At 33.3% G+C, this 41,084-nt stretch carries 36 protein-coding genes and 1 tRNA gene; 18 read left to right on the top strand and 19 right to left on the bottom strand.

The window, feature by feature from the left end; translation table 11 throughout:
• Window positions 1-1,161 (top strand): ComEC/Rec2 family competence protein (locus tag QZZ51_RS05580; protein ID WP_291867098.1); only part of this gene is annotated, 1,161 nt, incomplete at its 5' end.
• Between the two features lie 28 nt (window positions 1,162-1,189).
• On the opposite strand, the gene QZZ51_RS05575 is transcribed toward QZZ51_RS05580, so the two are convergent.
• On the bottom strand, window positions 1,190-2,722 hold the full coding sequence (locus QZZ51_RS05575; protein WP_291867095.1) for a peptide MFS transporter: 1,533 nt from the start codon (window positions 2,720-2,722) through the stop codon (window positions 1,190-1,192).
• Between the two features lie 55 nt (window positions 2,723-2,777).
• Window positions 2,778-5,006: a S9 family peptidase gene (locus tag QZZ51_RS05570; protein WP_291867093.1), complete on the bottom strand. Its 2,229-nt coding sequence runs from the start codon at window positions 5,004-5,006 to the stop codon at window positions 2,778-2,780.
• A gap of 231 nt (window positions 5,007-5,237) precedes the next feature.
• On the opposite strand from QZZ51_RS05570, the gene QZZ51_RS05565 reads away from it, so the two are divergent.
• Both QZZ51_RS05565 and QZZ51_RS05560 read left to right on the top strand, forming a co-directional pair.
• On the top strand, window positions 5,238-6,554 hold the full coding sequence (locus QZZ51_RS05565; protein WP_291867090.1) for a hydroxymethylglutaryl-CoA reductase, degradative: 1,317 nt from the start codon (window positions 5,238-5,240) through the stop codon (window positions 6,552-6,554).
• A gap of 3 nt (window positions 6,555-6,557) precedes the next feature.
• Entirely contained in the window at window positions 6,558-7,499 is a 942-nt protein-coding gene (locus tag QZZ51_RS05560; protein ID WP_291867089.1) for a GYDIA family GHMP kinase, read from the top strand.
• A 55-nt stretch (window positions 7,500-7,554) separates the two neighbouring features.
• Here QZZ51_RS05560 and QZZ51_RS05555 read toward each other — a convergent pair whose 3' ends face one another.
• The 7 genes from QZZ51_RS05555 to QZZ51_RS05525 form a co-directional block, all read right to left on the bottom strand.
• Window positions 7,555-9,690, bottom strand: a complete 2,136-nt coding sequence (locus QZZ51_RS05555) for a peptidylprolyl isomerase (RefSeq protein WP_291867087.1) — start codon at window positions 9,688-9,690, stop codon at window positions 7,555-7,557.
• Window positions 9,691-9,781: 91 nt separating this feature from the next.
• The gene (locus tag QZZ51_RS05550) at window positions 9,782-11,071 is read right to left on the bottom strand and encodes a hemolysin family protein (RefSeq protein ID WP_291867084.1); all 1,290 of its coding nucleotides are present in this window, start codon (window positions 11,069-11,071) and stop codon (window positions 9,782-9,784) included.
• 5 nt (window positions 11,072-11,076) lie between these two features.
• Entirely contained in the window at window positions 11,077-11,277 is a 201-nt protein-coding gene (locus tag QZZ51_RS05545; RefSeq protein WP_291867082.1) for a hypothetical protein, read from the bottom strand.
• Window positions 11,270-11,878 carry an LPS export ABC transporter periplasmic protein LptC gene (gene lptC, locus QZZ51_RS05540; protein WP_291867079.1) on the bottom strand — a complete coding sequence of 203 codons (609 nt, stop codon included), beginning with the start codon at window positions 11,876-11,878 and terminating at the stop codon, window positions 11,270-11,272. The genes QZZ51_RS05545 and lptC overlap by 8 nt, the downstream gene beginning before the upstream one ends.
• A gap of 1 nt (window position 11,879) precedes the next feature.
• Window positions 11,880-13,250: a hypothetical protein gene (locus QZZ51_RS05535; RefSeq protein WP_291867077.1), complete on the bottom strand. Its 1,371-nt coding sequence runs from the start codon at window positions 13,248-13,250 to the stop codon at window positions 11,880-11,882.
• A 38-nt stretch (window positions 13,251-13,288) separates the two neighbouring features.
• Window positions 13,289-14,578, bottom strand: a complete 1,290-nt coding sequence (locus QZZ51_RS05530; protein ID WP_291867075.1) for a hypothetical protein — start codon at window positions 14,576-14,578, stop codon at window positions 13,289-13,291.
• Window positions 14,579-15,307 (bottom strand): type III pantothenate kinase, encoded by a 729-nt coding sequence (locus QZZ51_RS05525; protein ID WP_291867072.1) that lies wholly within the window; start codon window positions 15,305-15,307, stop codon window positions 14,579-14,581.
• Between the two features lie 100 nt (window positions 15,308-15,407).
• On the opposite strand from QZZ51_RS05525, the gene QZZ51_RS05520 reads away from it, so the two are divergent.
• The 8 genes from QZZ51_RS05520 to QZZ51_RS05485 all read left to right on the top strand — a co-directional run bounded on the left by QZZ51_RS05520 (window position 15,408) and on the right by QZZ51_RS05485 (window position 21,206).
• Window positions 15,408-15,483, top strand: a tRNA-Phe gene (locus QZZ51_RS05520).
• A 197-nt stretch (window positions 15,484-15,680) separates the two neighbouring features.
• Entirely contained in the window at window positions 15,681-16,175 is a 495-nt protein-coding gene (locus QZZ51_RS05515; protein ID WP_291867069.1) for a rhodanese-like domain-containing protein, read from the top strand.
• A 21-nt stretch (window positions 16,176-16,196) separates the two neighbouring features.
• A complete protein-coding gene (locus QZZ51_RS05510; protein ID WP_291867067.1) occupies window positions 16,197-16,868 on the top strand; it encodes a TIGR04282 family arsenosugar biosynthesis glycosyltransferase in 672 nt (223 codons plus the stop codon).
• Complete coding sequence (locus tag QZZ51_RS05505) at window positions 16,865-17,686, top strand: purine-nucleoside phosphorylase (RefSeq protein ID WP_291867065.1); 822 nt, start codon at window positions 16,865-16,867, stop codon at window positions 17,684-17,686. The genes QZZ51_RS05510 and QZZ51_RS05505 overlap by 4 nt, the downstream gene beginning before the upstream one ends.
• Before the next feature lie 270 nt (window positions 17,687-17,956).
• The gene (locus QZZ51_RS05500) at window positions 17,957-18,676 is read left to right on the top strand and encodes a DUF547 domain-containing protein (RefSeq protein ID WP_291867063.1); all 720 of its coding nucleotides are present in this window, start codon (window positions 17,957-17,959) and stop codon (window positions 18,674-18,676) included.
• Window positions 18,666-19,376: a TIGR04283 family arsenosugar biosynthesis glycosyltransferase gene (locus tag QZZ51_RS05495; RefSeq protein ID WP_291867061.1), complete on the top strand. Its 711-nt coding sequence runs from the start codon at window positions 18,666-18,668 to the stop codon at window positions 19,374-19,376. Before QZZ51_RS05500 ends, QZZ51_RS05495 begins: the two co-directional genes overlap by 11 nt.
• 321 nt (window positions 19,377-19,697) lie before the next feature.
• Window positions 19,698-20,366 carry an RluA family pseudouridine synthase gene (locus tag QZZ51_RS05490; RefSeq protein ID WP_291867059.1) on the top strand — a complete coding sequence of 223 codons (669 nt, stop codon included), beginning with the start codon at window positions 19,698-19,700 and terminating at the stop codon, window positions 20,364-20,366.
• Window positions 20,367-20,621: 255 nt separating this feature from the next.
• Entirely contained in the window at window positions 20,622-21,206 is a 585-nt protein-coding gene (locus QZZ51_RS05485) for a helix-turn-helix domain-containing protein (protein ID WP_291867056.1), read from the top strand.
• Between the two features lie 74 nt (window positions 21,207-21,280).
• Here QZZ51_RS05485 and QZZ51_RS05480 read toward each other — a convergent pair whose 3' ends face one another.
• Window positions 21,281-22,435 (bottom strand): N(5)-(carboxyethyl)ornithine synthase, encoded by a 1,155-nt coding sequence (locus QZZ51_RS05480; RefSeq protein ID WP_291867054.1) that lies wholly within the window; start codon window positions 22,433-22,435, stop codon window positions 21,281-21,283.
• A gap of 643 nt (window positions 22,436-23,078) precedes the next feature.
• Here QZZ51_RS05480 and QZZ51_RS05475 point away from each other — a divergent pair.
• The gene (locus QZZ51_RS05475; RefSeq protein WP_291867051.1) at window positions 23,079-24,725 is read left to right on the top strand and encodes a sulfatase; all 1,647 of its coding nucleotides are present in this window, start codon (window positions 23,079-23,081) and stop codon (window positions 24,723-24,725) included.
• A 156-nt stretch (window positions 24,726-24,881) separates the two neighbouring features.
• Here QZZ51_RS05475 and QZZ51_RS05470 read toward each other — a convergent pair whose 3' ends face one another.
• The 9 genes from QZZ51_RS05470 to QZZ51_RS05430 form a co-directional block, all read right to left on the bottom strand.
• The gene (locus QZZ51_RS05470) at window positions 24,882-26,423 is read right to left on the bottom strand and encodes an acyl-CoA carboxylase subunit beta (RefSeq protein WP_291867049.1); all 1,542 of its coding nucleotides are present in this window, start codon (window positions 26,421-26,423) and stop codon (window positions 24,882-24,884) included.
• Between the two features lie 30 nt (window positions 26,424-26,453).
• On the bottom strand, window positions 26,454-27,926 hold the full coding sequence (locus QZZ51_RS05465; RefSeq protein ID WP_291867047.1) for an acetyl-CoA carboxylase biotin carboxylase subunit: 1,473 nt from the start codon (window positions 27,924-27,926) through the stop codon (window positions 26,454-26,456).
• A 9-nt stretch (window positions 27,927-27,935) separates the two neighbouring features.
• Window positions 27,936-28,415 carry an acetyl-CoA carboxylase biotin carboxyl carrier protein subunit gene (locus tag QZZ51_RS05460; RefSeq protein WP_291867044.1) on the bottom strand — a complete coding sequence of 160 codons (480 nt, stop codon included), beginning with the start codon at window positions 28,413-28,415 and terminating at the stop codon, window positions 27,936-27,938.
• A gap of 118 nt (window positions 28,416-28,533) precedes the next feature.
• Window positions 28,534-29,571: an N-acetylmuramoyl-L-alanine amidase gene (locus tag QZZ51_RS05455; RefSeq protein ID WP_291867041.1), complete on the bottom strand. Its 1,038-nt coding sequence runs from the start codon at window positions 29,569-29,571 to the stop codon at window positions 28,534-28,536.
• 115 nt (window positions 29,572-29,686) lie between these two features.
• The gene (locus tag QZZ51_RS05450) at window positions 29,687-30,949 is read right to left on the bottom strand and encodes an outer membrane protein assembly factor (RefSeq protein ID WP_291867039.1); all 1,263 of its coding nucleotides are present in this window, start codon (window positions 30,947-30,949) and stop codon (window positions 29,687-29,689) included.
• A gap of 3 nt (window positions 30,950-30,952) precedes the next feature.
• A complete protein-coding gene (locus QZZ51_RS05445) occupies window positions 30,953-31,681 on the bottom strand; it encodes a hypothetical protein (protein WP_291867037.1) in 729 nt (242 codons plus the stop codon).
• 1 nt (window position 31,682) lies between these two features.
• Window positions 31,683-32,684 (bottom strand): glycoside hydrolase TIM-barrel-like domain-containing protein, encoded by a 1,002-nt coding sequence (locus QZZ51_RS05440; RefSeq protein ID WP_291867034.1) that lies wholly within the window; start codon window positions 32,682-32,684, stop codon window positions 31,683-31,685.
• Between the two features lie 33 nt (window positions 32,685-32,717).
• Window positions 32,718-33,653 carry a hypothetical protein gene (locus QZZ51_RS05435; protein ID WP_291867031.1) on the bottom strand — a complete coding sequence of 312 codons (936 nt, stop codon included), beginning with the start codon at window positions 33,651-33,653 and terminating at the stop codon, window positions 32,718-32,720.
• Window positions 33,654-33,678: 25 nt separating this feature from the next.
• Window positions 33,679-34,392: a DUF547 domain-containing protein gene (locus tag QZZ51_RS05430; RefSeq protein WP_291867028.1), complete on the bottom strand. Its 714-nt coding sequence runs from the start codon at window positions 34,390-34,392 to the stop codon at window positions 33,679-33,681.
• A gap of 268 nt (window positions 34,393-34,660) precedes the next feature.
• Between QZZ51_RS05430 and QZZ51_RS05425 the strand changes: the two genes are divergently transcribed.
• From QZZ51_RS05425 to QZZ51_RS05400, 6 genes are read left to right on the top strand one after another with little or no spacing between them, the layout of a single operon-like run.
• Window positions 34,661-36,019, top strand: coding sequence for an FAD/NAD(P)-binding oxidoreductase (locus QZZ51_RS05425; RefSeq protein ID WP_291867026.1), 1,359 nt, complete (start codon window positions 34,661-34,663; stop codon window positions 36,017-36,019).
• A 2-nt stretch (window positions 36,020-36,021) separates the two neighbouring features.
• A complete protein-coding gene (locus QZZ51_RS05420) occupies window positions 36,022-37,611 on the top strand; it encodes a 4Fe-4S dicluster domain-containing protein (RefSeq protein WP_291866988.1) in 1,590 nt (529 codons plus the stop codon).
• Between the two features lie 7 nt (window positions 37,612-37,618).
• The gene (locus QZZ51_RS05415; RefSeq protein ID WP_291866985.1) at window positions 37,619-38,104 is read left to right on the top strand and encodes a hypothetical protein; all 486 of its coding nucleotides are present in this window, start codon (window positions 37,619-37,621) and stop codon (window positions 38,102-38,104) included.
• Window positions 38,104-38,793 (top strand): glycosyltransferase family 2 protein, encoded by a 690-nt coding sequence (locus tag QZZ51_RS05410; RefSeq protein ID WP_291866984.1) that lies wholly within the window; start codon window positions 38,104-38,106, stop codon window positions 38,791-38,793. The genes QZZ51_RS05415 and QZZ51_RS05410 overlap by 1 nt, the downstream gene beginning before the upstream one ends.
• A 1-nt stretch (window position 38,794) precedes the next feature.
• Window positions 38,795-40,279: a cellulose synthase family protein gene (locus QZZ51_RS05405; protein ID WP_291866982.1), complete on the top strand. Its 1,485-nt coding sequence runs from the start codon at window positions 38,795-38,797 to the stop codon at window positions 40,277-40,279.
• 51 nt (window positions 40,280-40,330) lie between these two features.
• Entirely contained in the window at window positions 40,331-40,936 is a 606-nt protein-coding gene (locus QZZ51_RS05400; protein WP_291866979.1) for an alpha-ketoglutarate-dependent dioxygenase AlkB, read from the top strand.
• Window positions 40,937-41,084: the final 148 nt, after the last annotated feature.

Here is a 41,084-nt window from a genome sequence, read left to right as displayed (position 1 = left end):
CTATTAGTTATTCTCCTATGGGGTTTTGCTTTACTAGCTGGGTTCTCTGCCTCTATTATTAGGGCTACAACTATGTTTTCTTTTGTTGCCTATGCACTATACTTAAATAGACCTAGCAATACTTTTAATATTCTTGCTTTGTCTATGGGCTTTATCTTACTAGTAATTAATCCTAACCTAATTTTCCAAGTAGGTTTTCAAATGAGTTATGCTGCAGTTTTTGCTATTGCATGGATTTATCCAATGTTACAACGTTTTTGGTTTCCAAAAAACAAAATTCTAAATAAAATTTGGCAGCTACTATCTGTTAGTGTGGCTGCTCAATTAGGTGTACTCCCTATTTCTCTTTTTTATTTTCATCAATTCCCTAGTTTATTCTTTATATCGAACCTTATAATAATTCCTTTTTTAGGTATCCTTTTAGGTTTTGGAATACTCATTATTCTATTAGCTGCCCTTAATTACTTGCCTAATGTTTTAGTCCATATATACAATTTTGTAATCCACACTATGAACACCATAATTGCATGGGTAGCAGAGCAAGAAGCTTTCTTATTTACAGCTATATCTTTTAACCGATTACAGCTTTTCTTAAGTTATGGTATACTAATTTTATTGGTTAATGCTCTAAGCAAAACTACCTTTAGGAAAATCGGCTTCTTTATAGCGAGTATTCTACTTTGGCAAATAATATACTTCTACCAAAACTATAATTTACAAAAAGAAGAACATGTATGGGTTTTGCATCAAAGCAGAAACTCGGTTCTTTTACATCAAAACGGAACTAACTTAAATGTTATCTCTACAGGCAAAAAAATAGCACCCTCCAATATAAATAACTATCAAATAGAAAAAAACATAGATTCTACAACATATAAAACTCTATTAAATTCTTATAATTACGGGTCTAAGCTATTCCGAGTCATAGATTCTAACGGTATTTACATATCGACTAAGAAACCCTCTATTTACCTATTATCTAATTCTCCTAAAATAAACTTAAGTCGCTTTATAGACTCCGTTAAGCCTTTAAAAATAATAGCAGATGGTAGCAACTATAAAAGTTATATTACCCGATGGAAAGAAACTTGCCAAAAAAGAAAGCTCCCTTTTCACTATACGGGTGAAAAGGGAGCTTTTAATTTTAAAGAAAGTGATTAATGATTAAGAAAGTTCAACACTATCTGTTTTATTCCTGAATTGCTATTTCTTTATCTTCTGCACCATGTGTAAGCCTTCTTAATGGTTTAATTAGTAATAATACTAAAACTCCAAAAAGCACTGCAAAAATAGTTAGTCCTCCAAACACATTTAATTCTCCTGCTTTGGAAGCACTTTCACCTATAACACCTGCTACTTTGTTTCCAAGACCTGTAGCCGCCCAATAAACGCCCATCATTAAAGCCATATAACGAGCAGGGGCTAGTTTGGTAAAAAAGGATAAGGATACTGGAGACAAACACAACTCCCCAATAGTATGAAATAAATATGCTAAAATTAACCAAAACATTGCAGAGCTACCGTTACTCTCAAACTCCATAGATGCAAAGACCATATATACAAAACCTACACCCATAATAATGACTCCGACTGCCATTTTGAATAGGGAATCTGCATTTTTACCTTTTAATTTTCTTTTTGCCCATATATTGGCAATAAGAACAGAAAATAAAATTATAAAAGCAGAATTAGCTCCCTGAAACCAAGCCGTAGGAACTTCCCATCCAAATAACATTCTATCTGTTTTAGATTCGGTGTAAAGGTTCATTAAACCTCCTGTTTGTTCAAAACATCCCCAAAAAACAATTACCATTAACAGGGACAATAGTAAAACTACAAACCTATCTTTTTCTATCTGATTATTTAAATTTTTATAAATCATCATCAACATTCCTGCTATAAAAGCAAGAAAAATGTATAAAGCAGTATACCCCCAACTATCAGCACCTTCATACGTTAGACCAGAGTAAATAGCATACGCTACAATTAAAGCAACGATACCTAATTGCAATGGCGATTTAAATAATTGTCCTATCAGTGTACCTATACTAATATCATCAGCCTTTTCCTCAACAGTAGGTTCGTTTCCTACATGCACTAAATATTGCTGACCATATAAATAAACGAATAAACCAAATAACATTCCTATACCTGCTAATCCAAACCCATAATGCCAACCATAGGATTTAACTACTAACCCTACTAAGATTGTTGCTAAAACAGAGCCTAAATTAATACCTACATAAAAAATACTAAAACCTTTATCTCTTCTAATATCATTTTGCTTGTAAAGCCCTCCTACCATTGTAGAAATATTAGGCTTAAGCATGCCAACTCCTAAAATAACTAAACCTAAACCACTATAATATGCCCATATCGCATCTATCGCTAAAACGCCATGACCAGCTGTAAGTAACAAAGCTCCTATGGTAACGGCCTTTTTTTGGCCAATAAACCTATCTGCAATAAAACCTCCAGGTATACTCATTAAATATACTAACATGGTATACCAACCATATAATGCAATAGCTTCCCCATCGGTCCAACCAAAGCCACTTTGAGGGTCATTTTCTATAGACTTTGCAGTCATGTAAAGCACCAATAATGCTCTCATTCCGTAATAGGAAAAACGTTCCCACATTTCTGTAAAAAAGAGAACATAAAGCCCTACGGGATGTCCAAAAAGTTCTTTTTGATGAGCTGGTTTAATTGTATCTGACATATATTTAAATTGGTTAACTAAATATTACTACTTGTTTCTGAATTACTTTTTAAGGCTATCCTTTAATTTTTTTGCTAGTTTCTATTGTCTTGTCTTCTTTACTCTTTCTTGGCTTATCTCTTAAATTCTTATGCCAGAAATCTGTCATTTTATTGTACAAATGCACTCTAGTATTACCTCCGTATATACCATGATTTTTATCTGGGTATACAGACCACTCGAACTGCTTATTTGCTTGTATTAAAGCTTCGGCCATGCGCATTGTATTCTGTAAATGTACATTATCATCTCCGGAACCATGTACTAAAAGGTAATCCCCTTTTAAACGTTCAGGGTAATTTAAAGGAGAGTTTTCATCGTATCCGCTAGGATTTTCCTGCGGTGTTTGCATATAGCGTTCCGTGTATATAGTATCGTAAAAACGCCATGATGTTACTGGAGCAACTGCAATGGCAGTTTCAAAAACATCGTTCCCTTTTAAAATACAATTGGTAGACATAAATCCGCCATAACTCCATCCCCAAATCCCTGTTCTATTAGCATCTATATAAGGTAGTTCGCTTAGTTTTTCTGCTGCAGCGATTTGGTCTTGCACCTCAAACTTCCCTAATTCTTTTTGAGTTACTTTTTTAAAATCTCTTCCTTTAAAACCTGTTCCTCTTCCATCTACACAAACAACTACATAGCCTTCTGAAACTAATTTTTGATGCCAGTAATCATTAGCTGCCATCCATTCGTTCGATACGTTTTGAGAACCTGGTCCGCTATATTGATACATTATCATTGGATATTCCTTAGATGCATCAAAATCTAAGGGCTTCATCATGTACATATTTAAATCGTTTCCATTTACCGCAATAGTGCTAAATTCTTTAGGGCTTACTTTATACTCCTTTAGCTTGTTTAGTAATTCGGTATTATCTTTTATCTTCTTTACTTCTTTACCAGTTGCGGCTTCATTTAAGGTATAACGATACGGTGTAGTGGCACTAGAATAGGTATTGATAAAATAGGTGAAGTTTGTACTAAAAGAAGCTGAATTGGTGCCTTCTGATGCCGCTAACTTCTTTTTCTTCTTTCCGTTACTTTCTATACTATAAACGCCACGATTTATAGATCCGTTTTCTGTAGATTGATAGTGTACTCTATTCTCCTCTTGGTCATAACCATAATATTTGGTAACCTCCCATTCTCCTTTAGTAATCTGATGCTTTAATTTGCCATTTTGGTCATATAGGTAAATATGATTCCAGCCATCTTTTTCGCTTGTCCAAATAAAACTATCATCCGCTAAAAAAGTTAGATTATTTGTAATATCAATATATGCAGCATCTGTCTCTTCTAATAAAACGGTGGACGAATTGTCTTTAGCATTTACCGACATTAATTGCAAATAATTCTGATGGCGATTTAGGGTTTGTACGCTTAAGTAATTAGCGTTATTCATCCACTTTATTCTTGGAATATAATACGGGTTGCTTAAATTAACTTTAGTGATTCCTCCTGTCTTTACATCGAGCATATGTAAGGAAACCTTTGCGTTCTTTTCCCCTGCTTTTGGGTATTTAAATACTTCTTGTGTCTGGTATAACTCTGCTCCATACACATCCATAGAAAACTCCGGAACATTACTTTCATCAAAACGCAAAAAAGCGATTTTAGTACCATTGGCATTCCACTCAAAAGCTCTTACAAAAGCAAATTCTTCTTCGTAAACCCAGTCCGTAATACCATTAATGATTTTATTCTTTTCGCCGTCTGTAGTAATTTGTTCTGTTTTGTTTGATGCTATATCAAACAAGAAAATATTATTATCCTTTACATAAGCCACTTGCTTTCCATTTGGAGATAAAGATGGTTCTTGTATTTTACTATCTGCTATTTTCACCAAACTCTTACTAGCAACATCATATACATAATAAACCCCTAAAGTAGAATGTCTGTATATAGATTCTAAATCTGTAGCTAAGATTATCTTAGATTCATCGGCATTAAACTCATAAGATGTAAAATATGCTATATCTGCTAAATCCGCAGAAGAAAGAATAGTTTCTACCTTCTCCAAGGTTTTATAATCATATTTATCGATGGTCGTTACCTTTGAATTTCGGTCAAAATTAAGCACTGTGTACTGTTTTCCATTTTTTAAGGAACGTAGTACATCCATGCCTTCCGTCCTAAAAGTACCTCCGTAAATTTCTTCTACAGTTATTGATTTATCCTGCGCCAAGCTTATCTGAAATAAACCAAGAACAAACAGCATCAAAAAATAAGAATTCTTCATAAATAGTTGAATTTTTTTAAATCCATCAAGTTTACTAATAATTTCACTAAAAATAGCATTTTAATGCAAAAAAAAACGTCCAAAAAAAGCTTATTTATCGCTATTACGACTTATTCCCATAATCCTTATATTTACCCTCTTATTTAACCTAAATACCTTATCTACGCTAAAAAGCTTTTGCCATTTTACAAATAACAAGTTCTTTTAGCTAGAAATGAAACAATTATACGTATGACCAAGCCTATTACAGGTTTTTCTAAACTTACCAAAAAAGAAAAAATAGAATGGATTGCTACACATTACACGCAACATCCAGAATCTACCAAAGAAATCTTATTTAAATATTGGAATACAGATGTGCAATTACAGCAATTGCACGATGAATTTATTGAAAATACTATTTCTAATTTTTACCTGCCATTAGGTGTAGCACCAAATTTTTTAATAAATGAAAAATTATTAGCCATACCCATGGTTATAGAGGAGAGCTCTGTTGTTGCTGCCGCTAGTAAAGCTGCTAAATTTTGGCTAGATCGCGGTGGATTTAAAACTACTATTCTTGGGACTGAGAAAATAGGACAGGTGCATTTTATGTATACCGGAGATTTTTCTATACTTCGTGATTTTTTTACCGATGTATATCCTAAAATAATTACAGATTCTGCCTCCTTAACCAAAAATATGGAAAAGAGGGGTGGCGGCATAACCAATATAGAACTTAGAGACCAAACTGATAAATTAGATCATTACTACCAACTACACTGCACCTTTGAAACCATAGATGCTATGGGTGCTAATTTTATTAATAGCTGTTTAGAGCAATTTGCAAGTACTTTTAAAAGAGAAGCGCAAAATTTTGAACCATTCTCTAAGGAAGAAAAAAATATAGAAGTAGTAATGAGTATCCTCTCTAACTACACTCCTAATTGTTTAGTTAAAGCAGAAGTTAGTTGCCCAGTAGAAGAGCTCACTTTAAGTAATGAAATAAGCCCAAAAGAATTCGCTGAAAAAATGGTTCGAGCCATTGCCATTGCAAAAGCGGAACCACACAGAGCTGTTACCCACAACAAAGGTATTATGAACGGCATAGATGCTGTTGTATTAGCTACTGGAAACGATTTTAGGGCCATTGAAGCTGGTGTTCATGCCTATGCCTCGAAAGACGGAAGGTACACTAGCTTGACACATGCCAAGATAGAAAATGATGTGTTTACATTTTGGATAGAGATTCCACTTGCTTTAGGAACCATAGGAGGATTAACCAACTTACATCCTCTAGTTAAATTAGCTTTTGAAATTTTACAAAAACCCACCGCCAAAGAGCTTATGCAAATAGTAGCAGTTGCTGGTTTAGCTCAGAATTTTGGTGCCGTAAGCTCCTTAGTAACTACAGGTATACAAGAAGGACACATGAAAATGCACCTGCTCAATATTCTTAATCAATTAGGGGCTACGGAAGCTGAGAAAAAAGAAATTATTAGGTATTTTAAGACAAACACTGTTACCCATAGTTCTGTTTTAGAAGTCTACAATAGGATTAAAAATTAAGATATGAATACTACTTTCTATAGTAATGGCAAATTACTCTTATCTGGGGAATATGCAGTTCTAGATGGCGCTTTAAGTTTAGCTATTCCGACCAAATACGGCCAGTTATTATCTGTTAAAAAAAATACCGAACCCAAAATAATTTGGTCTAGTTTAGATGAGAAAGGAAACGTTTGGTTTCAGAACGAATTTCGTATAAATATTAATACCTCTTCAGAGATAAGTTTAAGTATAGAAAAGAAAGACTCCTTACATAAAGATACTCTTTCTACCGCCGAAACTTTAGTCCGCATTTTATCTGAAGCTCACAAGCTCCATCCATTTTTATCTGAAAAATTTGGTTATATCGTAGAAACCAAACTAACATTTCCTCGAAATTGGGGACTAGGGTCTTCTTCTACCTTAATAAATAATATTGCCAATTGGGCACAAGTAGATGCATATACTTTATTGTGGAACTCTTTTTCTGGAAGTGCATACGATATTGCATGCGCAAAACACAACCACCCCATAACTTATAAATTGAACGCAGGTAAACCAGAAGTTAACAGAGTAACCTTCGACCCTCCTTTTAAAGAACAACTTTACTTTATTTATTTAAATCAGAAACAAAATAGTCGGGATGGTATTTCCAGGTACAAATCGATAGCTCTGGATAAAACAGATTTAATAGCGGCTCTATCGCAAATAACAAACAAAATAATTTACTCTACTACCATAGAAGAGTTCAACACCTTAATTACAGATCACGAAAATTTACTTTCTGATTATTTACAAATACCAACACAAAAAGAAAACTTATTTCCTGATTTTACAGGATGCATTAAAAGCCTAGGGGCTTGGGGAGGAGATTTTATTCTTGCTACTGGTACACCCAGAGAAATGCGCTATTTTAAAAGAAAAGGATACCCCATAATGATACCATACAAAGACATGGTATTATAAAAAAAGCCTCCATAAATGGAAGCTTTTTTTATATGATGATTTAAAACACAATTTTTTAGTAAAAAGTTGCTCTATTATCTATAATTTCTGAGCCTTCTTTTAACGCATTATATACTGCTGTATTCACTTTAGCACTATTCGCATTTTTTAAAGAATTCGCGTAAGTACTATAGTTATCTAATTTAACTGCATCTGTCTTTTTAGTTACAGCTACCATAAACACACCTGTATTACCTTCTATTAAACCAGAAGTTTCATTTTCTCCTAAAGAAAAAGCTGTACCAACAACTATTGGTTCGCTACCTGCTCCAGGAATCGTTGGAGATTTTACAGTTAAAGCCGATGCTGTAGTCGCCGACACATTATTGTCCGTTGCATAAGCCTCCATTGCTTTATTTTGGTTTGCACTAATTATCTGAGCAGCCTTCTTTTGCTTACGTATAATTGGAAGAACTGAAGCAGAAGCATCTGCAACATCCATTAAACCTTCTGCATAGGCGGCCGTTAATTGAACTACAGCGTAACCATTATTGATATTGAAACGTTTTATATCTCCAATTTTTGAATCTTTATTAAAAGCCCATTGTACAATATTACGTTGAGAAGCTAATCCTGGAAGATTTTCATCCATCGCTTTGATTTTATTTACAGGACGAACTAAATACTTGCTTTCTTTAGCTAAATCTAAAAAGGATTTAGACCCTTCGATAGACTCCATTTCAAATTTAGTAGCATCTGTAAATAAGGTATTTATTGTCTCTTCTGATGGTACAATTTCTCTAGACACAGTAGCTATTTGGTAAACATCTTGCTTATCATCAATCTTAATTACATGAAAACCAAAATCTGTTTCTACTAAACCAATAGTTCCAGTACTATTTCCAAAAGCAAAATCATTAAATTTTGGAACCATCGTCCCTCTTTGAAAATATCCTAAATCTCCACCGTTAGCAGCTGAAGGTCCATCCGAATTATCTCTTGCTAATTCTACGAAAACTGTACCCGTTTTTTTTGCATCTTTTAAAAGCTCATTTGCTTTTTCCTCTGCTTCTTCTTTAGTTCTTTTAACCGATGGATTAGCACGAGTTGCTCCTTCATAAGCTATTAAGATATGACTAGCTTTTACAGAACCATTTCCTTTTCTAGCAACCATCTTAGATAATTTATAGAAATTTCCATCTCTATAAGGCCCATAAACATCGCCTATACCTAAAGTCATTAAAGTATCTGCAAACAAAGCCGGCAAATCCTTTTTAGCTTTAAAAATAGTATCAAATTTTGTGTCTGAGTTTCTATCCAAAAATGCCGCAACATCTTTAGTGTCTTTAAAACCTACAATAGTATCATTAATTGCCGACCCTGTAACAGCAGGCTTATTTTTATTAAATATATATTGGTCATCTAACAATGTTGCTATTTTATTTTTCACAGCTGTTTCATCTGCAGATGAAGCTTTTTCTTCAAAATACACAAACTGTATATCTCTTGCATCTTCTTGTTTGTAGTCTTCTTTATGAGCACTAATGTAGGATGAAATTTCACTTTTAGTTACCGCAACTGTACTATCTGCAATAGAAGAGTAAGGTACACGAACATATTTAATATCTACCTTTTCATTAGCTAACTTATAATCTAACTCTCCTTCTTTAAGAGTTGCTCCTACACCAGCTTTTATTAAATTATAATAGGCTTGTTCTTTCGCTAATTGGATAATTGTTTTTTCCGTTTCTAACCAAGCTCCATATTGCCCATCGTTAGCATTTTTCCACTCAGCAATAGTATTCTTAAAGATGTTTGCATCGAAAACTCCATTTTCATTTTGAAACTGAGGATTCTGAGCATAACCCGTTGTTCTTAGGAAGTCTATTATTTGATCTTGTTCTATACCTATTCCAAGATTATCGAACTGTTCTTCTAAAATTGTATTCTTAACTTCTTGATCCCAAACTTGGTTTACAAGTTGCATGGAAGATGTTGTAGGTCCGTATCTTCTAGATGCGGCTTCTATTTTTGACCTAAAAGCATCAATAGAAACTTCGTTCCCATTAATTTCTGCTACAGCAGAACCTACTTTAGCCCCACCAAAATTACTACTGGTAAAAACACCAGAAATAACAAATGCGAACAACGCTAAACCAATAATCAGTATTAAAATTGTTGTTCTCTTTCTTATATTTTCTAAAATTGCCATTGTTTGGAATAATTAAAATCAGGTGGCGAAAATACCATTTTAAATTGAAATAATAAAACCTAAAAACGCCTATCGATAGGAAAATAAGCTTCTAATCCTCTTCTAAAACCTGAAGAGCCACTAAATCTATTTTCGTATTAGAAACTTCCAGGATTGTAAAACGAAAATTATTTATGCTAATTTCTGAATCTTGCTCTGGTATTTCTCCTGTTTCACTTACTATTAACCCTCCTAAAGTTTCATACTCATCATTCTCTGGAAGTTCTATTTTATAGTTCTCATTAATGTAGTCCACATCTAAACGTGCGGAAAACAAGAAGTTATGCCCATCTACTTGTTCTTCTATTAAATCCGTAGAATCGTGCTCATCCTCAATTTCTCCAAAAAGTTCTTCTACAATATCTTCCACTGTCATTATTCCTGAGGTTCCTCCATACTCATCTAAAACAACTGCTATACTCTTTCTTTTCTTTGTTAACACTTTAAGGATATCATGAATTAACATCGTTTCTGGAACCAGTTCTACAGGAAGTAAGATACTTTTTAGTGTTTTGGGCCTTTTAAATAATTCGTAAGAATGTACATAACCAATAATATTATCAATGGTATCCTTATAAATTAATATTTTAGAATACCCTGTTTCTGTAAAAAGTTTCGCTAAGGCATTAGGAGACTCATGCAATTCTACTGCCGTAATTTCTATTCTTGGCACCATAACCTCCCGAGCCTTAACCGCTGTAAACTCCAAGGCATTCTGAAACATCTGTATTTCGGAATCTATATTATCTTCTGCCTCCACAGTTTCCATCTGCTCGTTTATATAATCTCCTAGCTCCATTTTACTAAAGGCCAATTGCACTTGATCACCATTGGTTTTAAAAATTGTTTTTAGTATGAAGTCGGATACTTTAAGCACAAAATCAGAAATAAAAGAAAACAACACATAAAAAACGTATGCAGGTACTGCTAAAACTTTAAGAAGTGTATTGGAATATATTTGAAATAAAACTTTAGGTAAAAATTCTGCGGTTATTAAAATTACAAAGGTAGAAATTAGTGTTTGTGTTAACAGACTAAAATCGGTTCGTAACATATTAACAAAACTATTGGAAGAAGACGGCATACCTATAATCCAAGCCATTAAAAGATCTCCCATAAACAAACCATAAATAACCAATGCTATATTGTTACCAATTAACATTGTAGCAATAAACTTCGAGGGTTTTTTGGTAAGGAGAGTTAAAACTTTAGACAAAAGTCCTTCCTGTTTTTTTTCAATTTCTATATGAATCTTATTCGCAGAAATGAAAGCTATTTCCATACCTGAAAAAAAGGCTGAAAATAAAAGAGATAGCACTATAATGACAATGGAAGTATCCACACTAGTTACTGATTATCCTGTTTTCTTTTTTCAAATTTTTGGCGATAGTTTCTTCTAAAGAAGAACATTCCTATAGAAACAATAGCAAAAAAAATAAATAAATACGCTCCGTTTCTATCTACATTCCAATCTGTAAATATTCTATACACCGAAAATATGCAAACTAATAAATATAAGTACTCTGTATAACGTAATATCTTAATCATCTTTCTCCTCTTTTATTAACATTAGACCGTACGTCTTATGGGCATTTAAGAAACTTAAATCTTTATTAAAATCCATTCCTTCTCCATCCATTACGGTTCCATCATCTGGATTTGTAAATTTAAACTTTTCTTGGGTAAAAATCCATTCGTTGCCTTGATCCCAATACAACTGTGTTGTCTCTAACTTTTTACCATCGTGACTAGCAATAACAACATTACCCTGCAAATCTATAACATTTGTAGCACTATAAATTATTCCATAATCGGCAGTTATAGTACTTCTTTCATTATTCTCATCAAAAAAATCCACATGCACTCCTTCTGGAAATGTCCTATACGGAAATTTTAAATTATCAAAATCATTACTAACCTTACTAGTCATTACAGCCATGACCCTAGAAGTCTTATGATCATCCGGATCTAGCCTGTCTCTAGTCTCTGTATATGTAAGCACAAAATCTTTAGCTTCGCCTTGCGGAAATATATTAGCCTTTGCTTCTTCCCCTACACGTTTATAATTGTCTTTACACGAAAAAAAAAGCATTGTCATGGAAAATACCACAACAATGCTTCTTATATTATCTGTAAAAAAATATTTCATATTATAAGGCAGGCACTTTTACACTTCCGCCAACCCAACACTTAAAACTAACTGTCTTACCAGCCATACCAGAGCTAAAAATCATCTCTTTTGTTGGCGCCTTGGCTGCGTAACTCGCCGCAGACCTATTTGCTCTACTACTAATAGAAGGATCTACTCTACCTGCTTTTCTTGCCATTTCTGCAGCTTTCCAATAGATAGCCCTCTTCTCGAAAGGAGTTGTTCCACATGCATTTGCACTACCTGCATACAAGCTTGCAATTAACAAATATGCTTTACCATTAGAACCATCTGCATTAATTGCTTTCTGTGCGTAACTTCTTGCTGTAGATTTACTTCCTCTTCTATATATAGTAGCAACTTTATATGCAATTTTAGATTTTTTTCTAGCTTCTGTTTCTAACTCTAAAGCTTTATTAAAATCTGCCAATGCACCTTTACCATCCTTAGCCTTTTGCTTTAATATACCTAAGTAAAAATACGCATCTGCTGAAGGATCTAAGTTGTTTTGCGCTTCTACCAATTTAACAAACAATGGGTCTTCTGTACATTCTTTACTAAACATTCTTCCTACGGCACGTTTTACCCAAACAACATCATTTTTCTTAGATTCAAAATTTTTGTTATATAAAGGTATTAAGTTGGTACAATCTGCAAGCGCTCCTAATTTAGAATCTATACTTCCTGCAATTTTACCGTATGATTTAGAATTTGTCGTTGAAGAGCTTAACTGCTTTTTCTCTTTGTTAGTTAAAGTGCCAGCTTCTTCTTTAGGCAAAAGTTTTGTAATAACATTTGTAGCCTTAAGATTTTCTTCTTCTATTTTTTCTTGCACATTATCATAAACATCAAAAACCTCCTGAAGATCCTTAGCCCCTCCTTTATGCAAATCTACCAAACTAGAGAAGTATAGGTATAATGCCTTTGCATTCTTAAAGTTTTTGCGGTCTTCGATAAAAGCAGTAGTAAGCATAGAATAAATTTCTGCATTATCTATTGACTTTTCATTATATCTCAAAATCACTTTATCTATAATAACGTCTGCAGGTTTTGCCTTTTTGGGAAAAAACTTAAGACTATTATCATAAAGAGCTATTAAATCTGTTATAAACCCATCTTTATCTGCTCCTGAAGATTTTTTTACTTTGTCTTTCAGAATTCTTTCTCCATAAGCAAAAGTCGCCCAATTTAATTCTGGACAAGTCTCATATACCATTTTCCATGGCGTATATGCTGCTTCGTAATTTTTAACTTTAGCATGCTCAACAAATATAGATAAGTTGGTCATACATTCCTGATTCTGCGCCTGTGCATTGCTTACTCCTAGGGTCCCTAAGAACAATATAGCTGCGAAGTAAAGTTTCGTTTTCATATTAAGTTATTTAAAAGTGGTTAATGTACTAATTATTTTTAATTTATCTTTCTTTTCTGGAACCACATATCATTTAAGGAAAGTCCTATATTTATTTTAAAATATTTCTCCTCAATAAGGTTTGCGGAAGTTGTTCCTTTTTTACCAAGTTCAAAACCAAGGCTAATATTAGATAAACTTCTTCCCATTGGTAGACCTAATCCAAAAGTTATGCCAAAATCATTAATCTCCTTATTATTAACCATCATCCCAGTTTTATCCATACGCAAACCCGCTCTATAGGTAACTCTTTTTAAATAACTTGTAAAAGAAGAATAGTCGGGAACATAAAAAGCTCCTACCGCAAAAGTGCTTGCGTCTTTATACACCACATTAGTCGCTCCAAGAAATTCATTAGAAAAAGAACCCAAAGACTGAAAGCTATATTCAGCACCGACAAACCATTTTTTATTTTCACCATACCCTACACCTAGAGTTGTAGTTGCTGGAATTTTTAATTCTGTATTACTTAACCTATTCCCCTCTAAATCGACACTTTGCGACTCAATATCACCTCCAGTAGATAAAGAATAAGACCCTATATTCTGAGTGTTTATAGACTTCAGGTTTCCTTGCGTATTAACCCGTAGAGAAGTATGCAATGTATGCGTATCTGAAATTGCAGGCGTATAATTTACCGCAAAATTAAAATCGACCCCGTCTATTTTAGAGGTTCTACGATCAAATGTTCCAAACAAAACATTCTCAACTGCTTGTGCGCGATTATTATTTATCGTTCCAAAATTATAACTAGCAGTCATCCCCACAGTAAGGTCTTCTCGTAGTTCATAGCCTGCAGAAAAATATACTTTATTTAACCCACCATCACCTGAATATGTATTTGTAACTAGTGCTTGGTTGGCATTAGTAGTTTCACCCACTAAATTATATCCTACAGAAGAATAAGGCATAAGGCCAAAACCAACACCAATACCCTTGCCTAAACTAAAACCAAGAGCTAAATAATCTAAAGAAGTAATAGACGTTTTTTCTTGAGTCGTAAAACTATTTAAAGTAATTTCTTTACGGGAAATTCCAGCTGTATAGGTTGTTAACCCCACTTTATCGTTTCCTTTTAAACCAAGCTTACCATAAGCTGCTGGGTTTTTTAGATTAATATGAATGCTATCTGCATACATACCAATACCACCCATCATCTGATTTTCTACGGTGCTTTTTGTTCTTAAATCTCCTATACCAAAGTAAGAATATGGAGAAACTGACCCTTCTTGTGCGTACATATTAAAAGAAGCTATGCACACGATTGCAATTACAATTTTCTTAATCATCTAGTGTTTGTTGTGTTCCAACAAATAGTTTAGTCCCTTTAACAGGAATTTGGAATCCGCAAATATGGTATTTTTTAATCGTTTTGACAAAAAATGAGTGTCCCCTCCTGTTAAAATAACTGTTAAATCTTTAAATCTACTTTGATATTGATCAATTACTCCATCAATTTCTAAAGAAATACCATTTACAACCCCACTATGAATGCTTGTTTCTGTTGTGTCTCCGATAAAATCGGGAGCACTATCCTTTTTTAATAATGGTAATTTTGATGTTAAATTATGTAATGCCTTATACCTCATTTCTATTCCCGGAGATATTGCCCCTCCCAAATAGACACCATCAGAATCTATAAAATCATACGTTACACAAGAGCCAGCATCTATTACCAAAGTATTCTTCCTAGGAAACATTTTAACTGCCGCCATAGCCAAAGCAATACGATCCACCCCTAGTGTCTTTGGCGTGGCATACTTACTTGTAAAAGCAATTTTAGAATTAGCACTTAGCAAGTGCACTTTAGTCTGTTTCTTTAAAAAATTTAGGTCATTATCTCTTAAATTACCTACCGAAGAAACAATAGAATCCTCAATTTTTGGAAATTCCTTGAAAATATTTTTTATTTTTTCATCTAAACCTCCCCCTTCAATTACAGCCAAAGACAACAAGCTATCTTCTTTAAAGACAGCTAGTTTAACGTTAGTATTACCTACATCTACTATTAAATTCATGATACAAAGATTAAGAAATGTAAAAAAACTATCACCTTTTTTATCATTTTTGTTTGTAAATATTAAATTTGAATATATATTTGCACCCGCTTAACGGCATGGTGCCTTAGCTCAGTTGGTAGAGCAATGGACTGAAAATCCATGTGTCCCTGGTTCGATTCCTGGAGGCACCACCACTAAATCCTTACTCCTAGAGTAAGGATTTTTTTTATTTACACTTTTTTATAAAAAACACCCCTTTAAATCGTAAGATTTAAAAAACAATAGCGACGTATCGTAATGTGTGATTAAAAAAATGCTTTTTCATCCATAATTTGCAATAACTAAAGGTTCCTAAAAGAGTATCTTTGTTATAATTTCTTATTTAAAAAATATGCGCTTTTTAGGTATTATATTTTTAGTGTTATTTGTTTCTTGTAATTCTCAAGGCCAATCTAAATTAGAAAAAACCTTAAAACTTTATAACAGTGAATCTATTCCCTATATACATGTGAAAGAATTAGCTATTTTGGATAATGTTTTACTTTTAGATACTAGAGAAAAAGATGAGTTCGCTGTTAGCCATTTAAAAAACGCCATTTGGGTAGGCTACGACACTTTTAACAAAAAAACAGTTTCATCTAAAGCAATAAACAAAAATACTCCAATTGTAGTTTATTGCTCCATTGGTGTTCGGTCCGAAAACATTGGAGAAGTACTTGTAGAAATGGGCTATACCAATGTAAAAAATTTGTATGGAGGTATTTTTGATTGGAAAAACAAAGACCAACCTGTCTTTGATATGCAAGACCTCGAAACAGAAAAAGTACATGCCTATGATAAACAATGGGGAAAGCTTTTAAAAAAAGGTGAAAAAATATTCAAATAACTTCTTAGGCCTACGTAAATTATGGGTGTAATAACTCCGAACGAAAATAAATCTGACGAAAAAGCAATCCGATTTGAGCTTGTAAATTCTAAAAACCTACTTCTTATTTTTACGCGAAATCCAGAATTAGGAAAATGCAAAACACGCTTAGCTACTACCGTTGGAAAAAATGCAGCTTTAGAAATATATAAGTTTCTATTAAAACATACCGCAAGTCTTACTAAAAATTTATATGCTACTAAACAGGTTTTTTATTCCGAGGAAATCTGGAAAAAAGACACATGGGACAACGCCATCTACAATAAAAAATTACAAGAAGGTTCCGACCTAGGAGAACGTATGTATAATGCTTTTCTGGAAGGTTTTAATAGCAATTTTGAGCGTATAATCGTTATTGGAAGTGATATGTATGATTTATCGCAGGAGGATATTGAAAATGCATTTATCCAATTAAACACCAACGATTATGTTATTGGCCCCGCTACAGATGGTGGATATTACCTCTTAGGCATGAAAACCCTAAACTCTAAGGTTTTTAAAAATAAGGTCTGGGGCACAAATACCGTATTACAAAACACTTTAAACGATTTAAAAAATACTAAAATTCATATCTTAGAGGCGAAAAATGATGTAGATGTTTACGAAGACATCCAAAATATTGAAGTCTTTAAATCTTTTATAAAAAACATATGATATTAACAGAAAAACAATTAAAAGAATCTGTACAATTTCTTAAAAACAAAGGCTTTGTTGCTCCCGAAATTGGAATTGTTTTAGGAACAGGATTAGGTAAACTAGTCGACGAAATTGAAAATCCTATTGTAGCACACTACAACCAAATTCCATTTTTCCCATTAGCAACTGTAGAATTCCATTCTGGAAAATTAATTTACGGAACTATTGAAGGCAAAAAAGTGGTAGTCATGGAAGGTAGATTTCATTTATACGAGGGCTACGACTTAATGGATATTACCTACCCAATTCGGGTTATGCACCTATTAGGAATTAAGAATCTTTTCATCTCTAACGCTGCCGGAGCCATAAATTTAGATTATAAAAAAGGGGATTTAATGCTTCTTGAAGATCATATTAACTTACAAGGCGGGTCGCCTTTAGCATTCAAGAACGTAAGTGAATTTGGGGATAGATTTGTAGATATGATAGAGCCCTACCATCGTAAAATGGGCGAGCAACTGAAGGCAATCGCTAAAAAGGAAAATATAGACTTAAAAACTGGCGTTTACGCCTCTGTCGTTGGGCCACAATTAGAAACTAAAGCAGAATACCGAATGCTTAAAATACTTGGTGCAGATGCTGTTGGCATGAGTACGGTTCCCGAAGTTATTGTAGCCAACCATTTAAGGCTACCAATTGTTGCTGTATCGGTTCTTACAGATGAATGTGACCCAGATAATTTACAACCCGTAAATATTCAAGAAATCATAAATATTGCCGGAAAAGCAGAGCCGAAAATGATAAAATTACTCAAAGAATTAATGAAACAATTATGAGTTATTTAGACGCTACAAATGACCTTTACAAAAATACTGCACTAACTCCTGACGTTCGCCTTTGCTGTACAACCAATCTGGTTTAGCAATTTTATGAACTTTCTATAACCATAGAATTATAGTTGTAAAAACATTGTTTCTGCAGAAAATTTAGTAAAACATCCCCAGAGTTCTTTATGTAAGTGTAGGTAGTAGACGCTGTTAAACGTAAAAGTCTATTATTTTGTAAGGTAACCCTTGACAAACCTACTATTTAATTAAACTTTATATATGCGCTCCTCTATTTTATTAGTTTCTGTAGTAGTTTGGTTCTGGAGCAATTTAATGGCCTCCCAAACCACTACAGAAAATTTACATGCTAATTGGGATTCTTTACTTAAAATCTATGTCGATGACGATGGCAATGTAGATTATAAAAACCTAAAAAGTTGTTCCCCAAAAATAATTTCCTATTTAGAAACATTAGCTAATAACGCCCCTACTTCTGACTGGAGTAAAAATGAAAAATTAGCTTTTTATATCAATCTATATAATGCAGCGACGGTAAAACTAATTCTAGATAACTACCCTTTAAAAAGTATTAAAAATATTTCTAGACCTTGGGATAAAGAATGGATAACCATAGGCAACAAGGTTCTTTCTTTAGGTGATATTGAACATAAAATTCTTAGAAAGATGCAAGAACCAAGAATTCATTTTGCAATTAACTGCGCGTCTTATTCATGTCCACAATTAAAAAATGAAGCCTTTGTTTCTTCTAAAGTAGATAGCCAGTTAGATGAGGCTACCAGAAATTTTATTAACGACCCCAAACGAAATAAAATAACGCCCAAAGAAGTAGAGCTATCCGAAATTTTTAAATGGTTTAAAAAAGATTTCACCAACAAAGGCACCCTTATAGATTTTATAAAACCATACACCCTAATAAAAATTACAAAACAAACACATATTAATTATATAACTTATAACTGGAGCTTAAATGAAAAATAATAAGCTCCAAATATCCATCATTATTCCTGTTATAAACGAAGAGGAAAGCATAGAAAAATTATTGAATGTATTAAAAAATAAGACCTCCAACACCCAATTAATTAAAGAAATAATTGTGGTTGATGGTGGTAGTACAGACCATTCTATTTCCATTGCAAAGAAAAATGGTGCTACCGTAATTACCTCTATAAAAGGTAGAGCTGTGCAAATGAATGCTGGAGCCAAAATAGCCTCTGGTGATATTCTATATTTTTTACATGTAGATACTTTTCCTCCTAAAAATTTTGACTCCCTTATCCTTACAACTGTTACTAAAAATAAAGAATCTGGTTGTTTTAGGATGGCTTTTGATAGTAGTCATCTTTTTTTAAATTTCTTCGCTTGGTTTTCTAAACTCAATTACCAAATTTGTCGAGGAGGAGACCAATCTCTTTTTATTACAAAAATCTTATTTCAAAAAATTCAAGGTTTCAATGAAGACTATATAATCTATGAAGACAATGAAATTATTAGTAGAATTTACAACAATACCAAATTTGTTGTTCTTCCACAAAAAGTAACAACCTCTGCTCGGAGGTACGAGGAAATTGGCGTTTACAGACTACAATTCTATTTTGGCATAATTCACCTTAAAAAACTTTTTGGAGCAAGCCCCGATAAATTACACGAATTTTACCGTAGAAAAATTGCAACAAGTTAAACGCATAATAAAATATATCTTTACCGCATTTTTAATTTGATTAACGCTCCGAACAATCTATAAAGACAATAGTGTCTTGGGTACAAACTTAAATCATTTTTTATATATAATTAAGTATATTGTTATCCTAAAAGACTAGTTTACTTAACCAGCGATTACTCTTATACTAACCATTATAAAAAATGAATACTCACCAAAAAAATAGTTCCACTAACTAAAAATAAGAAGTTAACTATTTATGAATTGTATGAAACATATTATTATTGAATATTTATAAAAACAATAATAACAATTCAATGGACAGGAAAAACAAAACTGCTAATGACAAACCTTGAAATAGTATGTGAAAACAACGATTATATAGTCGTAAACAAAATGGCTGGCCTTATAAGTGAAAAAAGCCCTTACGAGGATCTAACTGTTGAAAATCAAGTTTTTAATCACCTTTTAAAAAATAAACAAAAACCCTACATAGGAGTAATACATAGATTAGATCGCGTAACAAGTGGTGTATTGATTTTTGCTAAGAAAAAAAGTATTCTTGTGGCATTTAACAATTTATTTAGTAGCCGAAAAGTTCAAAAAACGTATTTGGCAATTGTTAAAAACAAGCCACCAAAGAACAAAGGACACTTAATTAATTTTCTCGTAAAAAATAAGCTTGAAAAAAGAGCCGATATAGTCCCTACAAAAACCAAGGACTCTCTAGAATGCACTCTTTCTTATCTAGTTATAGATAAAAACGATTTTGGTTATCTTTTAGAAATAAAACCAAAAACTGGTCGCTTCCACCAAATAAGAGCCCAATTAGCAAATATAGGACTCCCTATTATTGGAGACAAAAAATATGGGTCGGACCAAGAGTACTTGCCGCTATCTATTTGCCTTCATGCACGAAAGTTAACCTATCAAATTTCTGATTCTAAAGAATCTAAAACCTTCGAAGCGCCTTTACCAAAAAATGCTTTTTGGACATTCAAATCTAGCTGAAAACTCACAACTAAAACAGAGGTGATTACATCACTTACACAACATTCTCCCAAGAAGCTAATGCATAGGAAATCAAAAACAACATATTTTCCTATCTGAGTGATAAAAAGTAATCATTCATTTGTTACCGCACACTTCATCGCTACGCCTTTGTTTGTATTACTTTGACGTAATTGACGTAAAAATGACACCTTAAAGACGCAACACAAAGGATAATACCCACCATACTTTTACTCCAAATTAAAATTATATAAAATGAAAGATTCAACTTTGTCGCAAAGAGTGAAAAATTTAAGAAATAAGAAAGGAGTAACTCAAGAATTATTAGCTGAAAATTCTGGATTAAGCTTAAGAACAATACAACGAATCGAAAACAATGAAACTGTTCCTAGAGGAGATTCTCTAAAACGATTAGCCATTGCATTGAATACATCGCCTGATCATATTATTGATTGGAAAATAAAAGAAGATAAAGGCTATCTAACAGTAATGAGTTTGTCTGCGCTAGCCTTTTTATTCTTTCCAATTTTAGGAATTATTATTCCTTTGGTATTTTGGATACTCAAAAAAGACAAACTGAAAAATGTAGATAAAATTGGAAAATCAATTTTAAATTTTGAAATAACTTGGACAATTATATTTTTCTCCTACTTTATATTATTATTTTTAGGAGTATTTAATGGCCTAATGACACATATATCTCCTTCGATTATTACAAAAATTTATATTCCTGTTATCCTATTATATTTCTATAATTTCGTTGTAATAGTCGTTAATACAATTAGAATTTCAAAAAATAAAAAAACCAAATATATTCCAGCTTTTAGAATATTTAAATAAATTAAGTATCCTTACAGGGATACATTTTACTTTACAATACAGAAACAAAACAATAGTTTTGGGCTTATCTACATCTATACCAGAACTGGCTCCATTTTATGTGGATAATCCTTGTTGCGATTCTGAAATCTAAGAATAGTATCTTTTACAATAATACCTTTATCTACATTTATGGCATTTTTAATGGTCATATTTTCATCCCAGCCTTCTCTACCAGAGATTACAGATGGTAGATGCACAAGTAATGCGGCCGAAATGGATCTGGAAGCACTTTCCCAAAAATAACTCGGGGTATGATCTACTGCATAGTAATCAATTTTATCTATTGCTATCATTGGGTTTTTAAAAGTGGTAGGTTTTGCAAAATAAAAACCCATTCCTTCATCACAACTCACATCAATAATAAGTGAGCCAGGTTTAAGTATCGATTTTTCATCCTCTTTTACATAATCTATTGGATTGTCTGTATCCTGATAGGTTCCATTAATTATTATTTCAGATTCATGTATTAAATCTAACAACGATCGTTCTGAACCATCGTGCTCAACAACAATCAAGCGAGGCTCGTTCTCCTTTCCTTTTCGAACTCGGACATAGTGTACATTTAAAACTTCTTCTCTAACCTCATGATCTGGTCTTTGAACACAGATGGTTATATCTCTAAAACCATGCGCTTTTAAAGCGTAAATGGCACCTCTACTTACAGCACCAAAACTAAAAATAATTACCTTCCGTTGGTTTCCATAATGACCATCTATTCCTTTTAACTGGAGCGCATGTATAACGGCACTATACCCTGCCATTTCATTATTTTTATAAAAAGTATGTCTCCCCATTTGTCCGCTAGGATGCCATACATACATATCTTCAAAAGCAATCAAAGTTAGTTTTTTATCTATAGCTGTTTGTGTAATTTGCATTTGTTGGGCACAATGAGGATACCCCCAAATAACACCGCCATCTTTTAGCTCTTCTAAATCAGATAAAATAGGCTTGGCAATAATTACAGAACCAATATCAGATAATATTTCACTTCGCGTAGCTACTCCTCCAGTTAAATCGCTAATTTCTTCATCTTCCATATGGAAAGGCTTCCCGTAACCTTTCTCAAAAATAAGCTGTCTACGAATATTTTCTGGAAGTCTTGTTAAATGCTCTGGATGAATAGGCACACGTCTTTCATCTTCTTTTTTTGAGGTTCCAATAACACCCATTTTTAAAAAAGTCATATTTTTTTGAATTGAAACGAATTGCAGAGTAATGACATTAGCAAGGCGTAAGATTAAAAATCACTATGAAATAGTTACTTACTAACAATCAGGCATTAAGTTGGCCGCTAGCGTTTCATTAATCAAAAAAAGGGCTTAAAAAAGCCTCTGCAATTCGCTAAAGTTGTACGAAGAGCTAATTAATAGAAATATACTACAGTAAATATACCTTATTAAAATCCATTACAGGAATAATACTCAAGTGATATACTATTACTGAAATGTAAGTTCAAGTAATAACTACAACATGCATATTTAAAATACTGCGGGGAAGTATATCGGAGAACATGTCCAACGAAAAACAGATTATCAGCATCATAATAAAGTAAAGTTCGCATTATTGACAGATTAGTTCAATGGAGCGCACGGCTGATTTAATAATAATCAGAAGGTGGAGCCCTTAATTTATTGCAAAGCGTCTTGCCAAAGATGGTAAAATCTGTGTAAGCCATGAGACCATACACCTCTCAGGATAAAGAAACAGTAAAAAATAGGACATCCTTCTCTAAGAGAGAATAATGTAACAAAAAAGAGAATAAAAGAAGTAGAAAGATTACTAAATTACAGACCCATTTAAAATAACCAATTAGTCCTGTTTAAAACAATGACGACATACAATAAAGTAGAGACAGCAAGTGCTAAACCAAAAAAGTCGTGTTTATCTACAAAGACTATTGTTCACAAGATGAAAAAAAATCAAGCAATAATGAAATACAAATTTGGATTAAAAATAGAATTTTCAGTTTTTATACTGCCATTATTGTTTTGTGTAACTGCATGTAATTCCCAAGCAAAGGAAAACACACCTCCAAACATTATTATTTTTCTAGTGGATGATATGGGATTAATGGATACTTCTGTTCCATTTTTGACAGATAAGAATGGTAATTCGGTAAAATACCCGTTGAATGACTATTATATAACACCTAATATAGAAAAGCTTGCTGAGCAAGGTATTCGCTTTACAAATTTTTATGCACACTCGGTTTGTTCCCCTTCGCGAACATCCATTTTAACGGGTCAGAACTCTGCTCGTCATGGGGTGACCAATTGGATTAAACCTGATGAGAATAATCGCTCCGAGTTTGGACCAGCTAATTGGAACTGGAAAGGGCTTACCAAAGAATCGATAACACTCCCGAGAATCTTACAACAAGCAGGCTATAAAACAATTCATGTAGGCAAAGCTCATTTTGGACCATACCAAAGTGAAGGGGAAGACCCACTTAATTTGGGTTTTGATGTTAACATTGCTGGTAGTTCGATTGGGCAACCAGGAAGTTATCTTGGTACGGAGGGTTTTGGGCATACAGGTGGTAATAAAACAAAAGCTGTACCGAGTTTAGATAAATATCATGGCAAAGATATATTTCTGTCAGAAGCTTTAACCTTGGAAGCTAATTTGGCCATAACTAAAGCCAAAGAAGAAGACAAGCCTTTCTTCCTTAACATGTCGCATTATGCAGTACATACTCCTTTTTATTCGGATTCCCGTTTTGCTGAAAATTATAAAAACTCAGATATGTCTGAAAAGGCTCAAGCGTATGCCACACTAATCGAAGGCATTGATAAATCGTTAGGAGATATAGTGCAACATGTTAAAAATTTAGGATTAGGAGAGAATACCCTTATCTTCTTCTTAGGAGACAATGGTTCGGATGCTCCTTTGCCAATTAAAAATAACTACAGTAGCTCATCACCACTAAAAGGGAAAAAAGGCAATCATTGGGAAGGTGGTATGCGCGTACCATTTATTGCATCCTGGGTAATACCCAATGAAAATATATTCTATCAAGAAAAATTACCTATTGCGCATAATACCATTCAGAAACAAATGGGTACTATTTTAGACATTTTTCCTACTCTATGTCAAGTAGCCAATGTACATACACCTGATAATTTTGCTATAGATGGTTTTAATCTTCGAAATCAGCTTATGGGTAAGCAAGACGAAATACGTGATGGGTTATTTCTTAACCATTTTCCCCATGGTAATCATCGTACTAATTACTTTACAAGCCTTGTACAATTAGACTGGAAAATTATCTATCATTATCAGGTAGATAAAGAACCTCGATATGAACTATTCAACCTAAAAAAAGACCCGTTTGAAACCCACAATATGGCAGAAAAAAATCCACAGCAGCTCAAAAGGATGATGCAAACACTCGCCGATGAAATGAAAAATAAAAAAGGAAACTACCCAGAAAAAGATGGGAAGTTTTTGGAACTGATTATGCCAAGTAAATAAACTACCACAAAGCAGAGTGCATAGAGAAAGATTTTTTTCTAATTGATGAAACACCTTAGGTTTTCAAATTTTCCACTTTTACCCCGCAGCAAGCTGCGAGGAATTCTTTAAATCAAATAACAATAACTAAAAAAATCTATAATACTACTTTCTCGTTTAGAGCGGAATATTTCCGTGTTTTTTCTTAGGAAGGGTTACACTTTTGTTTTCGAACATAGCAAATGCCTTTATCAATTTTATTCTAGTATCTTTTGGTACTATTACCTCGTCTATAAAACCTCTTTCTGCTGCACTGTAAGGGTTTGCAAATTTATCTGCATACTCTTGCTCTTTTTCTATCAGTTTAGCCTCAGAATCCTTCGCAGACGCAATTTCTTTTCTAAAAATAATTTCACTAGCTCCTTTAGCTCCCATCACTGCAATTTCTGCTCCCGGCCAAGCATAATTCATATCCGAACCAATATGTTTTGAATTCATAACATCATAAGCACCACCATAAGCTTTCCTTGTAATAACGGTAATTTTTGGCACTGTAGCCTCACTTAAAGCAAATAACAACTTAGCTCCATTAGTGATAATACCATTCCATTCTTGGTCTGTTCCAGGTAGAAATCCTGGTACATCTACTAAAACCAATAAAGGAATATTAAAACAATCGCAGAAACGCGTAAATCTGGCTGCTTTTTTAGAAGCATTCACATCTAGAACCCCAGCTAAACTTATAGGTTGGTTTGCAACAATACCAATACTTCTTCCTGCTAATCTAGCAAAACCAACGACAATATTTTCGGCATAATCTTTATGTATTTCAAAGAAAGAGTTTTCATCAATAACACCATTTATTACATGGCGCATATCATAAGGTTGATTGGGGTTTTCAGGAACTATATTCTCTAATTCCTCTCTAATTTCTTCTCCTAATTTATAAGGCAATTGCGCAGGAATATCTTCACAATTTTGTGGCATATAACTAACCAATTGCTTTATCTGATTAATACATGCAATATCGTTAGCTGCGGTTAAATGTGTTACTCCAGATTTTGTAGCATGTGCGCTTGCTCCTCCCAATTCTTCGGAAGTTACTTCTTCATTAGTTACCGTTTTTACAACATTTGGTCCTGTTACAAACATGTAACTAGAGTTCTCTACCATTAAAGTAAAATCTGTCATTGCGGGAGAATATACTGCTCCACCAGCACATGGCCCCATTATAGCAGAAATCTGTGGAATTACCCCAGATGCCATCACGTTTTTATGAAAAATATCGGCATAACCTCCTAAAGACCGTACTCCTTCCTGAATACGAGCTCCTCCACTATCATTAAGCCCTATCAATGGCACTCCAACGCGCATTGCAAGGTCCATTATTTTACATATTTTCTCTGCGTGGGTTTCGGATAAAGAACCTCCAAAAACAGTAAAATCTTGAGCAAAAACATATACTTTTCTCTCCTTAATTGTACCGTAACCTGTAACTACACCATCTCCATAGAAAATTTGTTTTTCCATACCAAAATCTTTGGTTCGGTGGGTTACTAAAGCCCCTAATTCCTCAAAAGAACCTTCATCTAATAAAAAATGAATACGCTCCCTTGCCGTTAACTTTCCTTTTGCGTGTTGCTTCTTTATACGTTCTTCGCCTCCTCCTAATTTAGCAGCCTCTAGTTTATCTCTAAGAATTTTTTGTTTGTCTGTCATTGTATACTTTTTGATACGCCTGGTGTTAAACTAGTCTCTATTTTTTTTCCAATTAGAAGATCCATTTTTTGGCACTTTTACCTCCTTAAGATTATCTAAGTACAATCTTAAACCAACCTCAGCAGCTACTTCTTTCTCCATAGCAAACTCTTTGATTAAGTATTCTGGATTGTAATAGTCTTTTACAAAGTGCGTATCAAAATTTCCGGACTGAAAAGCCTCATGTTCACAAACAAACTTCCCAAAAGGCAAGGTGGTAGAAACCCCTTCTATTTTGTAATTATTAATAGCTTTAATCATTAACTGTATGGCCTCTGTTCTATTTTTACCATAGGTAATTAATTTAGAAAGCATTGGGTCATAATAAATAGGAATTGGCATTCCTTGTTCAAACCCATCATCTACGCGTACGCCATCACCTTCAGGTCTTATATAGGTAGACAACGTTCCTATGCTGGGCAAAAAATTATCTAAAGGGTCTTCTGCATAAACTCTAACTTCTAATGCATGCCCTTTAATAGATAATTGATCTTGAGTAAATTCTAACAACTCTCCTCTAGCTATTTTTATTTGTTGTTCTACTAAATCTAATCCTGTGATAAATTCCGTTACTGGATGTTCTACTTGCAATCGAGTATTCATCTCTAAAAAATAAAAATTCTTATCTCCATCTAACAAAAATTCTACTGTTCCAGCACCAACATAATCGCAGGCTTTCGCTACTTTTATTGCAGCTTCCCCCATAGCTTTTCTAATCTCTGGAGTCAATACAACCGAGGGCGCCTCTTCTACTACTTTTTGATGCCTACGTTGTATGCTACATTCTCTTTCAAACAGGTGTACAACATGACCAAACGTATCTGCTAATATTTGAATTTCAATATGCCTTGGAGAGGTAACGTATTTTTCAATAAAAACAGACCCGTCTCCAAAAGCTGCAACGGCCTCACTAATTGCTCTTTCCATTTGCTCTGGAAGCTCTTCTAAAGATTCTACGACACGCATACCTTTACCTCCACCGCCTGCAGACGCCTTAATTAAAATAGGAAAGCCAATTTCTTGTGCTATTTTTTCTGCAACACTAACATCTGTAATAGCTTCTTCAATACCTGGTACCATGGGAATATTATAGCCTTTAACTGCTTCTTTTGCTGCTAACTTATTTCCCATAACTTTAATGGAGTGCGGCTTAGGGCCTATAAAAGTGATGCCATTATCTGCAACCATTTTGGCAAATACCGCATTCTCACTCAAAAAACCATAACCAGGATGAATTCCTTCTGCTCCCGTTTTTTTTGCGGCCTCAATAATCTTATCCATAACCAAATAAGATTCGGAAGAAGGAGCCTTTCCTAAAAGGACTGCTTCATCTGCAAATGTAACATGAGGTGCGTTACGATCCACATCTGAATATACTGCCACTGTTTTTATTCCCATTTTTTGGGCCGTTTTCATAATTCTTAGAGCTATCTCTCCTCTATTGGCTATTAGTATCTTTTTCATGCTTTTCCTTTATTCCACCTCAATTATTATTTGACCCTTTTCAACGGTGTCATCCTTACCTATTGCAATGGATTTTACGATACCTTCTCCATGCGAAAGGATAATATTTTCCATTTTCATAGCTGATAAAACCAATATGGGTGTACCTTCTTCTATTTGCTGACCAACCTCTACCATAACATCTATAATAAGCCCTGGCATCGGTGCTTTTATATTATTCAGCTTTTGTAAATTATTCGACAGTAAGCCCATTTGTTTTACCATTTGATCATACTCATCTTCTATTTTTACATCGTAATTATTCCCATTAATAGAAATAGTTACTTCTTTTGTTAAATAATTAGCCTTTACCAACTCCACGTTATAGGCCTTATTATCTTTAAGTAAATGAAACTTCTTCTCGTTTACCTTATTTATATCTAAGGTATCTACAAGTGTATCGTTACGTTTAAACTCCTGCTTATCCACAGTAATTAAATAATTTGCCATATTCTTAAAATTTATGCAAAGGATACTTGTTCATTCAAAATTAGCCAACAATGTTTCCTAATTTTGAATGAAATCCTATTTTACTAGAAATATAATACTATTCTTTCTAAAAAAGATTTTATTTTTTTGTGAAATCTAGAATAGCGCCTTCGCTAATCCATTTGGCAAGGGCTTGCCTATTCTCTGGCTCCAAAATTCTTTTTTGGTCTTTCTTATTTTTAATATTTCCTATTTCTATATAGGTCATAGCAGGATGCGTTTTACGCACCAAATACAACTCCGTTCTATCTGAAAAAGTTCCAGAATACGCTCTGTTGGGTTGGTATTTTTTATACTTTTTTTGAAAAGTAGTATGAATATTTTCTGCTATTTTTTTTCCATTCTTACTTTTTTCATGATGATAAAAGAAAACATCTATATTTTGACCCTTACTTCTACTATCTATATGTGTTACTATTAAACGTTGGTATTTACCTCGATGTTTTTTGTATAATTTATTAACAATATCTACGCGTTGTTTTAATCTAGCAACCTGGTTTAATGGAATAACCTCATCTGGATAAGCTACTTCATCATGATCAATTTTTAAATAACGATCATCACGAATACCATCATTCTTGTCTCTTATAATAATATAAACCAATGCGCCATGAGAGATTAGCTCTCTTGCCAGCCTTAATGTTATATCGTAAGCATATTCGTCCTCTGAAATAGATTTACCAGCATAAGTACCCATTGCTCCTGGGTCTGGACCACCATGACCAGAAACCAAATAATAGACGGCATTTTTAAGTTTAGTACTCTTTGCAGGTATTTTACTGTATTTTTTTCCAAAAATAGCATACCCTTTTCCTTTGTTTAATACGGTATTTTCTACTACATCTTCATCTGAAGCTACTTCCTTTAGTTCTGCAGGAATCTTATAGGTACGGCCTTCATACAAATGTATACTATCGCGCATATTGCCAATATTTAAAGAAACAAAGGCTTCATAAGCTTCATAAGGGTTTACTCCTTTTTTACGTAAAAGAGCATAAACACCCTCTCCTTTTTCTGCAACAGCAACATCTAAAGTGTCTTGCGCTGTAGCTGCAAAAGAAAAACTTAGCAATAAAGTAAGCATGCTGCCTACGAAAAATGGTTTTAAAATGGACATATTAAAATTGAATTCAAAAATGATGCCTACTATTAAAAATAGACATTTCAAATTTATATAACTATTACGTACTCTAAAAAAGGAATTAAAAAAGAAACTAACTATGTTTTAAACATTAGAAATATTGACCAATTCCAAAAACAAGCCCTCGAGAAGAATCTGGGGTTACTCCGTAACCATAATCTATTCTAAATATAGCATTGAATATTTTTTTATGCATAAATCGTAGGCCAACTCCTGGATATATACGAACATTCTGGCTATCACTAAAATCTCCTAAATCTCCACCAGGGTTTCGCCAAGAACCTCCATCTATAAAAATATTGCTTTGCAAAACAAACCAGTCTTTATCTACTAAAGTATGCCTATACTCTGTGTTAATTATAATTGCTGCGGTCCCACGGTCTATCGTATTACCAACCCCTCTTATATTTATATTATTATCTACGGTAAAAGGAGCAAAAGGTGTTTCTATATTTGTTGCTAACCCTAGGCGAACTCTACTTGCCCAATTTCCCTTTTTTCCTATTCTTTTATAGAACGCAAAATCATTAAAGCCAATTAAAAATTCTGGTAAATTAGTATCCGTGCTTCCTACGTATTGAAAATTAAGATTACTCCTAGAACCCGATAAGTACTGGTAATGATAATCAATATTATCATAATTGTAAATAAACTTCCACAAGTGCTTATCTACATTCAAAGCCAATGGCACCTCTGCCTTTTGAGCACCAGAAATATAATTATAATCCTCTGTAAATGTACTGTAACCAAACTCTACTCTGTTTTTAAAATTTATTTGATATAAACCCAAAACTTCTACTCCTTTGTTATTGTATTGATAATCTGCATTTGTATTATCAAAAAATACGGGCTCCTGAGTAGTAAGGTCTTTATAATTTACTGCTAAACCCAATTTAGGACTAAATAGATAGGGAGTTCTAATATTAACTCCATAAGAATTAAAAATATCATATTGATAAAATCCTCCTAAGGTTACGCCTCTGCCTAGAAAGTTAAATTCTTGTAGACCTACTCTAAAAGCAAAAGCATCATTAGAGGAACTAAAAAGATTGGCAAAAGGAATTAAAGTAAAATTTTCTTCTATCTCATAAACAACCATATAACTTGCTCCCAAATTATTTGTTACTAAAAAATTAGCATTGGCGACAAAAGGCAGCCTTTTTAGGTGCTCTACATCCGAAACTAAAATGGTAGAATCTAACTGGGTTCCGGACTGTAGTTTTATTAATTTTTTAATAAAAGAAACTTTTGTTTTTTTAGCTCCTTTTATTCTTATCTCTGTAACAATATTCGTCTGAGCATACCCGTTTACAGAAACAAATAGTACAAGTAAAAAAAAGTATATTTTTTGCATAATTTAAAATTGCAGAACAAAAGGTTTTATGGAAAATAAATTTACCCAATTATCTTCACTAACACCCATTAAATTAAATGTGTAATTTGTATCTTTTTGTAACTCTGGTGGAACTCCTGTAGTTACATTTAACACTACATTGTCTAAATTATAATACGTAAACATCGTATCATAAGTATAGGTTCCTGATATTAAATTACTCTGCGAATTAGCTACAACCTGAAAATATATTTTTGAATCTGTATAAGTACCATCTTGCCATGTAAAAACTGGCATCTGTGTATTTGTTTGTATTTCAATATTCTCTGGAGAATATTCTGTAGCCTTACTTAAATGTTTTAAACGAATAGGATTAGACAAATGTGTTTTCCCGGCTTCCTCAAAAGTTACAATAACCCATTTTTCGTTTTCAAATTGCCCATCGAATTTCATTAAATATCCATTAAAAACTTCTGAAAGAGGTAGATTTAGTTTGGTGTAATTTCTAAAATCATCTTTATCCGTATTGGCAGTTTCCGTAGTATAACATTGTATATTTGTAGCTCCTTCCCTTGGGTACAAATAGATACTTACCGTTTCTGAGTTTTCATTACTTGCGGCACATGCAATTACATTATCTACTACAAATTCTTTTCTTTTTATATACTGCTCCAAAGTGCCTTCTACAAGCTCTAAATCATTAGAGCAACTAAAAAATAAGCCTATCAGAACAAAGAAAAAAGTGTTTTTCATCTTAGTATATTTTATAAAATTTTTTTATAACTTCTTGCGCGGGTTTGTTTTGGGGCGTAAATCTATTATCATTCTGTCCTCCTACATTTTCATGATTTAAAAACCATTTCCAAACATACCCACCAGCAAACCATTCTTCTTGCCAAAATTCTAAAAATATAGCCTCCTTTGCATTGGCTTGCGCTATTAAATTAACTGCTTCATTGGTACGATCTACCAGCCATGGTTTTTTAGCAGTATAATCCATACTCCTATACCCAAACTCCGTAAAAATTACTGGTTTACTAGTGGTGTTGGATAAAGATTTTATTTTTCTTTTCCAAGGCTGCCATCCTATTTTTAGTTCTTCTAGTGTTGGGGTTTTAGATTCCGACAATGGAAAATAAGCATCTATCCCTATAAAATCTAATTGACTCCAAAAAGCTACTTTAGGATATTCATCCCAATTAGCAGCATATGTTAATTGGCCCTTATACACCTTTCTAATCTTCGTAATTAGTTGTTCCCAATATGCTGGCCTAAGATTTACAAATTTCTCTAACTCTGTGCCTATACATAGCAGCTCCACTTTTGTTTCTTCTGCCAATTGTGCATAGGTAATAATAAACTTTTCGTATGACTTTTCTAAAGTAACCCAGTCTTCTTCCGAATTCATTTTTAGGGTTCCTGTAAATTTGCCACGCCAAATCCAAATTTGTGGTTTTAGCATTACCTTAATTTTATTCTTATGTAAAAGTTCTACATACTGCTTTGCTCCCTTTTTGGTTTCACCAAACCATTGCCGGTCTGTATTAAAAATAATTTCAGGAGAGCTTATATTCCGAATAAAACCAAAGGGCATTATCGCTGCATGGTTTGCATTAATGTATTTTACATTATCTATATGTTCTTGCGTCGCTTCTTCCCTAGATGCGACAAAACTTACGCCATTAATTTTTGTAGCCTTTTGGCTAGAACAAGAAAACTGCAATAGAAATAAAAAAAGGAGTCCTAGTTTTTTCATTTAAAGAGAGTTAAGACTTCTAAAGTAAGTTATTTATAATATTGCTCTAAGGCCTAAACTAAATGTTTGTCCCAAACCTTGAAAATTATGTCCTCTAACAAATTTATTGTACGATAACTCTAAATTCAATGCGTTAGTAAGTTGATACTTTCCTCCAAAACCTAAAGCAGTATAATCTTGAGAAAAATTATTATTATCATTCCCAGGATTATCATAACCAATGAAAAAAGACTGTTGCGTATTTACAAAAACAGTAGACTTCGTTGATGGAAAATAGCTAAGAAAAACACTTACAGGCACAGACAAGCTATTATTAGCAAAACGTTCTCCTTCATTTACTTCATCTGCATCCGCATCTTGTCTACTTTCTCCAAAATTAAACCCTAAATCTGCTTCTGTAAATACTTGCCAATCTCCTCTTCCAAAAGTTTTATCATAAAAGAATTTTGTTTCCCAAAAAATACTTCTTTTATCTAAATATGGCGCATTAGGCACATCTTTAAAAATAGGTAAAAACAAAGAACTTGTAAAAGAAAAATTAGATACATTTTTAAATGGTTGCACCCTTATAGATGGTGCTATTGTTGTAAAACCACTTCTCGCATCTAATTCATTATCTTTAAAACTAAATACATCTAAAGCGTCAGCACCAGAATATGTATTTGCTCTAACCTGAAATATTAACCCTATATTAATTCGAGAATTATCGCTTAATCCTGTATAAATTTCTGTTGTATTCGTAAAAAAGCTTTCTCTATTAATATCCACAGATTTACTTCCGCCATCTGTCCGCTTTGTCTGTGTGTATAATCCATTAAAAAACTTTATATCCCACTGGCCTTTACTCAAAAGTTTAGAAGGTGTAAATTCTTGCACATTACTTTTCTCCTGACTATCTTCTTGGGCAAAATTGATGCTAGTAACTAAAAGAACAGCGACTGCAATACTATATTTTTTAACTAATTTCATTTTATATTTTTTAGGTTGCTATTTTTTATTTTAAATCGTTCAATGCCCAGTCGTAAGGGTAATAAGAAACTTTAGCTTTTATTGGTAATTTTTCTTTCTTGTATTGATTTATATAATCTACTAAAGATCCATTTTTTGTAAAATCTCCTTTATACCATTCGAATATCTGAGAAATCTTTACCCTATTTTTATGTACCTGAATAAACTTAGTATTGTTTAATGCTGTTTTTGTTTGCGTTTGTAACTGCTTCTCTAATATACTTGGCCTATACGCTTTACTAATTATCGGTGGGCATCCAAGACCTGCACAAACCAAAACAAAATGAAAACGAGGTTCGTTTGGAAAATTACCTCTCAATAATTTATTCTCAATATCGTTAAGGGTTATATTTTCACCTCCTATACTATGCTTTACTTTATCAAAAAAACCTGCTTTATCTAATGGCGACTTTATAGGGTAATTGGCTACTATACTTTTAATAACAGTTAAATTATATCCGTTTATCCAAAAAGATTGGTATTCTTTAGCATTACTCTTTACTACTACCATTTCTTGAGACATTTGTAATAAAGCGTCTAATTCCGCTCTATTTTTTTTAATATCAGCGTATGCTACTTTTCCTTCTTTTACGTGTTTGCCAAAAAAAGCATCTGCCTTATTGAAAAATATATCTGTGTTCTGAGCAATACCTAAATGACCAAAAAAACTAAATAATGCTACGATTACTATTTTTTTCATTCTATTTTTTTAAATGTTAGTTTTTTAAAGAAAAACACACCCTTAAGTTGCCCTAAAAGAACACTGTTCATTGTGTTTTTTTCATTTTAAGTGCAAATTACTTTATGCTCTGTCGTCCTTATTTTTAAAACATAACAAAACCCTTCCTATTCTTTCTGGTATCAAAGGAACTTTAAAAGTCCCACATAGTTATCTCAAAAATATATTTCAAAATATCGTTAAGTTTTTATGTTTAACTTCGACAGACACCTAACAACCAATCAATTTTATGGAACATATAGTCATTATAGGTAATGGAATTTCTGGGGTAACCGCAGCCCGCCATATTAGAAAATTATCCGACAAAAGAATTACCATTATATCCGCAGAGACTGATTATTTTTTCTCTAGAACTGCACTTATGTATGTTTATATGGGCCATATGAAATTTGAACATACCCAGCCTTATGAAAACTGGTTTTGGAAAAAAAATAGAATCGATTTGGTTAAAGGCTATGTAAATTCTATTGACCATAAAAACCAGATTCTAAAAATTAAAAATAGTACGGATATATCTTATGATAAACTAGTTATTGCTACAGGATCTAAACCTAATAAATTTGGTTGGCCAGGACAAGATTTAGATCATGTACAAGGACTATATTCTAAACAAGACTTAGATGCATTAGAAAAAAATGCTCCGAATAAAACCGTTTGTAAAAGAGCCGTAATTGTAGGTGGCGGTTTAATTGGAATAGAAATGGCCGAAATGCTAAGAAGTAGAGATATTCCAGTAACTTTTTTAGTCCGAGAAAGTAGCTTTTGGAATGGGGTTCTTCCTAAAGGAGAATCGCAATTAATTAATGAGCATATATTAGAACACCACATAGATTTACAATTAGAGACAAGTTTAATAGAAATTTTAGCTGATGAAAACGGTAAAGCAAGAGCGGTAACTACGGATAAAGGAGATACTATTGAATGCGATATTGTGGGGCTTACAGCTGGTGTTTCTCCTAATATTAATTTTTTAAAAGACTCTGGAATAGAACTAGGAAGAGGCGTCAAAGTAAATAGAATGTTAGAAACTAATATCCCTAATATTTACGCTATAGGAGATTGCGCGGAACAGCACAAAGGAATTGGCTATCGTAGACCTATTGAAGCAGTTTGGTATACCGGAAGAATGATGGGAGAAACCCTTGCACAAACTATATGTGGCAATCCTACAGAATACAAACCTGGGCACTGGTTTAATTCTGCCAAATTTTTAGATTTAGAATACCAGACCTATGGTTGGGTTTTTAGTGAACGTGGTAGAAAAGAATACGAACAACATTTCTACTGGAGACATACTACGGAAAAAATATGTGTAACCATCGCTTTTCATAAAGACACCAAAGCATTTCTTGGCATTAATACGTTTGGTATTCGTATGCGCCATGCTATTTTTGACCGTTGGCTCACCGAAAATCGCAGTATAGAATACGTAATGGAATATCTTAAAGATGCCAATTTTGACCCTGAATTTTTTGCGCTATACGAACAAGAAATTATAACACACTTCAACAAAGAATTTGGTGCAGACATTTCTCCAAAGAAAAAAAGTTGGAAAAGAATTTTTACAATACCTAAAGCCAGAGCATAATTATGAAAGCAATACAAAACATTGGAATTGCCGTCTTTTTAGTTGGCTTAGGAATATTTACCGCACTTCCCTTTTTAGGGAATTTTAAGCTCAATCAAAAAACATTTGATGACATAATTACCAATCAAGGTATAAAAAGCGAAATCTTCGTTGCAGACTTGCAACGGAAATTGGTTGGGAAAGATTTTGACGGCATTACCTCTTTAGCACCTATAATAAAAGGCGCAATTGATACCGCGAATGAAATACATATTAAAAATAAAGAATGGAGTAAAAAAATATATACCAGCAGCGATGATTTGGCTACTTCTATCCGTAAAAAATCTGGTTATGGGTTCGTTCCAGAAAACAAGGGATTAATGTGGCTACTTACCTTTGGATTGGGTGTTATTGGAGCTCTTCTATTTATAGTTCCACAAGTTATTACTTTAGGTGAAAAAGGAATAAAAAACGACCATATTTACCAGCAAAATTCCACTAATAAAGGCTCGATTGCCTGGCTTGTTTTCATTTTTTTAGTCAGCTTTTATCTTGTTCTATATTTTAAATCTGAATATACTGTAAACTGGACATACTTGGTTGACCCTATTAGTGAAAGCCTAAGTGGAAACCCCGCTGGTCATTGGTTTGTATATGGTTTTATGTATTGTATAGTAATGACCGTTATGGCTATTCGTATGTACATTAAATACCGTCACAATATGTATCAAGTAGTACGTACTACCTCCGTGCTATTTTTTCAAATTGTATTCGCTTTTCTAATTCCAGAGATAATGGTACGTCTACAATTATCCTATTCTAAAGGGTATGATTTTAAAAATGCATTTCCTTTAGATTACGATTTCTTTTTTAATTGGAACTTAAAAGAACTCATAAATGGAGGAGGCCTAGGTTTGTTTATTTTGGTTTGGGGTATTCTATTAACCGTAGTTATTGTTCCCGTGATGGTTTATTTCTTTGGAAAAAGATGGTATTGCTCTTGGGTTTGCGGTTGTGGTGGACTTGCGGAAACTTTAGGAGACCCTTATCGCCAACACTCCAGTAAATCTTTATTTTCTTGGAAAATAGAACGTTGGTTAATTCATGGGGTATTGCTTTTTGCCCTAGTAATGACCGGTTTTACACTTTATGGTTTTTTTACTGAAACAGGTACAGTGTTAGGCATAAAAGTACAGAGTATTATGAATACTTATAGCTTTTTAATAGGCGCTATCTTCGCAGGAGTTATCGGCACAGGATTCTACCCCATTTTTGGTAACAGAGTATGGTGTAGGTTTGGTTGTCCTTTAGCTGCCTATTTAGGCTTTGTACAACGTTTTAAATCTCGTTTTAGAATTACCACCAATGGAGGGCAATGTATTTCTTGTGGAAACTGCTCTACGTATTGCGAACAAGGTATCGATGTTAGAGCCTATGCACAAAAAGGAGAAAATATAGTCCGATCTAGTTGCGTTGGCTGTGGTGTTTGTTCTGCGGTTTGTCCTCGTGGTGTACTAAAATTAGAAAACGGCCCTACCGAAGGGCGAATTAATCCTACCGAAGTATTATTAGGTAACGATGTTAACTTAATGGAATTAGTAAACAAAAAATAAAAGTACCATGATTTTTAAAGTCCCTATAATGGCCATACTATGTCTTTTTCTAAATTATAATGAAAAAGAAGACCCCAGGTATCACAAGGAATTTTACGAAAATGGAAAAACCAAAGGAGAAGGCTGGTTATTAAATAATACAAAAACAGGGTATTGGAAATTTTATCATAAAAACGGCACCCTTTCTGAACAAGGCCATTACAAAGATGATAAAAGAGAAAACTATTGGTATTTTTACAGTAAATATAATGTGAGGGTTAGAGAAGGTAATTACGATGACGGGCAGATGATAAATTGGTGGCTTTTTTATAACAAAAAAGGAACTATTGCTCATAAATGCCAACTTAAATACGGCAAAAAAAATGGCTATTGCCTAAAGTATGAAAATGAAAAAATTACCGCTGCTGTGCAATATATTAATGGAAAAAGAATAAAAGAATGGGCCACTTTTTCTAGTTTTAAAAAAGAAAATAAATTATCTGATTTACATTAATGACCAACATAAAAGTTATTATTCCCGCTTTTAATGAAGCAGATTCTATTGCCCATGTAATTAATGAGATTCCCAAGGAAGTCTCCGAAATTATTGTAGTAAATAATAATTCTACAGATGAAACTGTATTAAATGCAGAAAAATCAGGAGCAACGGTGCTTACGGAACCTAAAATGGGCTATGGATACGCCTGTTTAACTGGGTTAGAGTATGTAAGTAAACAATCTGAAAACCCTGATATTATCGTATTTATAGATGGCGACTATTCGGATTACCCTGAAGAACTCACTAAACTGGTGCAACCGATACTAGATAAAAAGGTAGATTTTGTAATTGGCTCCCGTGTAAAAGAGCTTAGAGAAGAAGGTAGTATGACCCCTCAGCAAATTTTCGGTAATTGGTTAGCTACTAGTTTAATGAAAGTACTTTTCGGAGCAACATTTACAGATTTAGGACCATTTAGAGCCATACAATATGATAAATTATTGTCTCTACAAATGGAAGATACTACCTATGGATGGACGGTTGAAATGCAACTAAAAGCATTAAAACAAAAGCTAGCATATACCGAAGTTCCAGTGCGTTACAAAAAAAGAATTGGCATCTCAAAAGTATCAGGAACAGTAAAAGGTAGTATATTTGCAGGCATTAAAATATTAAGTTGGATATTTAAATATAGCATCAAATAAAATGGGACTTACAATTGCTTACATTATTATTGCCATTTACAGCATTGCCTTGGTGTTGATATTTTTCTACAGTTTGGCTCAGCTTAATCTACTAATCAACTATTTAGGCTATAAAAAGCAAAACAAAACAGCTCCAAAATTTAACCTATTAGACCCAAAAGAAATTCCTTTTGTAACCATACAACTTCCCGTTTATAACGAGGAATATGTAATGGATCGGCTTTTAGAAAATATCGCAAAATTAGAATACCCTCATAGTAAATTAGAAATTCAGGTGTTAGACGATTCTACAGATGAAACTGTTATAGAGACGGCAAAACACGTTAAAAAATTACAGGCTACTGGCCTAGATATAAAGCATATTTGTAGAACCAACAGACAAGGTTTTAAAGCTGGTGCTTTAAAAGAAGGTCTTGAGGTAGCAAAAGGAGATTTTATAGCCATTTTTGATGCTGATTTTTTACCCGATAGCGATTGGCTTAAGAAAACAGTTATCTATTTTAAAGATGAAGAAATTGGCGTTGTACAAACACGTTGGGGACATATTAATAGAGACTACTCTACTCTAACACGTATACAAGCCTTCGCTTTAGATGCACATTTTACTTTAGAACAAGTAGGCCGTAATGCCAAAGGGCATTTTATAAATTTTAATGGTACTGCCGGTATTTGGCGTAAAAAATGTATTCTAGATGCTGGAAATTGGGAAGGTGACACATTAACCGAAGATCTAGATTTAAGCTATAGAGCACAATTAAAAAACTGGAAGTTTAAATATTTAGAAGACGTAGAAACCCCTGCCGAGTTACCTGTTGTTATTAGCGCTGCTCGCTCACAACAATTTCGATGGAATAAAGGTGGAGCAGAGAACTTTAGAAAAACAGTAGTGAGCGTTGTTACTTCTAAAAATATTCCTTTTAAAACTAAATTTCATGGTGTAATGCACCTACTTAATAGTTCTATGTTCCTTTGTGTATTTATAGTTGCTTTATTAAGTATCCCTATGCTTTACATTAAAAACATGTATGGCCATTTAGGTTGGATTTTTGAAGTAACAAGTTTTTTCATTGTAAGTACCATTATACTTTTTGTTTGTTATTGGTTTACTTATAAAAGTATACAAGGCAGTAGTTTCGACAATTTTATAGATTATATAAAACTATTTTTTACCTTTTTCTCTGTTGCTCTTGGTTTTTCTTTGCACAACTCTATAGCTGTTTTAGAAGGGCATATGGGGAAAAGAAGCGAGTTTGTTAGAACCCCAAAATTTAACCTTAATAACCTTACAGATAGTTGGAAAGGCAATAAATACCTAACCAAGAAACTATCTCCTAATATGATATTAGAAGCGGCGCTTATGATTTATTTCCTTTTTGGAATGTATAGCGCTATACCATTAAATGATTTTGGACTATTTCCTTTTCATTTTATGTTATTCTTAGGTTTTGGGTATGTATTCTTTAAATCGCTTACAGCAAGAGCTTAAGATATTCCTAAAAGGCCCTTTAAATTATTATCTTAGTGTAAACTATTAAAGATGGATTTATTTAATCAGGATGCCACTCCTAATATTTTACCTTTTGATGGAGAAGTAATTTATTATGGTACCGTATTACCTCTTACTAAATGTCTATCTTATTTCGACTCCCTCTACAATACAATAGAATGGAAGCCAGATGAAGCCGTACTTTTTGGAAAACGAATTTTTACCAAGCGTAAAGTTGCTTGGTATGCCGCCAAATCGTTTGAGTACTCCTATTCTAACAGTACAAAAAATTCTTTACCTTGGACTAAAGAGCTTTTAGAACTAAAAGGCTTAGTCGAGAATAAAACAGATGAAACTTATAATTCTTGCCTATTAAACCTTTACCATAATGGAGAAGAAGGTATGGCGTGGCATAGCGATGGTGAAAAAGATTTAAAACAAAATGGAGCTATAGCATCACTCAGTTTTGGAGCTGAAAGAAAATTTCTATTCAAACATAAAGACACCAAACAAACCATTAGTATAGTTCTAGAAAAAGGTAGTCTATTAGTAATGAAAGGTACAACACAAAAACATTGGTTACACCGATTACCACCGACCAAAAAAGTACATAGCCCACGAATTAATCTTACTTTTAGAACTATCGAAGTTTCTTAATTATATTTATCTTGGCTACTACATTACCTTTTTATAAAACATAAATTTAATCAATAGCGTCCTAAACGCTTAAAAAAGAGAAAGGGAGTTTTGTTCCTCAAAGTTACCTTTGTGGTGCAACACAAAAAGCACCTTTCTCAGATGATAA

It is taken from the genome of Maribacter sp. (genome assembly GCF_016744255.1).
In the GTDB taxonomy this organism is placed as follows: Bacteria; Bacteroidota; Bacteroidia; order Flavobacteriales; family Flavobacteriaceae; genus Maribacter_B.
Note: the sequence above shows the minus strand (reverse complement) of the source record. Positions and strands in the feature narration are given on the sequence as shown.

Coding starts and splice junctions, on each gene's coding strand:
- QZZ51_RS05485 (WP_291867056.1), top strand. CDS start 20,622: ATGAAAGATTCAACTTTGTCGCAAAGAGTGAAAAATTTAAGAAATAAG.
- QZZ51_RS05560 (WP_291867089.1), top strand. CDS start 6,558: ATGAATACTACTTTCTATAGTAATGGCAAATTACTCTTATCTGGGGAA.
- QZZ51_RS05490 (WP_291867059.1), top strand. CDS start 19,698: ATGACAAACCTTGAAATAGTATGTGAAAACAACGATTATATAGTCGTA.
- QZZ51_RS05500 (WP_291867063.1), top strand. CDS start 17,957: ATGCGCTCCTCTATTTTATTAGTTTCTGTAGTAGTTTGGTTCTGGAGC.
- QZZ51_RS05455 (WP_291867041.1), bottom strand. CDS start 29,571: ATGTCCATTTTAAAACCATTTTTCGTAGGCAGCATGCTTACTTTATTG.
- lptC (WP_291867079.1), bottom strand. CDS start 11,878: ATGAAATATTTTTTTACAGATAATATAAGAAGCATTGTTGTGGTATTT.
- QZZ51_RS05445 (WP_291867037.1), bottom strand. CDS start 31,681: ATGAAAAACACTTTTTTCTTTGTTCTGATAGGCTTATTTTTTAGTTGC.
- QZZ51_RS05420 (WP_291866988.1), top strand. CDS start 36,022: ATGAAAGCAATACAAAACATTGGAATTGCCGTCTTTTTAGTTGGCTTA.
- QZZ51_RS05435 (WP_291867031.1), bottom strand. CDS start 33,653: ATGAAATTAGTTAAAAAATATAGTATTGCAGTCGCTGTTCTTTTAGTT.
- QZZ51_RS05525 (WP_291867072.1), bottom strand. CDS start 15,307: ATGAATTTAATAGTAGATGTAGGTAATACTAACGTTAAACTAGCTGTC.
- QZZ51_RS05505 (WP_291867065.1), top strand. CDS start 16,865: ATGATATTAACAGAAAAACAATTAAAAGAATCTGTACAATTTCTTAAA.
- QZZ51_RS05575 (WP_291867095.1), bottom strand. CDS start 2,722: ATGTCAGATACAATTAAACCAGCTCATCAAAAAGAACTTTTTGGACAT.
- QZZ51_RS05565 (WP_291867090.1), top strand. CDS start 5,238: ATGACCAAGCCTATTACAGGTTTTTCTAAACTTACCAAAAAAGAAAAA.
- QZZ51_RS05425 (WP_291867026.1), top strand. CDS start 34,661: ATGGAACATATAGTCATTATAGGTAATGGAATTTCTGGGGTAACCGCA.
- QZZ51_RS05430 (WP_291867028.1), bottom strand. CDS start 34,392: ATGAAAAAAATAGTAATCGTAGCATTATTTAGTTTTTTTGGTCATTTA.
- QZZ51_RS05475 (WP_291867051.1), top strand. CDS start 23,079: ATGACGACATACAATAAAGTAGAGACAGCAAGTGCTAAACCAAAAAAG.
- QZZ51_RS05405 (WP_291866982.1), top strand. CDS start 38,795: ATGGGACTTACAATTGCTTACATTATTATTGCCATTTACAGCATTGCC.
- QZZ51_RS05415 (WP_291866985.1), top strand. CDS start 37,619: ATGATTTTTAAAGTCCCTATAATGGCCATACTATGTCTTTTTCTAAAT.
- QZZ51_RS05460 (WP_291867044.1), bottom strand. CDS start 28,415: ATGGCAAATTATTTAATTACTGTGGATAAGCAGGAGTTTAAACGTAAC.
- QZZ51_RS05465 (WP_291867047.1), bottom strand. CDS start 27,926: ATGAAAAAGATACTAATAGCCAATAGAGGAGAGATAGCTCTAAGAATT.
- QZZ51_RS05555 (WP_291867087.1), bottom strand. CDS start 9,690: ATGGCAATTTTAGAAAATATAAGAAAGAGAACAACAATTTTAATACTG.
- QZZ51_RS05495 (WP_291867061.1), top strand. CDS start 18,666: ATGAAAAATAATAAGCTCCAAATATCCATCATTATTCCTGTTATAAAC.
- QZZ51_RS05545 (WP_291867082.1), bottom strand. CDS start 11,277: ATGATTAAGATATTACGTTATACAGAGTACTTATATTTATTAGTTTGC.
- QZZ51_RS05570 (WP_291867093.1), bottom strand. CDS start 5,006: ATGAAGAATTCTTATTTTTTGATGCTGTTTGTTCTTGGTTTATTTCAG.
- QZZ51_RS05440 (WP_291867034.1), bottom strand. CDS start 32,684: ATGAAAAAACTAGGACTCCTTTTTTTATTTCTATTGCAGTTTTCTTGT.
- QZZ51_RS05510 (WP_291867067.1), top strand. CDS start 16,197: ATGGGTGTAATAACTCCGAACGAAAATAAATCTGACGAAAAAGCAATC.
- QZZ51_RS05480 (WP_291867054.1), bottom strand. CDS start 22,435: ATGACTTTTTTAAAAATGGGTGTTATTGGAACCTCAAAAAAAGAAGAT.
- QZZ51_RS05450 (WP_291867039.1), bottom strand. CDS start 30,949: ATGCAAAAAATATACTTTTTTTTACTTGTACTATTTGTTTCTGTAAAC.
- QZZ51_RS05410 (WP_291866984.1), top strand. CDS start 38,104: ATGACCAACATAAAAGTTATTATTCCCGCTTTTAATGAAGCAGATTCT.
- QZZ51_RS05470 (WP_291867049.1), bottom strand. CDS start 26,423: ATGACAGACAAACAAAAAATTCTTAGAGATAAACTAGAGGCTGCTAAA.
- QZZ51_RS05515 (WP_291867069.1), top strand. CDS start 15,681: ATGCGCTTTTTAGGTATTATATTTTTAGTGTTATTTGTTTCTTGTAAT.
- QZZ51_RS05530 (WP_291867075.1), bottom strand. CDS start 14,578: ATGATTAAGAAAATTGTAATTGCAATCGTGTGCATAGCTTCTTTTAAT.
- QZZ51_RS05400 (WP_291866979.1), top strand. CDS start 40,331: ATGGATTTATTTAATCAGGATGCCACTCCTAATATTTTACCTTTTGAT.
- QZZ51_RS05535 (WP_291867077.1), bottom strand. CDS start 13,250: ATGAAAACGAAACTTTACTTCGCAGCTATATTGTTCTTAGGGACCCTA.